Here is a 56,152-nt window from a genome sequence, read left to right on the forward strand (position 1 = left end):
TGGGCGTACAGCGTGTCGAGGGCGGCCTGCTGCTCGGCGACGCGTGCGGCGGCGGCCTCGTGCGCGATGCGTGCGGCCTCGGCCGTGGCGGAGGCCTCGCGTGCGAGGCGGGCTCGCTCTCGTTCGGCGACCTCGGCTTGCGCGCTGAGCGCCGCCGCGTCCGCTTCGGCGGCGCGCGCTCCATCGACGACCGAGCCGTAGACATTCGTCAGTTGCGCCGCTCGTGAGAGGCCGATGAGCAGATCGTGGTCGTCGTCGGGTCCGAACAGGAGCCGCAATGTGACATCGGCGCCGCCTGATCTCGCGAGCACGGCGCCGACCCTGGCGAGCTGCCGCGCGGCCGAGACGGCTTCGGCCTCGGCAGCATCGGCGCTCACGCGCATCGTCTCGGCGCGTGCCGAGGCGTCCGCGTGCGCGGACTCGGCCGCTGCGGATGCGGCCGCCGCGGCGACGGCAGCATCGCCGAGTCGGCCGGACTCGGCCTCGAGCTCGTCGACGAACGCCGTGATGCGGCTCGCCTCGGCTTCACGTGACGCGACGTCGCGCTTGGCGGACTCCACTTCCTCCCAGCTCGGATACTCCTCGGCGAAGGCGGCGATGGGCACGGTGAGGGTCGTCGCGAGCACCACCGCGAGTCCTGCCAGCACACGAATCCCGGTTCGCATCCCCACCCCCCTCGGGCCACGCGAGTCTACCCACCTGCGGCGGAGCGTTCGTTCGGACACGCAGCGTAAACTCGGGCCGGTGCGAGTGAAGCGAACGGCGGCGCTGCCGTTCCTGGTGACGGCGGTGCTCATCGGCGTGGCCGCGTGCGCGGGCGGTGCGCCGGCACCGTCACCCGAATCGAGGGCGCCCGCGCCCTCTGCGACGGCGACGCCGACGCCGACCCCAATCGATCCGATCGCCGCTTGGGTCGACGAGCGGATGTCGCAGCTCACGCTCGAGCAGAAGTCCGCCGCATTGCTCATGCTGCATGCACCGGGCACCGACCCTGCGCCCCTCCGCGCGCTCGTCGACGCCGGTGCATCCGGACTCATCCTGATGGGCGACAACATCCCCGCCACGCCGGCCGAACTCGCCGCGCTCACTGCGGCGCTCGAGGTCGACCCCGAAGCCCCGCCGCTCATCGGCATCGACGAGGAGGGCGGTGAGGTGCAGCGGCTCCATTGGGACGACGCGGCGAGCGCCGAAGGCCTGCGAGCAGCCCCTCCCGCAGCGTCGCGCGACGCGTTCTCCTTACGCGCCCGCTACCTCGCCGACGGCGGGATCTCGGCGAACTTCGGCATCGTCGCCGATGTCACGGCGGATCCCGGCTCGTTCATCTTCGGCCGCGTCCTCGGCACCGATCCGGCAGGCTCTGCCGACCGCGTCGCCGCGGCGGTCGAGGGGGAGCGCGGAGTCGTCGCGAGCACGCTCAAGCACTTCCCTGGCCATGGCGCTGCGCCCGGCGATTCGCACCTGAGCGTTCCGAGTGCGCCGCTCACGATCGACGAGTGGCGCGCGGGCCCTTCCCTGCCCTTCCAGTCGGGAATCGACGCCGGCGCCGAGATGGTCATGACGGGCCACCTGGCCTATCCCGCGATCGATGCCGCCCCGGCCTCGCTCTCCCTGGAGTGGCATCGGATCCTTCGAGACGATCTCGGCTTCGACGGCATCGTCGTCACCGACGACATGCTCATGCTGCAGCACAACGGCTTGCCCGAGTTCGCCGATCCGGGCGAGAACGCCGTGCGCGCCGTCGCGGCGGGTGCCGACCTGCTGCTGTACGTGCTGCCGGCGGATCCAGCTGAATTCGGCATCTCGGTGTCGTCCCTCGCCGGTGCGATCGCCGCGGCCGTGCAGAACGGCCGCATCAGCGAGGAGCGCCTCGATGACGCTGTCACGCGCGTGCTCACGATGCGGCGAGCGCTCTCAACCTGAGTCGTATCTGGGTATCGGGAATACCTCCCGGATTCATGTGTTTGCATGTGTGTGGCCGATCGGCCGCGCGACATCGACCTGGAGAGAGACCGCACTTATGACGAGCACCGCTCTGACGACCGAGATCCCCGGCTACAAGGCTGGCACCTGGAAGATCGACACCGCGCACAGCGAGGTCGCCTTCAGCATCCGCCACCTCATGATCAGCAAGGTGAAGGGCAAGTTCGAGCGCTTCGACGCGACCTTCGTGACCGGTGAGAACCCGCTCGACTCGACCGTGACCGCGTCGGCCGAAGTGGCCTCGATCAGCACGAACGATGCGGCCCGCGACGGGCACCTCCGCACGGGAGACTTCTTCGACGCCGAGACGTACCCGACGATCGACTTCGTGTCGACCGGCGTTCGCGTCGACGACGGCGACTTCAAGGTCGACGGCGATCTCACGATCCGTGGCGTCACGAAGCCCGTCACGTTCGACTTCGACTTCGGCGGCTTCGGCGGCGACCCCTGGGGCAACTACAAGGGCGGCGCGACGGCGAAGACCGTCATCAACCGCGAGGACTTCGGGCTCACCTACAACGCGGCCCTCGAAACCGGCGGCGTGCTCCTCGGCGAGACCGTGACGATCACCCTCGAGCTGCAGGCCGCGCTCGAGCAGTAAATCCACGCCATCGAACGGGCGGTCTCGCAGGTCGGGGCCGCCCGTTCGCATGCCCTCACGCTCGTGCGGTGATCTCGCCGAGTTCGAGTCCCCAGAAGCGGGTCCACTCACCGAACGCCCGGCGATAGGCCGATGCCTCGATGGCGGATGTCGCGTCGAAGCCGGAGAGCGTGACGGCCTGCGCGCCGCGACCAGGTGTTCGCTTCCACGTGCCGACGACGCGGCCGCTCGAGACGAGTATCGGCTGGAAGACGCCGTTTGCACCCGGAACGACGCTCGTGGCATGCGCCGGATCGCACACCGCGGTGCGATCGGCGTAGCCGAGGAAGTACTCGTCGAACGCGGCGAGGGCCAGCCTGCTCCGCACGCGCGGTGTGTCGGAGTGGGCGTCGGCCGGCCATCCGGCGTCGGCAGCGACGAAGCGTTCGTCGTCGAACGGGGTGACGGCGTCTCCGGCGGTGAGGAGGCCGACGCGAGCGTCGCCGAGCGTCAGGCCGCTCCACCACGCGAAGTCGCGAACGGTCGCCGGCCCGTGCCCGGTGACGTACGCGACGAACATGGCCGCGAGCGTCTGATCGCGGTCGGTATGCGGGGCCTTGTCGGGTGCCCACTCGTCGAGCAGCACGAGTCGCTGCCCACGAGCCTCGGTGGGGCCCCAGCAGACCACCGCGTCGTTGGCGAGCCACCAGATGAGGTGATAGCCGCGCTGGCCGGCCGTCTCGATGCCGGCGGCATTCCATGCCGCTTGCAATTCATCGCGTGAGCGCGAGGCACCGCCCGCGAGCTCCGTCTCGGCGACGGCGCGGGCGGACCGGTAGACGCCATCGTCGAGCTCGAGCTGCCGATGGCGCGTCGCCGCGCGCTGCAGCTCCCGTGGGCCGGTGATCGAGAGGATCGGGCGCAGCGACGTGGTCGGCAGCAGATGGAGCGTGCCTCGCATCGGCCAGGACCGCACGATCTCGCGGGAGGCGATCGCCGCATCGACATCGGCGGCGACCGAGCCGGGCACTCGCGCCCCGATCACCCATTTCGCGGCGGTGAAGTCCTGCGCCTGTATGGCGCCGAGCCTCGTGACCGCGGCGGTGACCGACGGCAGGCCGCTCCGCAGCCCGTGAGCGTCGAGGCGGGCGGCGCGAACACGGGCGTCGCTGGCGAGCTTCGGCATGCCCCGAGTCTGGCGGATGCCGGTGACATCCGTCGCCCGCCGTACAGCTGCCGTCGATGTTCGGCTGCCCCGGAACGATAGACTGGGAGGCTGTGCCGCTCGGCACGCCATCCCACACCCGTCGCTCCGGAGGATTCCCGTGCTCGCCGTCCATGATCTCGAGATCCGCATCGGCGCACGAGTGCTCATGGAGCACGTCGACTTCCGCATCTCCCCGGGCGACAAGGTCGGCCTCGTCGGCCGAAACGGCGCCGGCAAGACCACACTCACGAAGACCCTCGCCGGCGAAACCCTGCCGACCGGCGGCCGCATCGATCGCGGCGGCGAGATCGGCTACCTCCCGCAGGATCCGCGCTCGGGCGACCCCGAGATGCTCGCCCGCACGCGCATCCTCGACGCCCGTGGTCTCGGATCGCTCGTGCTCGGCATGCACGAGGCCTCGATGCAGATGGGCAGCGACGACGCGGCCGTCGCCGAGCGCGCGATGAAGAAGTACGGCAACCTCACCGACCGCTTCACGGCGCTCGGCGGGTATGCCGCCGAGGCCGAGGCCGCTTCGATCGCCTCGAACCTGAACCTGCCCGATCGCATTCTCGACCAGCCGCTGAAGACGCTCTCGGGCGGCCAGCGCCGGCGCATCGAGCTCGCCCGCATCCTCTTCTCCGACGCCGAGACGATGATCCTCGACGAGCCGACGAACCACCTCGACGCCGACTCGGTCGTGTGGCTCCGCGAGTTCCTCAAGGGCTATCGGGGCGGCGTCATCGTCATCAGCCACGATGTCGAGCTCGTCGGCGAGGTCGTGAACCGCGTGTTCTACCTCGATGCGAACCGCTCGATGATCGACGTCTACAACATGGGCTGGAAGCACTACCAGCGCCAGCGCGCGGCCGACGAGGAGCGACGAAAGAAGGAGCGCGCGAACGCCGAGAAGAAGGCCGGCGTCCTGCAGCTGCAGGCCGCGAAGTTCGGCGCGAAGGCCTCGAAGGCCGCCGCGGCGCACCAGATGGTCGCTCGAGCCGAGAAGCTCCTCGCGGGCCTCGACGAGGTGCGCGCCGTCGACCGCGTCGCGAAGCTGCGCTTCCCGACGCCTGCGCCGTGCGGCCGCACCCCGATCACTGCGAGCGACCTCTCGAAGAGCTACGGCTCGCTCGAGATCTTCACCGCTGTCGACCTCGCGATCGACCGCGGGTCGAAGGTCGTCATCATCGGACTGAACGGTGCCGGAAAGACGACCCTGCTCCGCATCCTCGCAGGGGTCGACCAGCCCGACACGGGCGTCGTCGAGCCCGGCCACGGACTCCGCGTCGGCTACTACGCCCAGGAGCACGAGACCCTCGACGTGCAGCGCAGCGTGCTGCAGAACATGGTGAGCGCGTCACCGAACCTCACCGAGACCGAGGCGCGTAAGGTGCTCGGATCCTTCCTGTTCACAGGTGACGACGTGCACAAGCCCGCCGGTGTGCTCTCGGGCGGCGAGAAGACGCGTCTCGCCCTCGCGATGATCGTCGTCTCAGGTGCGAACGTGCTGCTCCTCGATGAGCCGACGAACAACCTCGACCCCGCGAGCCGCGCCGAGATCCTCGACGCGCTCGCGCACTACGAAGGATCCGTGGTGCTCGTGAGCCACGACCCGGGCGCGGTCGAGGCACTGAACCCCGAGCGCGTGCTCATCATGCCCGACGGCACCGAAGACCACTGGAGCAGTGAGTACCAGGAGCTCATCGAGCTGGCTTGACGGCCAGCATCACCGCCGATCGAGGATCTCGTCCTCGATGTCGGCGTCGCCACGCTCGCGCTTCGGCTTGCGCGGCGGGGCGGGCGGGGCATCCGGTCCGGCTGCGAGCTCGGCGACCGCCCTCCGCTCCTGGTTCGCCGACCACCCGAGTCCGATGAACCCGAGCAGGGCGAAGACGAACCACTGCAGGGCATACGACAGGTGCGGGCCCTCGTCGCGCACCGGGCGCGCCGCGGCGAGCGGCGGTTCATCGCTCTCCGCACGCGACTCGACGAGCACGCCGTACGCGCCCGTGTAGGTCGGCTCGTCGATGCGAGCGGCGAGCTCGTCGAGATCGATCGTCGCGAGCTCGATGCCCGTCGACGTGCGCCCGGCGATGCGATCCTCGCCGGCCTTCAGCCGCGCAGTGATCTCGAGGTGACCATCGGGCGGGGACGGCACGTCGCTCGGGCGCCCGTCGGGTGCTTGCGCGATCCATCCGCGATTCACCCAGAAGACACGCCCGTCATCGAGTCGGAACGGCGTGATCACCTCGAAGCCCGAGTTGCCCTCGAACGGGCGGTTGCGCACGACGACCTCTTCGTCGACGAGGTAGCTTCCCGAGAGCTCGACGACCTGCCAGCGCTGGTCGACGTCGAATTCGGCCGGGTCGGGCAGTGCCTCGGCGAGCGGCACGGGCTCGGCGTCGTAGTTCGCGTCGATCCTCGCCACCTCGGCGAGCGCCTCGGCGCGGCGGTTCAACTGCCAGGTGCCGAGCGCCGAGCACGCGACGGCGAAGACCACGGTGAGGGCGAGGTACCCGGCCCAGCGCGGCGAGCGGAGGAACGACCACGAACTCACGAATCACTCCTCGTGGCGGCATCCGGAATCGAACCGGCCTCGACGACGGTGTCGGATGCCGCGAACGGCTGCACCTCGACCGGGAACGAGCGCGCCTCGAGGAACTCGCGCAAGTACCCGACGTGCTCCTCGCACGCGAGCCACGTCTTCGATCGGTCGCCCGTGTGGATGCGCGGGTTGCGCCATTCGATGCGCCACGCGGCCGCTTCGCGGCATCCCGCGCGGGAGCAGGTTGCCTGTGCGAGCTCGCCGCCCACACCGCCGAGACCGCCGATCACCGGCCGCCTCGCTCGGCGTCGGGTTCCTCGTTCGCGTCGGGTGCAGCGGGCGTGGGCGCTTCGGCCGTCTTCGGTGCATCCGCCGTCGACGGCGCTTCGCCCGTGCCCGGAACCGCGCTCGGGCCCGGGGGAGTCGTCGGCACCAGGTTGCCAGGGCGGAGCACTTCCGGCGCGCGCGTCGGGCCCCCCACGTTCGCGAGCACGACCGCGATGTACGGCAGGAAGATCGCCCCGGCTGCGAACACCACGAGCCACCAACCCTGTGCGAAGAGCATCGCGACGATGCAGAGCACGCGGATCGACATCGCGACGGAGTACTTGATCATGCGCGAGCGCCGCTCGGCCTCTGGCGAGGGCGGGAGCGTGGTGATCGACTGCTGCTTCATGATGCTCGCCGTGGGTCGCTCGGCGTTCCTCCGCCTCAAGCCTACGCCGCTCAGCACGGGCGGATACCCGGGAATGGACGGCCGTATGCTGGGACGGGCCGATCGGCCGCACGCACAGAAACGGAGTCCAGAATGACGACGAGCCGCACCGTCCTCGTGACCGGGGGCAATCGGGGCATCGGGTTCGCGATCGCCGGCGAGTTCCTCGCACAGGGCCATCGTGTCGCCGTCACGGCGCGCTCAGGAGAGGGCCCCGAAGGCTCGCTCACGGTGCGGGCGGATGTCACGGATGCGGCATCGCTCGACCGGGCGTTCTCCGAGGTCGAGGCGGCGCTCGGTCCCGTCGAGGTCGTCGTGGCGAACGCCGGCATCACCCGAGACACGCTCCTGCTGCGCATGAGCGAAGACGAGTTCACGAGCGTCATCGACACCAATCTCTCGGGCGCGTTCCGTGTCATCAAGCGCGCGTCCAAGGGCATGCTGAAGGCCCGCTTCGGCCGGATCGTGCTCATCTCGAGCGTCGTTGGCCTCTACGGATCGGCCGGCCAGGTCAACTACTCGGCGTCGAAGGCCGGTCTCGTCGGCATGGCCCGGTCGCTCACGCGTGAGCTCGGCGCCCGGAACATCACGACGAACGTCGTCGCGCCCGGCTTCATCGAGACCGACATGACCGACGAGCTGCCCGAGGCCCAGCAGGCCGAGTACAAGAAGAGCATCCCGCTCGGCCGATTCGCCTCGCCCGCCGAAGTCGCCAAGGTCGTCACCTGGCTGAGCGGCGACGACGCCGGGTATATCTCGGGCGCGGTGATTCCCGTCGACGGCGGACTCGGCATGGGCCACTAGCGCGCCACGGGTTGGAATCGGATGTCGCAGCCGACGGCCGATCGGCCGCCGGATGCCGCTATCCGCGAAGTCCGAGGAGTGCGAGAACGCCCGAGAGGTCGGGCCGGTCGATCGCGACGTGCGCGCGTTCGCGCACGATCGGCTTCGCACAGAACGCCACGCCGAGGGCGGCGCGTTCGAGCATGAGCAGGTCGTTGGCGCCGTCGCCCACCGCGACGGTGCGTCGCAGCGGGATGCCGCTGGCCGCCGCCCATTCATCGAGCGCGGCGGCCTTGCCGTGGGCGTCGACGATCGGGCCGTCGACTCGCCCGGTGAGGCGACCGCCGTCGACTTCGAGCCGATTGGCCCGGCAGAAGTCGAGCCCGAGGCGCTCGGCGAGCGGGTCGAGCAACTCATGGAAACCGCCCGACACCACGCCGATGCGCCCGCCCGCGGCGTGCACGCCGGCGATGAGCTCACCGAGGCCCGGCGTCGGCGTCATCCGCTCACGTGCCTCGGCGAGCACGGCGACATCGAGTCCCGCGAGCGTCGCAACGCGCTCCCGGAGGCTCGCGGCGAAGTCGAGTTCGCCCCGCATCGCGCGCTCGGTGACCAGCGCCACGTGCGCGAGGCTGCCGGCGGCTTCGGCGAGCAGCTCGATCGCCTCCTCACGGATGAGCGTGGAGTCGGCGTCGAGCACGACGAGCGGGCCGCTCGCGCGGCCCGGGGCGCCATCCGTCACGCGAGGGCCCGGACCCTGGAGCCCTTGCCGACCACCGTGATGCCCGTGTCGGTGACGATGAAGCCCCGCGCGATGTCGTCGGCGCGATCGACGCCGATGCGGGCACCCGCCTCGACCACGACCTCCTTGTCGAGGATCGCCCGCTGCACGGTGGCACCGGCCTCGATGCGCGCCCGGTCGAAGAGGATGGAGTCGGCGACATGCGCGCCGGAGCCGACGATCGCCCACGGGCCGAGCACGCTGCGCTCGACGTGCGCGCCCGAGATGACGGAGCCGAGCGAGACGATCGAATCGATGACCGTGCCGAGCGAGCCTCGCGCGTCGCGAGTGAACTTCGCGGGCGGGGAGTTCAACTGCTGGCTGAAGATGGGCCATTCCCGGTTGTAGAGGTTGAACACCGGCAGCACCGAGATGAGGTCTTGGTGCGCCTCGAAGAAGGAGTCGATCGTTCCGACGTCGCGCCAATAGTAGCGGTCGCGATCGGTCGAACCCGGCACGACGTTGTTCCGGAGGTCGTACACGCCCGCGTTGCCCTGCGCCACGAACGCCGGGATGATGTCGCCGCCCATGTCGTGACTCGAATCGGTGCGCTCCCCGTCGCGCAGCACGGCATCGATGAGCGCGTCGGCGTTGAACACGTAGTTGCCCATCGAGGCGAGCACTTCGTGCGGTGCGTCAGCGAGGCCCACGGGGTCGGTCGGCTTCTCGAGGAACCGGCTGATGTGGCCGGGGCGCGCGGGATCGACCTCGATGACGCCGAACTGGTCGGCGAGCGAGATCGGCTGCCGGATCGCCGCGACGGTCGCGTCGTGGCCGGACTCGATGTGTGCGTCGATCATCTGGCTGAAGTCCATGCGGTACACGTGATCGGCGCCGACGACGGCGATGATGTCGGGCTGCTCGTCGTAGATGAGGTTGAGGCTCTGCAGGATCGCGTCGGCCGAGCCCGAGAACCAGCGCTTGCCGAGACGCTGCTGCGCCGGCACCGACGCGACATACGAGTTCAGCAGCCCGTTCATTCGCCAGGTCTGCGAGACGTGCCGGTCGAGACTGTGGGACTTGTACTGGGTGAGCACGACGATCTGCCGAAGCCCGGAATTCAGCAGATTGGAGAGCGCGAAGTCGATGAGCCGATACTGCCCGCCGAACGGAACGGCTGGTTTCGCTCGGTCTTCGGTCAGGGGCATGAGTCGTTTGCCCTCGCCGCCGGCGAGGACGATGCCGAATACTTTGCGCGTCACCATGCCCCCCAGCGTAGCCAGAGCGAGGCCCCTGCGGGCACCGAAGTCGGAGCATGACGGATGCCGCTGCGCTAGCGTTGCACCATGCGCGTCGACCTGCTCACCCGCGAGTACCCACCCGAGGTCTATGGAGGAGCCGGCGTGCACGTCGCCGAGCTCGTGCGTGCCCTGCGTCGCGATCTCGAGGTCGTGGTGCGCTGCTTCGGTGCACCACGCGACGAGGCCGGCACATTCGGCTATCCCGCACCCGCGGAGTTCGCCGCGGCGAACCAGGCGCTCGGCACGATGGGGGTCGATCTCCTGATGGCGAGCGACGCCGCCGGAGCCGATCTCGTGCACTCGCACACCTGGTACGCGAACTTCGCCGGGTTCACGGCGAAGCGACTGCACGGCGTTCCGCACGTCGTGACCGCGCACAGCCTCGAACCGCTTCGCCCGTGGAAGGCCGAACAGCTCGGCGGTGGTTATCGGGTCTCCTCCTGGGTCGAGCGCACGGCGTTCGAAGACGCCGACGCGGTGATCGCCGTGAGCGAGGGGATGCGCCGCGACATCCTGCGTTCGTACCCGTCGATCGACCCCGCCCGCGTGGAGGTGGTCTACAACGGCATCGACCTCGAGGACTGGCGGCCGCTCGACGATCCCGACACGGTACGCGCGCTCGGTGTCGACCCCGACCGCCCGGCGGTCATCTTCGTGGGCCGGATCACGCGCCAGAAGGGGCTGCCGTACCTGCTTCGCGCCGCGCGCCTGCTGCCTGAAGATGTGCAGCTCGTGCTCTGCGCGGGCGCGCCGGACACCGAAGACATCATGGCCGAGGTCACCGCGCTCGTCGAAGCCCTGCGGGCCGAGCGAAGCGGCGTCGTCTGGATCGATCGGCACCTGCCGCGTGCCGAGCTCACCGCGTTGCTCACGGCCGCGACGGTGTTCGTCTGCCCCTCGGTCTACGAGCCGCTCGGCATCGTGAACCTCGAGGCGATGGCATGCGGCGCACCCGTCGTCGGCACGGCGACGGGCGGCATACCCGAGGTCGTCGATGACGGCGTCACCGGCGTGCTCGTTCCGATCGAGCAGGCCGACGACGGCACCGGAACGCCCCTCGATCCCGATCGCTTCGTGGAAGACCTCGCCGCCGCACTCACTCGCGTCGTCGCTGATCCGGCGCGAGCGCGGGCCATGGGCGAGGCGGGCAGACTGCGCGCCGAGGCGCGATTCGCCTGGGACGCGATCGCCGGCCGCACTCGCGAGGTGTACGCGGCCGTTCTGGCTCGATAGCCCGCCGGGCGAGCACGTGCGCGTCAGGAGCCCACTTCGTGCCCGATAGCATTGGGACCATGGCGAGTACGGTTCTGCAGTTCCGCGATGTGTCGGTGGTCCGCGACGGCAATTCGATTCTCGACGGGGTGACGTGGAGCGTCGACTCCGACGAGCGCTGGGTGATTCTCGGGCCGAACGGCGCAGGCAAGACGACCTTGCTGCAGATCGCCGCCGCCGGGATGCATCCCACCAAGGGCACTGCCGACGTGCTCCAGGAGTCGCTCGGCAAGACCGATGTGTTCGAGCTCCGGCCGATGATCGGCTTCGCGTCGACCGCGATGGCGCGGAAGATCCCGCGCAATGAGACCGTGCTCGACGTCGTGCTCACGGCCGCCTATTCGGTGATGGGCCGATGGAACGAGGAGTACGAGGCCGTCGACCTCCGTCGTGCGCAGCGGGTGCTGAAGGAGTGGGGCCTCGAGGGTTTCGCCGAGCGCCGTTTCGGCAGTCTCTCCGACGGCGAGCAGAAGCGAGTCCAGATCGCCCGCTCGGTCATGACCGACCCCGAGCTGCTGCTCCTCGATGAGCCGGCCGCAAGCCTCGACCTCGGTGCGCGCGAAGAACTCGTCGGTCTCCTCGGCGGTTACGCCTCGTCGCCCTCGTCTCCGGCGATCGTGATGGTGACCCACCACGTCGAGGAGATCCCGAACGGCTTCACGCACGCGATGCTCCTCGCCCACGGTGGGGTCGTCGCGGCCGGTCCGCTCGACGACGCGCTCACCTCCGACACCCTCACCGAGACGTTCGGGATCCCGATCGAGCTCAGCGAGGCCAGCGGGCGATTCGTCGCGCGCGCCGCTTGACGTGCGCTTGCGACGATTCTGCTAGAATCGGTAGCTGGCCCGAGGGTCATCACGCTTTCCTGTCTGCGCGCGCTGCGTCTCGGCAGGTCCGAAGTCACCATCCGATCAACAAGGAAGTCTCCATGAAGACCGACATCCACCCCGACTACGCCGCCGTCGTCTTCCGCGACCTCGCTTCGGGTGCCACGTTCCTCACCCGTTCGACGGTCTCGAGCGACAAGACGATCGAGCTCGATGGCGTCACCTACCCGGTGATCGACGTCGAGATCTCGTCGGAGTCGCACCCGTTCTACACGGGCAAGCAGCGCATCATGGACTCGGCCGGTCGCGTCGAGAAGTTCAACAAGCGCTTCAAGGGCTTCGGCCAGTAAGAGCCGACACGAAAGGCGGGCGACCGAGGTCGCCCGCCTTTCGTCGTGCCTGCGAGCGATTCCGCTGCTCAGCGCACCGGCCACTCGCCCGATGTGGTGAACTCGGGACTGCCGTTCGCCCGCCGCCACGCCTGGTAGTTCTCGGCTTGCTCGCGGCTCCAGTCGACCTGCTGCGCATGCAGCGCCGCCACGGCGGTCGTGGCCAGTTCGGGGAAGGCTCGGGCGATCGCCTGGGCGACCCGGCCGGCGGCCACGGCATCGGCGCCGGCGTCATGGGCGTCGATGAGCGAGACCCCGTAGTGCTCTGCTGTCGCGGAGAGGGTGCGCTTGCCGCGTCGGTATCGGTCGACGGCCTTGTCGATGACGAGCGGGTCGACGACGGCACCGGGCACCGGCAGCGCGGTGAGGCCGTACCGCAGCGCTTCGCGATCGAGCAGGGTCAGGTCGTAAGCGGCGTTGTACGCGACAATCGGCAGGCCGCGGCCCGCGACCTCGGTGAGGGCCGCGATGATCTCGGCGACGGCGACGGGCGGTGTCTGCCCCTCGAGGCGCGCGCGCTCGGTGGTGACGCCGTGGATGATCGATGCCGCCATGGGGATCTCGACGCCGGGGTCGATGATCCAGTCGCGCTGCTCGATCACCTCGCCGTCGCGCCCGAGCACACCGACGTACGCGGTGACGATGCGACTCGTCTCGACGTCGATGCCGGTGGTTTCGAGGTCGAAGACGGCCAGCGTGTCGGCCCAGGGAGCTGCGGTCGTGTCATCCATGTCGACAGGCTAGGGGTGGCCACCGTCAACAGCGGGGGAGCTGCTCGCGTGTCCGCGGCATCCGCTGTTGAGCGGGCTCTGACGCCCAGCTCGCGCCCGTAGAATGGCGAGGATGATCGCTTCCCCGTACGCAGAGCAGCTCGCTCGCATTCCCGTGCGGGAGCACCGCACCGACGTGGCCGGCACCGAGACCGCCTGGTGGGAGTACGGCGACGAGCGCGCTCCCGTGCTCGTGCTCGTGCACGGGTTCCGCGGCGACCACCACGGCCTCGAGCCGGTCGTCGCGCAACTGACCGGATTCCGCATCGTCTCACCCGACCTGCCGGGCTTCGGCGACTCAGCCAACTTCTCCGACCGGCCCCACGACATCGACGGTTATGCGGCCTGGCTGAGGGCGTTCCTCGCCGCGGTCGGCATCGAGGGCCGCTTCGCGCTGCTCGGCCACTCATTCGGCTCCATCGTCGCTGCCGCGGCGGTGGCCGGGGGTCTCGCGCCCGAGCGACTCGTGCTCGTGAACCCGATCGGCGCACCGGCGCTCGAGGGTTCCCGCGGCGTCATGACCCGACTCGCCGTGTTCTACTACCGCATGGCCGCCGCCCTGCCCGAGCGAGCGGGCTTCGCGCTGCTGCGCAATGGAGCGATCGTGCGGGTCATGAGCGTGACGATGGCGAAGACCCGGTCGAAGACCCTGCGGCGCTGGATCCACGACCAGCACGATCGCTACTTCTCGGCGTTCGGCGATCGCGACGCCGTGCTCGAGGCGTTCCAGGCCTCCGTGAGCCACGACGTGCGCGAATACGCGCCGCAGATCGAGGAGCCGACGCTCCTCGTCGCCGCCGAGCGCGACGACGTCACCCCGATCGCCGCCCAGCACCGGCTCGCCACGCTGTTCCCCGACGCCACGCTCGAGGTCATCCCCGAGGTCGGCCACCTGATCCACTACGAGACCCCCGGCGACGCCGCGGCGCGCATCCAGAAGTTCCTGCGCTCCGGAGCACGCGCGTGAGGCTCGTCGTCGACTGCCGGTACATCCGCATCGGGCAGCACGACGGCATCAGCCGGTTCACGGCCGGCATCGTGACCGAGCTCGGCAAGCGGCATCCGCTCACCATGCTGATCAGCGACCACCGGCAACTCGAGATGCTGCCGCCGTTGCCGTGGCAGCTCGTGAGTCCGGTCACGAGCATCCGTGAACCGTTCGTGGCGCTGCAGGTGAAGAAGCTCCGGCCCGATCTCGTCTTCACGCCGATGCAGACGATGGGCTCGTGGGGGCGCGACTACCGCCTGCTGCTCACGGTGCACGACCTCATCTACTACGAGAACCGCACCCCGCCGCGCGACCTGCCGCTCGCCGTGCGCCTGTTGTGGCGGCTCTACCACCTCGCGTGGTGGCCGCAGCGGATGCTGCTCAATCGCGCCGATGCCGTGGTGACCGTCTCGCAGACAACCGCCGATCTCATCCGTGAACGTCACCTCACCGATCGCCCGGTGACCGTCGTGCCGAACGCCGCCGACGGCCTCGGCCGCCCGGAGCTTCCCCGGCGCAGGCCGGCCGCGAATCGACTCCTCTACATGGGTTCGTTCATGCCCTACAAGAACGTCGACACGCTCGTGCGCGCCGTCGCCGCGCTGCCCGACCACGAGCTGCACCTCTTGAGCCGCATCACGCCAGTCGAGCGCGCCCGGCTCACGAGGCTCGCGCCGCAAGCGAGGCTCGTCTTCCATGACGGCGTGACGGATGCCGAGTACGCCGAGCTGCTCGCCGGCGCCACCGCCCTCGTCACGGCCTCGCGGGCAGAGGGCTTCGGCATCCCGCTCGTCGAGGCCATGCGACTCGGCACGCCCGTCGTCGCGAGCGACATCCCGATCTTCCGCGAGATCGGCGGCGCAGCGGCCCTCTTCTTCGATCCCGACAATCCCGAGGGGCTCGTGGCCGCATTGTGGGCGCTCGAGCGCGAGGGGGAATGGGAGCGTCGTTCGGCGGCAGCAGTCGAAGCCGCCGCGGGCTACACCTGGAGCGAGTCAGCCGAGCGGCTGCTCGAACTCATGCGGCGCACGGTAGCGCCCGAATCACGCCGGCGCCGACGCACCCCCGCCTGAACTCCCCGCGCACAGGTGGCGCGGCGCGGTGTCACTCCAGCAGCGCCTCGGCCATGGCGGTGAGCGTCTCGCTCGCGCCGGCATCGATCTTCACGACGGCGCGGCTGTCGCCCTTCGTGATGCCGCGGTTCACGACGATGATGGGGAGCCGTCGCCGGCGTGCCTGCTCGATGAGCCGCATGCCCGAGTTGACGACGAGCGATGAGCCCGCGACGAGCAGGACCTCGGCCGATTGCACGAGCGACGCCGCTGCCTTGAAGATGTCGGCCGGCACGAACTCGCCGAAGAAGACGACGTCGGGCTTCAGCACCCCGCCGCACACGGTGCACGCGGGGATGGCCATGGCCTCGACGTCGTCGACCTGCACGTCGCCATCGGGCGCGAGCCGGATGGTGGTGCCGAGGTCGATCTCGGGGTTCAGCTCGGTGAGCCGGTCGGCGATCGCCTGGCGCGCATAGTGCTGGCCGCAGCTCAGGCACAGCACGCGATCCATGCTGCCGTGCAGTTCGACGACGTGGCGACTGCCGGCGCGGCGGTGCAGTCCGTCGACGTTCTGCGTGACGACGCCTGAGACGACCCCGCCCGCTTCGAGCTTCGCGAGTGCCAGGTGTCCGATGTTCGGCCGGGCGCTGCCGAAGCTGCGCCATCCGAGGTGACTGCCCGCCCAGTACCGCTTGCGCGAGTTCTCAGACGCCAGGAAGGCCTGCACCGTCATCGGCGTGCGCACGGGCGCACCCTCGCCGCGATAGTCGGGAATCCCCGAGTCGGTGCTCACGCCGGCGCCCGTGAGAACGGCCACGCGCGCGCCCCGCATGAGGCCGATCGCCTCGTCGAGCAGGGCGTCGGTCGATACGGGTACTCCGGTGCCGATTGACACACGTCTCCCTTCGACGGTGGTCTGATTCTAGACGTGTCGGTTTACCGGAATGTTTCGTGCACTGGCAGGCTGGAGGCGAGGAGACCCATGCACATCGAACGAGTCCGCGACGCGGCATCCGACGCTGTCGCCGACTTCGCGCGGCTGACCGACGTGACGCTGCGGAGCGCCACCGAGCCCGAGCGAGGGCTCTACATCGCCGAGTCGGCGAAGGTCATCCGCCGGGCGGTCGCCGCGGGGCACCGGCCGCGCTCGGTGCTGATGGAGGAGAAGTGGCTGCCCGGATTGCAGGAGGCCCTCGCTCCGTTCGACATCCCGGTGCACCTCGCCGACCCCGACCAGCTCGAGGCGATCACCGGGTACCGCGTGCACCGCGGGGCCCTCGCCGCGTTCGAGCGGCCCGAACTGCCCGATCCCGCTGAGCTGCTCACCGGCGCCCGCCGGGTCGTGGTGCTCGAGGACATCGTCGATCACACGAACGTCGGCGCGATCTTCCGCTCGGTCGCGGCGCTCGGCGCCGATGCGGTGTTCGTCAGCCCGCGGTGCGCCGATCCGCTGTATCGCCGGAGCGTTCGCGTGAGCATGGGCACGGTCTTCCAGGTGCCGTGGACCCGGCTTCCCGAGTGGCCTGAAGCGGAGCGGATGCTGCGCGCCCACGACTTCGCCATCGCCGCGCTCGCCCTCGCCGACGGTGCCGTCTCGCTCAGGTCACTCGCGGCCGATCCGCCCACCCGGCTCGCCGTCGTGTTCGGCGCCGAGGGCGACGGGCTCAGCCGGAACGCACTCGCCGCGGCCGACACGGTCGTCACGATCCCGATGGCGCACGGTGTCGACTCCCTCAACGTCGCAGCGGCGGCCGCCGTCGTGCTCTACGCGCTCAGCGCCGACGATTAGGCTCGAACGGATGTCACCGCAACTGCCGACCCTCGAACGCGAGCGCCGACCCGATCGCACCACGACGTACCGGCGGCGGCGCATCGTCGTCTTCGGCTCGCTCGCGGTGGTGCTCGCCCTGCTGCTCACCGGCGGCCTGTACGCGGGCAACGCGCTCGGCGCTCCGATCCCCGCTGCGCAACCGGCGGTGTCGGCTCCCGAACCCATCGTGGCAGCAGCGCAGCCCCTCGCACTGCCGGGCTTCGGCGGCTACGCGGTCGGAGCCGTCGGCTTCGAGGGCCTCCTCGCCGCGAGCCCCGACCAGTCGCTCATGCCCATCGCGAGCATCACGAAGATCGTCACGGCACTGCTCATCCTCGAGGCCAAGCCGCTCGCGCCGGGTGAAGAGGGCCCCGGCATCGAGTACACCGAGGCCGACGTCGATCTCTACTGGCAGGTCGTCGCCGAGAACGGCTCGGTCGCACCGGTGAGCGCCGGCACCACGCTGAGCGAGCGGCAGAGCCTCGCGGCGATGCTCCTCGCATCGGGGAACAACTACGCCATCTCGCTCGCGACCTGGGCCTACGGGTCGATGGAGGCGTTCCTCGATGCCGCGCGAGGCTGGCTCGACGAACACGGGCTCGAGAACACCCGGCTCGTCGATTCGAGCGGCATCTCCCTCGACAACGTCAGCACGCCGGCCGAGCTCGTCGAACTCGGCGAGATCGCGCTCGCCGACCCGACGGTCTCCGAGCTCGTCGCGACGCAGAGCATGGACCTGCCCGTGATCGGCACCGTCAAGAACTCGAACAAGATGCTCGGCTCCCACGGCGTCGACGGCATCAAGACCGGCACGACCGACGACGCGGCGAACCTCCTGTTCTCCGCGGACTACCCGGTCGGCTCGCAGGTCGTCACGGTCGTCGGCGTGGTGCTCGGAGGAGAGAACCACACCGTGCTCGACGAGGCCATCGCCGCGCTCCTCGACAGCATCGCACCCGGATTCCACGAGGTCACGGCACTCGAGGCCGGCCAGGAGTTGGCGTCGTACTCCACGGCGTGGGGCGACACCGCCCGCGCACGTGCGGTGGAAGGGGCATCCGTCGTCATCTGGAGCGACACCCCGGTCGACGTCGAGGTCGTGGCCGCTCCCGTCACCCTCGCGGCGAGCGGCGCCGAGGTCGGCACCGCGACGGTCAGAGCCGGCACGCAGGAGATCGTCGTCGCGCTCGAGCTCGATGCGGCGATCGAGGATCCGGGCGCCTGGTGGCGCCTGTCGAATCCCGGCGCCCTCGAGGCCGGGGCTCAGTCGCCGCGCGAGTAGGGCCCAGCGTCTGGCCGCTTCGCCGTGACGAAGTCGCCTGACGACTGATGGCGCACCCGGCGGAGCACCCACGGCACGAGGTACTCCCGGGCCCATGCGAGATCTTCGGAGCGAGCCTGGCGCCACGTGCTGAGAGGCAGGGGCTCGGGCTTCAGCGGCTCGAGCGAGTTCTCGACGTTGAGCGCGGCGAGCACCATGCGCGCGACCGTGTGGTGACCCAGCGAGTTGAGGTGCAGGCGGTCGGGCGCCCACATGCGCTGGTCTTGAATGGTGGTGAGCGCCCACAGGTCGGCGACGATGCAGTCGTACTTCGCGGCGATCGTGCGGAGGTTCTCGTTGTAGATCGCGACCTTGCCGCGGATGCCGCGGAACACGGGGGAGAAGCCGACATCGACGCCCGTGAAGATCACGATCGTCGCACGATCGCGTGAGAGCCGCTCGATCGCGTACTGGAACCTGCCGGCGATCTCGTCGGGATCGGTGCCAGGGCGGATGACGTCGTTGCCGCCGGCCGAGATCGTGATGAGGTCGGGGTGCAATGCGAGTGCAGGTTCGAGCTGTTCGTCGATGATCTCCTGGATGAGCCTGCCTCGCACCGCGAGATTCGCGTAGGCGAAGTCCTCGACGCCCTGGCCGAGCACCTCGGCAACCCGGTCGGCCCAGCCCCGGTGGCCGCCCGGCACGTTGGGATCGGGGTCGCCGATGCCCTCGGTGAACGAATCGCCGATGGCGACATAGCGAGACCAGGGGTGCTGCTGCGTGACCATGGTTCCATTCTGCACTCGTCGTGGTTCGAGGATGTCGGCCGCCTCGGGTAGCCTCGAATCCAGTGAGCACCGCGACCCCCTCCGGCCCCCTGCCGGGCACCTCGGCCGCCGAGCACCTGTCCCCGTCCTTCCCCGAGCGCGCCGCCTGGGGAACGGCGAGCAAGCTGCGCGCGTGGCAGGCCGAAGCCCTCGAGCTCTACCTGGCCGAACAGCCCCGAGACTTCCTCGCTGCCGCCACGCCGGGGGCCGGCAAGACCACGTTCGCCCTGCGCCTCGCGGCCGAGTTGCGTGCCCGCCGGGTGATCGACCGAATCACGGTGGTCGCGCCCACCGACCACTTGAAGCGACAGTGGGCGGATGCCGCGGCGCGCGCCGGCATCCGTCTCGATCCGGGGTTCCGGAACGCGCACGGCCGCAGCGCCCGGCACTTCCACGGGGTCGTCGTGACCTACGCCCAGGTCGCCATGCGGCCGGCCCTGCATCGGGAGCTCACGCTCTCGGGCCGCACCCTCGTGATCCTCGACGAGGTGCATCACGGCGGCGACGCACTGTCGTGGGGCGACGCGATCCGTGAGGCCTTCGAGCCGGCGACGAAGCGGCTGTCGCTCACGGGCACGCCGTTCCGCTCCGACACTGCGCCGATCCCGTTCGTGCAGTACGAGCCCGACGCCGCCGGCGTGCGGGTCTCGAAGAGCGACTACAACTACGGCTACGCGCGGGCGCTGCACGACGGTGTTGTGCGCCCGGTGCTGTTCATGGTCTATGCCGGCCACATGCGCTGGCGCACGAGGGCCGGCGACGAGATGGAGGCGAAGCTCGGCGAAGACAACACGAAAGACATCACCTCGTCGGCGTGGCGCACGGCCCTCGAGCCCACTGGGGAGTGGATTCCGGCCGTGCTCCGCGCAGCCGACCGGCGGCTCACCGAGGTGCGGCACGGTATCCCCGACGCCGGCGGGCTCGTGATCGCGACCGACCAGTCGACGGCGCGCGCCTACGCCAAGATCCTCGAGGAGATCTGCGGCGAGCCGGTCACGGTCGTGCTCTCCGACGAGAAGGAGGCGAGCTCGCGCATCGAGGAGTTCTCGGGCAACACGAGACGGTGGATGGTCGCGGTGCGCATGGTGTCCGAGGGCGTCGACGTGCCACGACTCGCCGTGGGCGTCTACGCGACGAGCGCCTCCACGGCCCTGTTCTTCGCGCAGGCGATCGGCCGCTTCGTGCGAGCGAGGCGGCGCGGGGAGACCGCGTCGGTGTTCCTGCCGAACGTGCCCGGGCTCATGGCGCTCGCGGCGCAGCTCGAGCTCGAGCGCGATCACGCGCTCGACCGTCGAGGCGGCGATGATGACGACGACGGGCTCCTCGACGACGAGCTGCTGAACGCGGCGAACCGCGAGGAACGCGCGTCAGAGGAGGCCGGACTCGGCACGTGGGAGGCGATCGGATCCGACGCCTCCTTCGACCGGGTGCTCTACGACGGAACCGAGTTCGGCACCCTCGCCGAACCCGGCAGCGACGAGGAGTTCGACTTCATCGGCATCCCCGGGCTCCTCGAGCCCGAGCAGGTCGCCGAGCTGCTGCGGCACCGCCAGTCACGGCAGTCGCGGCGCGCGGGCGAGCGACGACGACAGGTCGCCGAAGAGGAGAAGCCCGAACCCGTCGCCCTGTATCGCACGCTCAAGGAGCAGCGTTCGCTCCTCAACAGCCTCGTCGGACTCTGGGCGAGGCACACGGGCGAGGCGCACTCGCAAGTGCACGCCGAGCTGCGGCGCGTCTGCGGGGGGCCGGCCGTCGCGCAAGCGAGCGTCACGCAATTGCAGGCTCGCATCGAGCTCTTGCGACGGCGTCTCGGCAGTCGCTGAGCGTCGCCTTCACCTCAACGTCGCCGTGCGGTCGCCGTTTCGCGCCCGGGTGTCGAGCGACGACGTATCAGGCATCGCGGATGCCGCGGCTCGGCCTGAGCCGAGGGCTCCCAGTTCGGCGGCTGCATCGAGCGCCGTCATGAGATCGGCCGTGAGGTCGTCGACGTGTTCGAGACCGATCGAGAGACGCACGACGCCCGCGCCGGGCTTGGCTTCACCCGCTACGGGTCGGTGCGTGAGGGAGGCGGGGTGCTGCACGAGCGAGTCGACCCCACCGAGCGAGACTGCGTGCGTCACGAGGTCGCACGACTCGGTGAACCGTGCGGCCGCCGCGTATCCGCCCACGAGCTCGAGCGCGATGATCGATCCCGGTCCGTCGAGCTGCGTGCCCACGAGGCCCGAGGGGTCTTGGCCGGGCAGCCCCGGGTAGTGCACGTGCGCGACCGCCGGGTGTTCGAGGAGTCGCCTCGCGAGCACCTCGGCGGTGGCCTGCTGGGCGCGTACGCGGAGCGGCAGTGTGCGCAGCCCCCGGTGCAGGAGATAGGCGCCCATCGGATGCAGCAGTCCGCCGGTGAGGGCTCGCACCTGTCGCAGTCGCTCCATCCACGCCTGGTCGCCCGCGACGATCCCGCCCATGACGTCGCCGTGGCCGCCGAGATACTTCGTCGCGCTGTGCAGCACGAGCGTCGCGCCATGCTCGACCGGCCGCTGCAGCACCGGGGTGGCGAAGGTGTTGTCGACGAGCACGGGCACCGGGCCGGCGGCATCCGCGATCGCACACAGGTCGAGCAGTTCGAGTGTGGGGTTCGCGGGCGTCTCGACGATGACGAGACCCGTGTCGGGCTCGATCGCATCGGCGATGCCCGCGGCATCCGCCCACGTCACGCGAGTGCCGAGCAGACCGCTCGCGAGCACGTGGTCGGTGCCGCCATACAGCGGGCGCACGGCGACGACGTGCGGACGGCCCGCCGACGCCGTAGCGATGAGGGTCGCCGCGAGTGCGGCCATACCGCTCGCGAAGGCCACCGCACCCTGGGTGCCCTCGAGGCCCGCGAGTGCGTCTTCGAAACGTGCCACGCCGGGCTGCCAGAGGCGCTGGTAGACCGCCGAACGACCTTCGCCGAGCTCATGACCGGTGGCGAGTTCCTCGTAGGAGAGGCCTCCGGCCTCGACCGAGCCGAGCGGATTGGTGGTCGAGAAGTCGATGACGGGCACGTGGGATCCGCTCTCTCGAACGCCCGCCATGCCGCCGTGCACGGCGCGGGTCTCGAGGTGCGACGACGATGTCTGCATGGGTCGAATCAAACAGATCCTGCACGATTCAGCAAACTGGCTTGCAGAATCCATACGATATGCTTCGAACCTCGAATGTTCTGCATTCATTTTGTCAGGAGGCCCGCCATGGCGCAGAAACCCGAACTCGATCGCGTCGACCGGGCGCTCCTGCAGGCGCTCTCCGCGAATGCACGCGCCTCGGGTGCTGCTCTCGCCGCCGAGGTGGGCGTCGCCGAGTCGACCGTATCGCTTCGTCTGCGGCGGCTGCAGGCGCTCGGCACCGTGCGCGGGTACCGCGTCGAGGTCGATCTCGCCTCGCTGGGCGTGTCGCTGCAGGCGCTCATTGCGATCCGGCTCGTGAAGCACGATCGCAGCGAGATCGACGCGTTCCGCGCGCAGGTGCCGCACCTGCCCGGCGTGATCGGGGTCTTCCACATGGCGGGCGCCGAGGACTACCTCCTCCACGTTGCCGCTCGCGATGCCGAGGAGCTCCGCCAGTTCGTGCTCGATCACCTCACGGGACATCCGGCGGTCGCTCACACGGAGACGAATCTCATCTTCGAGCACGTCGACGGCGACGGCTGGAATCGCCTGGTCGGCTGACGTGCCGCTCGTTCGGCATTCCGAAAACCCGCCAGTTCCGCCCAGCGGGCGTGCCCCAGCCTGATCGCGCCGATATTGTGGCTGACGGCCGCGAATGCGGCGTGAACGCGACGGGGCGGGTGGGCGCCGAGCGGACCGCCCGAGCCTCCGGTGAACGGATGGAGCACGAGTGACCGAGCAGCCGAACGGATCGGCGAGCGACCGTGCCAGGTGGCGCCGCTACCTCGCCGACGAGCGTGCCGAGGCTGCGGTCTACCGCGAGCTCGCAGCGCGCCGCGATGGCGAGGAACGCGAGATCCTCCTCGCCCTCGCCGCCGCGGAGGGACGCCACGAGGCGCACTGGCTCGCGCTGCTCGACGGCGACGACGCAGGCACGCCCCGCGCCGACATCCGCACGCGCATGCTCACGGCCCTCGCCCGTCGCTTCGGCTCGATCTTCGTGCTCGCGCTCGCGCAACGCGCCGAAGCTCGGTCTCCCTATGCGACCGACCCCGATGCGACGGCGGCGATGGCCGCAGATGAACGGATCCATGGCGAAGTCGTGCGCGGGCTCGCGTCGCGCGGCCGACGCCGCCTGGCCGGATCGTTCCGCGCGGCCGTCTTCGGCGCGAACGACGGGCTGGTCTCGAACCTGGCCCTCGTGCTCGGCATCGGGGCGACGGGCGTTCCCGCCGCCGTCGTGCTGTTCACGGGGATCGCGGGCCTCCTGGCCGGGGCGCTCTCGATGGGCGCCGGCGAATACGTCTCGGTGCGGTCGCAGCGCGAACTGCTCGAGGCATCCGCCCCCGACCCCACCGCTCGCGAGGCACTGCCCGACCTCGACATCGACGCCAACGAACTCGCCCTCGTCTATCGCGCGCGCGGCATGGAGGAGCAGGCGGCGATCGAGCACGCCGCACTCGTCGTCGCTCGCGTGCACGCGGCCGAGCAGTCCGCGGCTCCCACTGATTCGCTCACCGTCGTCCACCACGACGACGAGGCCATCGGCACGGGCCTGTCGGCCGCAGTCTCGAGCTTCCTCTTCTTCGCGTCGGGTGCGCTCATCCCGGTGCTGCCCTATCTCTTCGGCCTGACCGGTGTCGCCGCCATCGTCACCGCGACCGTGCTCGTCGGCATCGCCCTGCTCGCCACGGGTGCGACGGTGGGCCTGCTCTCGGGTGCATCGCCGCTGAAGCGGGCGCTGCGGCAATTGGCCATCGGGCTCGGTGCCGCCGCGGTCACCTACCTGCTCGGGCTCGCCTTCGGCACGACGATCGCCTGAGTCAGCGCGCCGTGGTCACGAAGTCGATGAGCTCCTCGACCCGGCCGAGCAGCGCAGGTTCGAGGTCGCCGTAGCCGCGCACCCTGCCGAGGATGCGCTGCCAGGCGCGGGCGATGTCGGCCTGCTCCGCGTGGGGCCAGCCGAATGCCTCGCAGATGCCGTGCTTCCACTCGATGCCTCGGGGAATCTCGGGCCACGCATCGCGGCCGAGGCGTGCCGGTTTCACGGACTGCCAGATGTCGATGTACGGATGCCCCACCACGAGCACGTGCGCTCCGTGCGGCCCGCGGCGTGCGGCGTCGGCGATGCGCTGTTCCTTCGATCCCGGTACGAGGTGGTCGACGAGGACGCCGACGCGGCGGCCGGGACCCGGCCGGAACTCGTCGAGCACGTCGCCGAGCACGTCGACGCCCTCGAGGTACTCGACGACGACACCCTCGATGCGGAGGTCGGCGCCCCAGACCTTCTCGACGAGTTCGGCGTCATGGCGGCCCTCGACGAAGATGCGGCTCGGCAGCGCGACCTTCGCCGGAGCCGATGCGACCGCGAACGAGCCCGAGGCGGTGCGAAGCCGGCCCGCCGGCGCCTTTGGCTTCGGCATGACGAGCTCGACCAGAGTCCCCTCGACGAGGAATCCGTGCCCGAGCGGGAACATGCGCCGTGCGCCGAACCGGTCTTCAAGCGTCACGGTCTGCTTCTCGACGGCGACGACCGCACCGCAGAAGCCGTTGCTCGCGAGCTCGACGACGAGGTCGCGCTCGGCTTCGACGACGGGGATCGTGCGGCGACCGCGCGTCTTCCAGTCGCCGGCGAGCACATCGCCGCCGTACCGGTCGTGGCCGATGGGGTCATGGGATGTAGCAGACACCGGTCGAGGCTAACGGACGTCGTCGGCCGCTGCGGTGACGACGCGCTCAGGCGACGTCGACCGGTTGGCGCTGACGTGTGCGGCGCTGCAGGAGCAGCGTCCAGATGCCACCCGCGACGGCGATGGCCGCCCCGACGCCGAACGCCCACGGGATCCCGAACGGGCCAGCGATCAGGCCCAGTGCGATCGGTCCGAGCCCGAGTCCCAAGTCGATGGCGGCGCTCGCGGTGCCGGAAGCGGCACCTCGCTGCGATCGAGTCGCCGTCGAGAAGATCGCCGAGAAGAACGCCGGAGTGCTGAATGAGACGCCGACGGCCATGATGACGACGCCGACCAGGAGCCCGACCGGAGTCTGCCAGATGGCGACGAGTCCGAGCCCCGCGCCGATCACGCCGAGTGCTGCGGCACCGAGCGGGAGTGACGGCAGTCGGTCGGGCACGCGCGCGAACACGATCCGGCACACCACGACGACCCCGCCGTAGACGAACAGCGCGAGGCTCGCCTGGCTCAGCCCGATGCGCACGGCGTAGAGGGAGGCGAACGTCAGGAAGCCGCCGATCGCGATGAGCGACGTGATGAATCCGATCGAGATCGGGATGGAAGGCCGATGGATGAACCGGCGAGGCGAGAGATCGGGCGACGGGTCGGCCGAGGTGTCTTCCCGGGTCTCTCCGATCAGCAGCGTCAGTGCGGCGGCGAGCAGCGCGAGCGCTGCCGCGCCCAGCCAGGCGATGCAGAATCCCCACGTCTGCACGAGGACCTCGCCGACCGGCGGGCCGAACGCGATGCCGAGATAGAGGCCGAGGGAGTTGTAGGACAGCGCCTCGCCCAGCCGATTGGCCGGCGCGAGGTCGGCGAGCGCCGCGAAGCCGGCGACGAAGAAGGCGGCCTCGGCGACTCCGGCGAGCAGGCGCAGCGCGATGATCACGAACAGGTCCTCGGTCAGTGCGGTGAGTGCGAGGCTGACGGCGGCGAGCAGAGTGCCGCCGAGGAGGAGGGGCAGACGGCCGTAGACGTCGGTGATGCGGCCCGCGAAGGGACGCAGCACGAGCGCAGACACCGCGAACACTCCGAAGGCGAACCCCGCACCGATCTCGTCTCCGCCGACGGGACCGGTCACGTAGAGCGGCAAAGCGAAGATTGCCACGCCCACCGCCGTGAAGTAGGCGAGATCGGAGACCCCGAGCGCGATGAACTGCCGCGTGAAGAGCGGCTCAGTCGGCGGCGGCCGCTTCATGGTTCATCGCCCCGGACGGTGTTCGCGGCGGATTGTGTCTCAGCCACACGCCCACTGTATTCCTGTGTGCCCGGTGGGGCGATCGGTCAGCGGAAGTCGCGTGAGCGGCTCGGCGCCGACACGACGAGTCGCTCGAATCGATCGGCGACGAGGTTCGTGACGCCCTCGGGCGATCGCTCGAGCATGCCGCGCACGATCATCGCGGGCGCTTCGCGTGCCACTCGCCGGTACCGGTTCCACACGCCCACCCCCGCGATGACGTTGAGGGTGCCCGACTCGTCTTCGATGTTGAGGAAGGTGATGCCGCTCGCCGTCGCCGGCCGCTGCCGGTGGGTCACGACCCCGCCCACCTCGATGCGCCGGCCGGACTCCGCGTGCTGCAAGCGGTCGATGCGGATCGCGCCGCGTTCGTCGAGTCGCTCGCGCACGTGCCGGATGGGATGGTCGTCGGGGGAGATGCCCGTGGCCCAGAGGTCGTAGACGACCTGCTCGGCGGGGGTGAGCATCGGCAGCAACGGAGGCTGCACCACGACGACGGAGCCCTGCAGGTATTCGGCGCGGTCTTCTGCAGCCTCGCCGGCGAGCCAGAGGGCTTCGCGGCGCTCGAGGCCGAAGCCGGAGAATGCTCCGGCCGCGGCGAGCGCCTCGAGCTGTTCGGCGCTGAGCGCCGCGCGGCGCGAGACATCGGCCATGTCGCGGTACGGCCCGCGGGCGTCACGCTCGGCGACGATGCGCTCTGCGACGGCGGTGCCGATCGACGAGACGTCGGCGAGGCCGAGCCGCACCGCGAAGGCCGCATCGCGGCGATGCTCGGCGGAGCGATCGGGTGCGTGCCTATCGAACTTCCCGACGGGCGGTTGTGCGGGGTCGATGCACGAGTCGAGGCCGCTCGGCGCGCGCGATCCGCGCTGCCGGTCGTCGGCACCGGATGCCGCGGACGCCCCCACTGCTTCGAGTCCCGCGTGCACGCCGGAGTGCAGGATGTCGGGCCGGAGCATCTCGACGCCGTGCCGCCTCGCGTCGGCGGTGAGCGTCTGCGGCGAGTAGAACCCCATCGGCTGGGCGCGCAGCAGCGCGGCGAGGAATGCAGCTGGATAGTGCAGCTTCAGCCACGAGCTCGCGTAGACGAGCAGGCCGAAGCTGATCGCGTGGCTCTCGGCGAAGCCGAAGTTCGCGAAGGCCTCGATCTTCGCGTAGATCGAGTCGGCGACGTCTGGTTCGATGCCGTTGCGCTCCATGCCCGCGTAGAGCTTCGACTTCAGGCGTTCGATCTTCTCGACGCCGCGCTTCGAGCCCATCGCCCGCCGCAAGAGGTCGGCGTCGGCAGCGCTGCAGTCGCCGACGGCGACCGCCATCTGCATGAGCTGCTCCTGGAAGAGCGGCACCCCGAGGGTGCGTTCGAGCACCGGCTCGAGCTTCGGGTGCAGGTAGCTCACTTCTTCCTCACCGGTGCGGCGGCGGATGTAGGGGTGCACCGCACCGCCCTGCACGGGCCCAGGACGGATGAGCGCGATCTCGACGACGAGATCGTAGAAGCAACGTGGCTTCAGGCGGGGGAGCGTGCCGATCTGCGCGCGGCTCTCGACTTGGAAGACGCCGATCGAGTCGGCTCGGCACAGCATGTCGTAGACCGCCGACTCCTCTTTGGGGATGGTGGCGAGCTCCCACGTCTCGCCGGTGGTCTGCTGCACGAGGTCGAAGGTGTACTGCAGCGCCGCGAGCATGCCGAGGCCGAGCAGGTCGAACTTCACGAGGCCCATCCACGCGCAGTCGTCTTTGTCCCACTGGAGCACCGTGCGGCGCTCCTTTCGGGCGTGCTCGATGGGGCACACCTCGCCGACGGGGCGGTCGGTGAGCACCATGCCGCCGGAGTGGATTCCGAGGTGGCGTGGGAAGGTGAGCACCTGCTCGGCGAGCTCGACGACGGAAGCGGGGATGTCGTGGTCGTCGGTCGAGACCATCGCACCCCAGCGCTCGACCTGACGCGACCACGCGTCCTGCTGGCCGGCCGAGTAGCCGAGCGCCTTCGCCATGTCGCGCACGGCGGCCTTCGGCCGGTAGCTGATGACGTTCGCGACCTGCGCGGCGTTCTGCCTGCCGTACTTGTCGTAGACGTACTGGATGACCTCTTCACGCCGGTCGGAGTCGAAGTCGACGTCGATGTCGGGCTCCTCGTCGCGGAGCGCGGAGAGGAACCGCTCGAAGGGCAGCCCGTAGCCGATCGAGTCGACCGCGGTGATGTCGAGCACGTAGCAGACGGCGGAGTTCGCCGCCGAGCCGCGGCCCTGGCAGAGGATGCCGCGGCTGCGGGCCTCGCGCACGATGTCGTACACGATGAGGAAGTAGCCGGGGAAGTCCTTCTGCTCGATGACGTCGAGCTCGCGGCCGATGCGCTCCCGCACGTGCTCGGGCATGCCGGGGTAGCGTCGTTCGGCACCCGCCCAGGCGAGCTCGCGCAACCAGCTCATCGGCGTGTGGCCGGCCGGCACCTTCTGCTGCGGCAGCCGCGGCTTCGCGCTTCGCAGCCGGAAGCCGAGCTCTTCGGCGAGTCGCACCGAGTGCTCGACCGCGCCGGGATACCTCTCGAAGCGCTGCGCCATCTCGGCCCCGCTCCGCAGATGCAGCCCATCGGATGCCGGGAGCCAGCCGTCGAGCTCGTCGAGGCTGCGCCGCGCCCGCACGGCGGCCAGCGCGCTCGCGAGCCGGTGCTCGGACGGGCTCGCGTAGTGCACGGCGTTCGTCGCGAGGAGCGGCAGCCCCGCGCGTTCGGCGAGCCCTGCAAGGGCGTCGTTCGCCTCCTGGTCGAGCGGATGCCCGTGGTCGAAGAGCTCGACGACGACGTTCTCGCGACCGAAGAGGGCGACGAGACGGTCGAGCTCGCGCCACGCGGCATCCGGCCCCTCGGCAGCGAGTGCACGCCTGACGGCTCCCTTGCGACAGCCCGTCAGCACCGCCCACTCGCCGCCCGCGCGCTCACCGAGCTCGTCGAGCGAATAGACGGGACGGCCTTTCTCGCCGCCCGCGAGCTGGCCGGCGGTGATCGCGGACGCGAGGCGGTGGTAGCCCTCTTCACGGCGGGCGAGCACGAGCAGGTGCTCGCCCTCTGGGTCGGCCGAACCGTTCTGCGGCGCGCTCAGGCCGAGCGAGAGTTCGGCGCCGAACACGGTCGCCAGTTCGGGGAAGCTCTCGGCGGCCTCGGCGAAGTGCACGATGCCGTAGAAGCCGTCGTGGTCGGTCATGGCGAGCCCCGTGAGACCGAGTCGCTGCGCCTCTTCGACGAGTTGCTCGGGCGTCGAGGCGCCGTCGAGGAAGCTGAACGTCGAGTGCACGTGCAGCTCGGCGTAGGGCACGACCGGGCCGGTCGGCGTCTCGAGCCCTTCAGAGGGGCGGTACGGATGCCGCTTCCGGCTCCACGCCGGACTGTCGCCGCCGTCGGCGATGAGCGGGGGCCCGCCCGGCCGTCGCGCGTCGGAGAGCTTTCGCTCGAGCTCCGACCACGGGATGGCGGGATTGTTCCAGCCCATGGCTAGTCGTACCTCGCTTCGGCCCACCAGCCCTCGTCGTCGCGCACGAGGAGCCAGGCGCAGCCGTCGTCGTCGACGATCTGAAAGCGGTGCATGCGCTTCGCACGCTCGGGGTCCCACCAGCGCTCCACGACCGGCCATGGACCTGCCCAGGCCCGCACGGGGGCCGGCTTGCCGCCGTGGACGGCGAAGACCTCAGGGGTCGTGGTGATCGCGCCTCGCCCGTCGATCGTGACGGTGACGCCGCCGGCACCCTGGAGCGCGATCGGCAGTCGTTCGCGGAAGACGCTCGCGGGGGCGAGTGCGGGCAGACTCCCCGGCCAGGGCGCGTCGTTCGGGCGCTCGGGGGCACGATCTCCCCACGGCACGAGCACCTGCCGGTCGGTGAGCATGCGCCCGCCGCCGATCGTCGCGGTCACGACGCCCTCGTGCCCGAGCATGCTCTGCACGCGCGTGAGTCCGTGATGCACGCGTTCGTCGGGCCCGCCGCCCCAGAGCCCCTCTTCGTGGTTGCCGGTGGAGTCGATGCGCTCGGGCACGACCCGCAACCGCACGATGGGGGAGGCGAGCCCGCTGGCGGTGCCGGCGCCCTGCAACTGCCAGCGCACCCGGTCGACGACGTCGGCGGGTGTGAACCACTGCGGGTGCAGCCAGCTGCGGCTGGAATGCCCACCGCCCTCGTCGTCGAGCTCGACGCGGATGCCGGTGCACACGAGCCGCACCGCCCGCATGCGCTCGATGAACTCCTCGGCGAGCACGCGGAAGGCGAAGGCGAGCTGGTCGACGCGGTCGAGCGGCGGCTCGAACTCCTGCTGTACGGAGAACTCGGGCGGCGGCGTGCGGGCGATCACCCTGGCCTGCTCGCGACCGGCGGCGCGGTCGTGGGCGAAGGCCCCCGCCGCGCCGAAGCGCCGCCGCACGTCTTCTCGCGGCAGCTCGGCGAACTCGCCGAGCGTGCGCACCCCGAGCCGGTTGAGCAGGGTCGTCGTGCGGGTGTCGGTGACGAGGCCGACGGGCAGCGGGGCGATGAATGCAGCGGATGCCCCGGGCGCGACGATGCCGACGGGAGACGCCGTGGCGGCCCGTGCCGCCTGCTCGGCCGCGAACGGCCCGTCGGCGATGCCGACCCGTGCTCCGGGCACCCCGAGCTCGGCGACGGTGGCGAGGAGGGCCGCCGCCGCGGCATCCTCGCCGCCGTAGTAGCGGGTGGGACCCCTCGCCCGCATCGCGAGCGAGCCGGGGCGGATGAGCTGCACGCCGGGCACGGTCTCTTCGACCCGCCGCACGACGGGCTCGAAGATGCGCGCGTCGAGCGCGGCGTCGTAATCGAGCACCACGACCGTGGGGGAGCGGTACTGCGCCTCGCGGAGCTTCAGCCCGCGAGTGACCCCGTCGCGGCGGGCGGCTGCCGAGCAGGCGAAGACGAGCTGCGACTCGATGAGGGCGATCGGCTGCCCGGGATCGAGCTCACGCTCATGGCACGCCGCGAGGATCGGCCAATCGGGGCACCAGAGCACGATCGTGCGGGAGAGCTCGGAGGTCATCCGGTGGCCCGCCGTTCGATGTCGCCGAGGGGAACCGGCTCGGCCCACTCGGGTTCGACCCGGGTCGGCCGGGTGCGCGCCCGCTCGGGGAGCGGCAGCGCCTCGCCGGCAATCGCGAACCCGAGGGAGCGATCGGGCAGGCGGAGCCGCGATCGGGCACGCCGGCCGAATCCGCCTCGACCTGCGGCGCTCACGACGACCTCGCGTTCACGCAAATGGCCGTGCCCGCGCTCGAGCCCCTGCCACTGGCTCTCTTCGAGGCCGAGTCTCGCGTCGCTACCCGGCCACTCGCCCGCGACGAGCAGGGTCGAGCCGCGCTGGCGGAGCCTCGCCGAGAGCCGGGACGCCTCGGCGGGCGACACCCGGCCGACGGGCCGCACGGCGACCATGGGGATGACGTCGGCGAGGGCGGCGACGACGGTGAGCCATTGCCCGCCCGGGTCGGGCACGAGCACCAGGCGATCGAGCGCGATGCCGAAGCGGGCAGCGGCCTCGACGCCGAAGTCGGGCAGCCCCACGACCGCGACCCAGCGCCCGCTCGCCGAGGGGGTCGCGAGCAGCGCCATGAGCAGCGTCGTGGACCCCTCGACCTGCACGACCGTGCCTTCGCGAAGGGTGCCGCCCGGCAATACCGATTCGAATGCCGGATGCGTCGGCACGGCCTTCGAATCGAGCCGCGTCGCCTGCATGCCGCTGATTCGGGCTTGCAGCTCTTCAACACGCTCGAGCCGCGCAGGTGCGGGCGAGTCCGTGGTGAGGGGAGCGGTCATGGTCATACCCCAGTTTCGAACATATGTTCGAAGAGGGCAAGTCGGGAATGCCGACTGTCCACGTCGTGCGCATTAACGCGAGAAGGGCCGGATCTCGATGATCCGGCCCTTCTCGACACATCGTGCGCGAGGGGGGACTTGAACCCCCACGCCCGTTAGGGCACTAGCACCTCAAGCTAGCGCGTCTGCCATTTCCGCCACCCGCGCATGTGTCTGACCACCCGATCGCTCGGAGGCCCGAGAGAAGACATTAGCACGGATTACTGGGTGCCTCGAACGCCGGCAGGGCCCCGGTGGTCACCGCCAGCGGTGGCCGATACCGTGAAGTCCATGGCCGAGTCATCCGCAGTCCAGCTCCCGACCTCCGCGCTCGATGAGACGGCCGAGATCGCGCGCGACCTGATCCGCATCGACACGAGCAACTACGGCGAAGGACGGTCGAACGGCGAGCGGGAGGCCGCCGAATACGTCGAGGCGAGGCTCACCGAGCTCGGCCTCGCCCCGAAGCTCTACGAGCCCGAATCCCGCCGCACGAGCGTCGTGGCCAGGGTGCCGGGGCGCAACCCCGCCAAGCCCGCGCTCGTGCTGCACGGGCACCTCGACGTCGTGCCCGCCGACCCCCGCAACTGGAGCGTCGACCCGTTCGGCGGGGAGATCCGCGACGGCATGCTCTGGGGACGCGGCGCCGTCGACATGAAGGACATGGACGCCATGATGCTCACGGCGCTCGGCGACATCATCGGCTCCGGGTCGCAACCCGAGCGCGAGCTCATCGTCGCCTTCTTCGCCGACGAAGAGGCCGGCGGCGGCCTCGGTGCGAGCTGGCTCGTCGACGAGCATCCCGAGCTCTTCGCGGGCGCCACCGAGGCGATCAGCGAGGTCGGCGGCTACTCGATCGCCGTCGGCGGACAGCGCGCCTACCTCCTGCAGACGGGGGAGAAGTCGCTCATCTGGGTTCGCCTCGTCGCGCGCGGGGTCGCGGCGCACGGCTCGCGCCTCGTTCGCGACAATGCGATCACGAAGCTCGCCGAGGGCGTGGCCCGGCTCGGCCGCACCGAGTGGCCGATCCGCCTCACCGACACGACGCGGGAGCTCCTCGGCGAGATCGCCGGTGTCCTCGGCGTCGACCCGGAGCAGGTCTCGCCCGATGAGCTCGCCCTCGCGACCGGCTCCGCCTCGGGATTCATCACCGCGACGCTCCGCACGACGTCGAACCCCACCCTGCTCGGGGGCGGCTACAAGCACAACGTCATCCCCGACCGGGCCGAGGCGCTCGTCGACATCCGCACGCTTCCGGGCGAGGAGGACGCCGTGCTCGCTGAGATCCGAGAGCTCCTCGGTCCCGAGATCGACCTCGAGATCGTGCACCGCGACGTGGGACTCGAGAGCCCGACATCCGGTCCGCTCGTCGATGCCGTGAGGCGCTCGATCGCCGTGCACGACCCGGGCACGCCGGTCTTCCCCTACCTGCTCTCGGGCGGCACCGACAACAAGTCGCTCAGCCGGCTCGGCATCGCCGGCTACGGCTTCGCGCCGCTCAGGCTGCCAGAAGGCTTGGACTTCCCCGCGATGTTCCACGGGGTGGACGAACGCGTGCCGCTCGACGCATTAGTCTTCGGTAGGCATGTTCTGCGGGACCTGCTCCTCGACTACTGACGGTCTCGATCCTCCGGCGTTCCGCGGAGGCGGAAGGCGGAAGCCCACGTGTTCGAAGCGCTCATCCTCGGCCTGGTGCAAGGGCTGACCGAGTTCCTGCCGATCTCCTCGAGCGCCCACCTGCGGATCCTCGGCGAGTTCCTACCCGGAGCGCAAGACCCGGGGGCGGCGTTCACCGCGATCACCCAGCTCGGCACCGAGACCGCCGTCGTGGTGTTCTTCTGGCGCGACATCGTGCGCATCGTCTCGCACTGGTGGGGCTCGCTCTTCGGCAGGGTGCCGCGCAGCGACCCCGACGCGCGCATGGGCTGGCTCATCATCATCGGGTCGCTCCCGATCGTCGTGCTCGGCATCCTCTTCCAAGACGAGATCGAGACGAGCCTGCGCTCGCTCTGGATCGTCGCGACGATGCTCATCGTGTTCGGCATCGTGCTCGGCCTCGCCGACTGGGCCGGGGCCAAACGGCGCACGCTCGACCAGCTCACCGTTCCGCACGGCGTGGTCTTCGGGTTCGCACAGGCGCTCGCGCTCGTGCCGGGCGTGTCCCGCTCCGGCGGCACGATCACCGCCGGCCTGCTGCTCGGCTACGAGCGGCCGGCTGCCGCGCGCTACGCCTTCCTCCTCGCGATTCCGGCGGTCTTCGGCAGCGGCCTGTTCCAGCTCTTCAAGAGCTGGGGGCAGCCGACCGTGTACGGCCCGATCGAGACGGCCGCGGCGACGATCCTCGCGTTCTTCGTCGCCATCGTCGTGATCGCGTTCTTCATGAACTACATCTCGAAGCGCAGCTTCCTGCCGTTCGTGATCTACCGCATCGTGCTCGGCGGGCTCATCTTCGTGCTGCTCGGCACGGGAGCGATCCAAGCCTGACGGACGACGGATGTCGCATCGCCGCGGCATCCGCTCGCGTCGGACTTCAGCGGCAGCGCCGCATCACTCGCGCGGCCGCCACGGCTCGTCGCGCGGTCCCTCGCCCCGACCGTCGGCGCGCCCCTCGGGGCCCTCGCCGCGTCGCCGCAGGTACCGCTCGAACTCCTGGGCGATCGCCTCGCCGCTCGCCTCGGGGGCGTCGACGGCGTCGCGCGCCTGCTCGAGTTGCGTGATGTAGCCGGCCATCTCCTCATCGTCGGCGGCAAGGGCGTCGACGCCCGCCTCCCACGCCTTCGCGTCGGTTTCGAGGCTGCCGCGGGGGATGCTGAGCCCCGTGAGCTCCTCGAGCTTGCCGAGGAGGGCGAGCACGGCCTTCGGCGACGGCGCGTTGTGCACGTAGTGCGGAACCGAGGCCCACAGCGAGACGGTGGGGATGCCCACTCGCTCGGCCTGGTCGGCGAGCACGCTGAGGATGCCGACGGGCCCTTCGTAGTTCGAGCGCTCCACGCCGAGGGCGGCCCGCACGTCGGGGTTCTCGCTCGAGGCGAACACCGAGAGCGGCCTCGTGTGCGGCGCATCGGCGAGCATCGCGCCCAGCAGCACGATGCCCTCGACGTCGGCGGTGAGCGCCGCGTCGATGAGCTCGGCCGCGAAGCCCTTCCAGCTGCGCGCCGGCTCCGCGCCGATGAGCACGTGCAGCGTCCCGGCGCCGGGTCCGGTGACGCGGTCGTCGTCGAGCGCGTCACCGCTCGGGCCGAGGATCGCGGCACCAGGCCACTCGATGCGCCGGACGCCGTCGTCTCCGACGACGACGGTGGGTCGCGTGAACTGGTAGTCGAAGTACAGTTCGGGGTCGACGGCGGCGATCTCGACCAGGCCGAGTCGCTCGACGAGCAGCCTCGCAGCTCCGGTCGCCGCCTCGCCGGCGTCGTTCCATCCCTCGAATGCCACGACGAGCAGCCTTCCGCCCTCGAATCCGGCCGGCTGAATCACTCCTGGTGCCCCGCTTCCCGCCCCGGATCTCCGGGTTCCTCTCCACAATAGGCCGTGCCCGTAGACTTGCGGGTTGTGACTACACGCCTGCCCGCCGCCGTCCTCTGGGACATGGACGGAACCCTCGTCGACACCGAGCCGTACTGGATGGCCGCCGAAGAGGAGCTCGTGAGCTCCTTCGGCGGAACCTGGACGCACGAAGACGCGCTCGCGCTCGTCGGCAGCGGCCTGTGGGAGGCGGCGACGGTGTTCCAGTCCTTCGGCGTCGACCTCGATGCCGACACGATCGTCGCGCGTCTCACCGCGCGCGTGAGCGAGCAGCTCGTCACGCACGGCGTGCCGTGGCGCCCGGGCGCGCGCGAACTGCTCGAGGCGCTGCGCGAGGCATCCGTGCCCACCGCGCTCGTGACGATGTCGATCCGGTCGATGGCCGACGAGGTCGTGGCCGCGATCCCGTTCGAGGCGTTCGACGTGATCGTCACAGGCGATTCGGTGACCGAGGCGAAGCCCCACCCCGAGCCCTACCTCACCGCCGCCGCCGAGCTCGGCGTCGACATCCGCGATTGCGTGGCCATCGAGGACTCGCCCGCCGGCGTCATGTCGGCGTTCAGTGCCGGCGCCGTGGCGGTCGGAGTGCCGAACATCCTCTCGCTCGACGAGTCGCCCGCGAGCGTGCTCTGGACGACCCTCGCCGGCAAGTCGGTGGCGGATGTCGCTGCACTCGTCGGTGCGCGCGAGGAGAGCCGATGAGCGAGCCGACGCACGAGCCGACGCGCGAGCCCGTGAACGAACCGACCGACGAACCCCGGCGCGAGAGCCGCGGCCAGCAGAGCGGCCCGTTCCGCGTCGGCGACCGCGTGCAGCTGACCGGCCCGAAGGGCCGCATGCACACGATCACCCTCCAACCGGGGGCCCTCTTCCATTCGCACAAGGGCCCGATCGCGCACGACGACCTCATCGGCCTGCCCGACGGCTCGGTCGTCGCGAACAAGGTCGGCATCGAATACCTCGCCCTCCGGCCCCTGCTCAGCGACTTCGTCATGTCGATGCCCCGCGGTGCGGCGATCGTCTATCCGAAGGACGCCGCGCAGATCCTCGCGCAGGCCGACATCTTCCCCGGCGCGACCGTGGTCGAGGCCGGAGTGGGGTCCGGTGCGCTGTCGCTGTGGCTGCTTCGCGGCATCGGCCCGGCGGGCCGCCTGCTCTCGTTCGAGCGCCGCGAGGAGTTCGCCGACGTGGCGCGCGGCAACGTCGCGACCTTCCACGGTGCCGACCCCGAGAACTGGTCGATCACGCTGGGCGACCTCGCCGAGGTGCTGCCCGACGTCGCGCCCGAGGCATCCGTCGACCGTGTCGTGCTCGACATGCTCGCGCCCTGGGAGTGCCTCGACGTCGTCTCGACGGCCCTGAAGCCCGGCGGCGTGCTGCTCTGCTACATCGCGACCGCCACCCAGCTCTCCCGCGTCGCCGAGGCGATCCGGGCGACGGGGGAGTACACCGAGCCGAGCTCGAGCGAGACGATGGTGCGCGGCTGGCATGTGCAGGGGCTCGCGGTGCGGCCCGACCACCGTATGATCGCGCACACCGGATTCCTCATCACCGCCCGTCGGCTCGCTCCGGGCACGGTGCTGCCCGAGCTCAAGCGCCGTCCGTCGAAGACCGAGTTCAGCGACGACGATTTCGAGGCGTGGACCCCGGGCGCGCTCGGCGAGCGAACGGTCAGCGACAAGGCGTTGCGCAAGCGCGTCAGGGCTGCGGATGCCGCGGCCGAGCGCTCCCGTGCGGTCGACGACCCCGGCACCGAATCCCAGGACACCGAGCCCCCGGCCGGAGCCGGGTAGGCTTTCAACGACTTTTCACTGCCCCCGCGACCCATCGAAGAATCGAGGATCAGTGCGCTCGTCTCTCGCGCTCATCGCCACCGCCGGCCTCGTCGCCGTCCTCTCTGGTTGCGCCGCGGCGGCTCCCCAGGTGTCGCCGGGCCAGTCGTCCGACGTCGTCACGGTCTCCGGCAAGTTCGGCGAGGAGCCCCGGGTCGAGTTCCCGACTCCGCTCGCACCGAGCACGACCCAGTGCACCGAGGTGATCGAAGGCGAGGGGGAGCTGCTCGAAGACGACCAGTTCGTCCTCCTCGGCGCGTCGATCTTCAATGGCACCACCGGTGAGGAGGCGCAGGTCATCGGCTACGACGACCAGGCAGCGCCGCTCGCGATGGGTGCCGCTGAGACGCCGATCGCCTTCACGAAAGGCTTGACCTGCGCCCGAGAAGGCTCCCGCGTCGTGATCGTCGCGCCCTCCGAAGAACTCGTCAATCCGTCTCAAGACCCGGAGGGCGCGGAGGGCGGCGACAGCCTCGTCGCCGTGTTCGACGTCATGCGTGCGTTCCCCGCTCGTGCAGTTGGAACACCCCAGCTCGCGCGCGACGGCTTCCCGGCGGTCGTGCTCGCGCCCGACGGCCGCCCGGGCATCACCGTGCCGAAGGGCGATCCGCCGACCAAGGAGGAGTCCGAGGTCGAGGTGCTGAAGCGGGGTGCCGGTGAGGTCGTCGAAGCGGGTGACACGATCGTCGTGCAGTACACGGGAGTCACCTGGGCCGGCGGAGCGGTCTTCGAATCGACGTGGCAGAACGGTGCCCCGACCACCCTCACCGTCGGCGAGGGGTCGGAAATGGTCGAGGGCGTCTCGAAGGCCGTGATCGGCCAGGCCGTCGGTTCGCAGGTCGGCGTCATCGTGCCGCCGGCGGAAGGGTTCGCCGACCAGGCCACCGCAGATATCCCGGCCGGATCGACGCTCTTCTACGTCATCGACATCCTGGGCGTGATCTGATCCGGCGCTCGCGGCCGAGGGCCCCCGCGGGCCAGTATGATCGCACGTGTGGCTAGTGGAGGGGGCAAGCGCGAGTCGAGGATCCCGGTCGAGGATCGTCTCTTCAGTCTTGTGCTCGCACTGCTCGCAACCGAGACCGGCCTGCTGAAGGCCGAGATCCTCTCCACGGTGCGCGGCTACGCCGAGCGTTTCGACACCTCGGGGCAGAACGCCAACCTCGAGCGCCAGTTCGAGCGCGACAAAGACGACATCCGCGAGCTCGGCATCCCGCTCGAGACCGTGGAGTCGCCCGACCGTCCCGGCGACAATCAGGCCCTTCGATACCGCATCCCCAAGGGGCAGTACGACCTGCCCGACGAGGTGCGCTTCACGCCCGACGAGCTCGCGCTGCTCGGCCTCGCCGCCGAGGTCTGGCGCGAGGCATCCCTGTCAGCCGACTCCCAGCGCGCGCTCACCAAGCTGCGGTCGCTCGGAATCGAGCCTCGCGACCCGGTCATCGGCTACGCGCCCAGGCTCCGGGTGCGGGAGGCCGCGTTCGAACCGCTCCGTCAGGCGCTCGACCGCCGCCAGACGGTGCGATTCCGGTACTTCAAGCCGGGGGAGCCCGAGGCGAGGCTCCGCACGGTCAACCCGCTGGCCGTCGTCCTGCACGAGAACCGCTGGCATCTGCACGCGTTCGACCTCGACGCCGACGGCCCGCGCACCTTCCTGCTCTCGCGCATCATCGGAGCGGTGACGCCCGTCGCGGGCTCAACGTTCGAGGCGCCGCCGGCCGGCATCCAAGACCGGGTGATCGCCGAGCTCAACGAGCTGCGGCTGCGGAACTCCGCCGATCTCGCGGTCACCGCGGGCAGTGACGCCGAGGTGCGCCTCGGCAAGCGAGCCGTCGAGGGCGACGAAGACGCAGGCGTCATCCGGCTCCATTACACGGATGCCGCGGTGCTCGCCGATGAGCTCGCCGCCTACGGCCCCGAGGTGCGCGTGCTCTCACCCGAGTCATTGCGCGAGGCGGTGCGCGAGCGCTTGCGCGCCGTTGCCGCGGCCCACCGCGACGGCGTGGAGGAGGCATCCTGATGGCCAAGCGCACCAAGCCCCTGAAGGCGCCCGACAAGCTCGTCTTCCTGCTCTCGTTCGTGCCCTACCTGCTCGAGCAACGGGTCGTCGACGTGGCAGAGGCCGCCCAGCACTTCGGGATGACCGAAGAGGAGATCCGCGACGCGGTGCGGCTCATCGCGACCTCCGGGCTGCCGGGCGCCACGGGCACCTACCAGCCGAACGATCTCTTCGACATCGACTGGGACTCCTTCGAAGACGACGACGTGATCGTGATCGTGCACCATGTCGCGATCGACGATGCCCCGAGGCTCTCGGCGCGTGAAGCGTCGGCGCTCATCGCGGGCCTGCAGTACCTCTCGGCCTCGCCCGAGAACGCGAGCAGCGCATCCCTCGCCTCGCTCATGGCGAAGCTCACGGCCGGGGCTTCCGCAGCGCCCAGTCGCCTCGCCGTCGCCGAGACCGAGGCCGACTCGTCGCTCGCGGTGATCCGCAGCGCGGTCACCGGCGGCCGGCAACTCGAGTTCGACTACCGCAACGCACTCGGCCAAGCGGGTCGTCGTCGCGTCGATCCGCTGCGTATCCTCTCCCAAGACGCCGACTGGTACCTGCAGGCCTACTGCCACACGCGCGAAGACGTGCGCAACTTCCGCGTCGACCGCATGAGCGGGCTCGCGGTGACCGACGCGCCGATCGACGATCATTCCGATCGCGAGGTGCCCGACACGCTCTTCCAGGTCTCGGACTCCGATCTCGACGTCGTCGTCGACGTCGCGCCCGAGACGATTCCGTTGCTCGCCGACTACCTCGCCGACTCCACCACCGTCGAGGTCGACGGGCGGATGCGGGTGACGCTCCGGCTCGCCCACGTGCACGGGCTGAAGCGGCTGGTGGCGGGCCTGCCCGGCCTCGTCACGGTCGTGGCACCGGCCGAGGCACGCGCCGTCGTGGCCGAGTGGGCGACCGCCGCACTCGCGGGATATGGCGACGAGGCGCCCTTGATCGGCGCCGAGAACGGCGCGGAGACCCCCGACAGGTAGACTGTCGTCACCCATCCACCGAGAACGGACGAACACCTATGTGGCAAGGCTTCACTGGTTGGCACGCGCTGATCATCCTCGCGGTCATCCTGCTGCTCTTCGGCGCTCCCAAGCTCCCCGCGCTCGCGCGCAGCCTCGGCCAGTCGATGAAGATCCTGAAGAGCGAGGTGCGCTCCGACAAGGCCGACGACGCGCCCGCCGCGGGCGACGCGCCCGCCAGTTCCGACGAGCCGGGTTCCGGCAAGAACTCCTGACTCCGGTGACCGCGGTGAAGGATCGCGGCGAGAAGAACCGCGAGAAGCGGATGTCGCTCGGTCAGCACCTGATCGAGCTCCGCAAGCGCCTCTTCATCTCCGCGATCGCAATCGTCGTCGGCGCAGGTCTCGGGTGGTGGCTCACCGACCTGTTCGTCTGGGACGCGATCCAGGAACCCGTGCAGCGCGTGGCCGAGGCACAGGGCTCCGACACGGCGATCATCTTCCCGACGATCTCGAGCGGGTTCGACCTGCTCCTGCAGATCGCGTTCACGCTCGGTGTCGTGATCTCGAGTCCGGTGTGGCTGTACCAGATCTTCGCATTCCTCGTGCCGGGGCTGAACCAGCGTGAGCGCCGCTTCACGTTCGCCTTCTTCGCAACGGCGATCCCGCTGTTCTTCGCGGGTTGCGCCGCCGGATGGTTCGTGCTGCCGAACATCGTCAAGCTCATGACGAGTTTCGTGCCCGAAGGCGCATTGTCGCTCCTGACCGCGAAGGAGTACATCGACTTCGTGCTGAAGCTCGTGGTCGCGATCGGCGTCGCCTTCGTCGTCCCGGTCTTCATCGTGCTGCTGAACGCCGCGGGCATCCTGAGCGCCGCGGCGATCATCAAGTCCTGGCGGGTCGCGATCCTCGTGATCGTGCTCTTCACGGCCATTGCGACGCCGTCGGCCGACGTCGTGTCGATGTTCATGCTGGCGATCCCCATGATCGCGCTGTATTTCGCGGCCTGGTTCATCGCACACCTGCACGATCGCCGTGTCGAACGGCGCAACGCACGCGAATTCGGGGCGGCTGTCTAGGCTGGAGGGGTGATGAGCCTCTCGCCGTCCGAGCGCTACGCGCTTTCGCGTCAGGAACGCCGCCAGCCTCGGCTCGCCGAGTTCGCCGCCGGGCTCCGGTTCGAGCTCGACCCGTTCCAGCGCGCGTCGTGCGCATCGCTCGACGAGGGGCGCAGCGTCCTCGTCGCGGCGCCCACCGGTGCCGGCAAGACGATCGTGGCCGAGTTCGCCCTCTACCTGGCGATGCAGGCCCGCGATGAGAAGGTCTTCTACACCACGCCGATCAAGGCGCTCAGCAACCAGAAGTACCAGGAGTTCGTCGACACGTGGGGTGCCGACAAGGTCGGTCTGCTCACGGGTGACACGAACATCAACTCGAGTGCACGCATCGTGGTGATGACCACCGAGGTGCTCCGCAACATGCTCTACGCCGACTCGCCGCTCCTCGATCGGCTCGCGTACGTGGTCATGGACGAGGTGCACTACCTCGCCGACCGGTTCCGAGGCGCCGTCTGGGAAGAGGTGATCATCCACCTCCCCGAAGCCGTGCGGCTCGTCTCGCTCAGCGCGACCGTGTCGAACGCCGAAGAGTTCGGCGACTGGCTGCAGGCGGTGCGCGGCGACACCGACGTGATCGTCTCCGAGGAGCGACCGGTGCCACTCGAGCAGCATGTACTCGTGAAGGCGAAGCTGCTCGACCTCTTCGATTCTTCAGGCCCGGTGGCGACGCATCGGGTGAACCCCGAACTCCAGCGCCTCGCGCGTGCCGGCGGCCGCTCCATCACGGCCCGATCCGAGCGCGGCCGCCGTGGCGGCGATCGTGGCCGGTATCACCAGCCGGGCCAGGGCAGCGGCCGTGCCGACCGGCCAGAGGTGGTCGCGCTCCTGCAGGGCAAGAACCTGCTCCCGGCGATCGTGTTCATCTTCTCGCGGGCGGGGTGCGACCAAGCCGTTCGCCAAGTGCTGCAATCCGGCATCCGGCTCACCGAATCGCACGAACGCGCCGAGATCAAGGCGATCGTCGAGGAACGGGCACGGATGCTGCGCGACGAGGATCTCGCCGTGCTCGGCTACTGGGAGTGGCTCGAGGGTCTCGAACGGGGCGTCGCCGCGCACCACGCGGGCATGCTGCCGGCCTTCAAGGAGATCGTCGAAGACCTCTTCCAGCGGAAGCTCCTGAAGGTCGTGTTCGCGACCGAGACACTCGCGCTCGGCGTCAACATGCCGGCGCGCTCCGTCGTGCTCGAGAAGCTCGAGAAGTTCAACGGCGAAGCGCGAGTGCCGATCACACCGGGGGAGTACACCCAGCTGACCGGCCGCGCAGGCCGGCGCGGCATCGACGTCGAGGGGCACTCGGTGATCCAGTGGGTCGACGGGCTCGACCCCGAGTCGGTCGCCTCGCTCGCCTCCCGGCGAAGCTACCCGATGAACTCGAGCTTCAAGCCGACGTACAACATGGCCGTCAACCTCATCGACCAGTTCGGGCGCGAGCGCACCCGCCAGATCCTCGAGCTCTCGTTCGCGCAGTTCCAGGCCGACCGTGCCGTCGTCGACCTCGCCCGCACCCTGCGCAAGCAAGAGGAATCGATGGTCGGATTCGAGGAGGCGATGCGGTGTCACCTCGGCGACTTCGGCGAGTACGCGGCCTTGCGGCGGCGCATCGGCGAGCTCGAGCGGCAGGCGTCGAAAGGCAACCCCTCGCACGGCCAGCGCGAACGGATGCAGCGCGAGCTCACCGCGGCACGCAAGGCGATGCGCGCGCACCCGTGCCATGGGTGCGCTGAGCGCGAGCAGCACGCACGGTGGGCCGAGCGATGGTGGCGACTGAAGCAGGAGCACGAGCAGTTGTCGCGGCAGATCCGCACCCGCACCGGGCAGGTCGCCAAGCGATTCGACCGGGTCGCCGAGGTGCTCGAGGCCCTCCGGTACCTCGAGTACGACAAACACGGCGCCCTCGTGTCGACCTCGGCGGGCCGCATCCTGAAGCGCATCTATGGCGAGCGCGACCTGCTGGTGGCCGAGTCGCTGCGCCGCGGGCTGTGGGACGGCCTCGACACCGCTGGCCTCGCCGCAATGGCTGCGGCGCTCGTCTACGAGCCTCGCCGCGACGACCGCGGCGAGCAGTTCCGATTGCCGCGCGCCGGATTCCGTGAGGCGTTCGAGCGAACGCTCGACGTCTGGAGCGAGCTCGACCACCTCGAGCGCGAGCATCGACTCGCGGGCAGCGAGCAACCGTCGCCGGCCCTCTCGTCGGCGATGTACGCGTGGGCGCGCGGCGCCGCACTCGGCAACGTGCTTGACGACACCGAGCTCGCCGCGGGCGATTTCGTGCGACTCACGAAGCAAGTGGTCGACTTGCTCGACCAGGTTTCGATCGTCGCCGACGCCGAGCTCGGGGCGACCGCTCGCGCCGCGATCGACACGGTGCGGCGCGGCGTCGTGGCGTACGGCTCGCTGGGCTGATCACCCGCGCTCGTCGCTTAGGCTGAACGGGTGCCCGAGAACCTCCAGCGTCCCGTGCTGCCGACTTGGGCCGCCGTTCTCGTGGCAATCGCCGGCGGCGCCGTCTACGACCTGGGCTTTCCCGGCGCGAGCGCCTGGCCGCTCGCATTCCTCGGCATCGCCCTCGCCCTCGTCAGCCTGATCGGCCGCTCTTCGTGGTCGGCCCTGCTCGTGGGTTTCGCCTTCGGCTTGACGTTCTACCTGCTGCAGGTGTCGTGGACATCGCTGTACCTCGGGCCCGTGCCGTGGCTCGCGCTCTCGTTCCTCGAGTCGACCTTCGTCGCGGCGGGGGCGGTGCTCATCACGCTCGCCTACCGATGGCTGCCGCAGGCGAGTCCGTCGCGATGGGTGCGACTGGTGTGGCTGCCGCTCCTCGTCGCGGGCCTGTGGTGCGTGCGCGAGGCCGCGACGGGATCAGTGCCCTATGGCGGCTTCCCGTGGGGCCGTGCCGCCCTCAGCCAGTCCGAGAGCCCGTTCGCCGACGTGGTCTCCTGGATCGGATCGACCGGACTCAGTTTCGTGATGGTCGCGATCGTGGCTGCGCTCATCGAGTGGGTGCGGTTGCGAGGATGGCGCGACCTGCGCACCGCCGTGCCGGTTGCGGCGGTCATCCTCGTCGCGATGGTGATCCCCGCGTGGCCGACGACGCCCAACGGAGAACTCACCGTGGCGAGCGTGCAGGGCGACGGCCCTTCCGGATACTTCGACGAACGGTCACCGGGCGACGTCCTCGCCGAGCAGCTCGAGGCGACCGAACCGATCCTCGATGAGTCGGGAGTCGACGTGCTCCTGTGGCCCGAGGGCGGCTCAGACGTCGATCCGATGCGAAGCACCGAGGCCGCGCGCATCTTCGATTCGCTGAGCGAGCGGCTCGATGCCCCCGTCATCCTCAATACGGTGACGAGCCTTGACGAGAAGTTCTTCAACACCTCGCTGCTCTGGCGCGCAGGGGAGGGGGCGGTCGCGAGCTACGACAAGCGGAACCCTGTGCCCTTCGGGGAGTACATCCCAGATCGGTGGTTCTACGAATCGCTCGCCCCCGACCTCGTCGGGCTGATCCAGCGCGGCTACACGCCAGGCACCAACCCGCCCGTCTTCGATCTCGGCGATGCCGTGACCGGGCTCGCCATCTGCTTCGACGTGATCTACGACGAGCTCATCTGGCAAGGGGCGCGCGAGGGTGCCGAGCTCTACATGTTCCAGACCAACAACGCCGACTTCCGGGGCACCGACGAGAACCAACAGCAGTTGGCGATCGCGCGGCTCCGTGCGGTCGAGACCGGGCGCTCCGTCGTGAACATCTCAACCGTCGGCACGAGCCAGGTGATCGACCCGACGGGGCGCACCATCGATTCGCTGCCCGCCTACAAGCCGGGGGCGATGGTGACCGAGGTCGAGCTTCGTGAAGGCCTGACGCCCGCGGTCGCGATCGGCGGCGGCATCCCGTTCCTCGTCATCATCAGCGCGGTGGGCGGGCTGATCGCCGCGGCAGTGCTCGCGAAACGGCGAGCTGCCGCGGCGTGGTTCGCCTCTACGCGCCGATCTTCTGCTGACCCCGACGGGCGCGCAGGTAGTTGAGCCGCTCCTCGAGCAACTCTTCGAGCTCGGCGCGCGTGCGGCGCTCGAGCAGCATGTCCCAGTGGGTTCGGGCGACCTTCTCACCCGAACGGTCGATCTCGACCGGCTTCGAGTCGACGAGCAGCGTCGCGGCTGCACCGCAGAAGCGGCACTCCCAGGTCTCGGGGAGCTCAGCCTCGGTCGAGAACGTCATCACCGTCTCGCGGCCGCACACCTCGCAACGGTAGGTGTAGTCTGCACGGTCGGCGAAGACGACGCCGTCCTCGCTCTGCAGGCTCTGGGCGCCGATTCGCATGCCCCGAAGGCTCCTGTCCGCCATGGCGTACTCCTCTCGATCCTCTCTAGGTATAGACGATCAAGCTGGGCATTCCCTTCCCGCGGGCTGATGGATTGCCGGGGAATTCTCAGCTTCGAGCCGAGATGACCTCGAACGCGAGGTCCGCGCGATCAGTGACGAGCCCGTCGATGCCGAGATCGAGCAATCGGGTCATGTCGGCGCGGTCGTTGACCGTCCACACGTGCACCTCGCTGCCGGCGCGTTGCACCGCCGCCACGAAGCGTGCGGTGACGAGCCGCACCCCGCCCGAGCGCTCGGGAATCTGTAGGGCGCCGGCGCCGCGCAGCGCGCGAACGAGTCGCGCCTGGGGCCCGGCGAATGCGGCGACGCGGGCACGGATGACCCCGGCGCTGCCGGCCGACGTGGCGACGCCGGGCACGAGCGACGCGAGCCGGAGCCGTCGCCGCTCGGAGAAGCTCGTCAGCAGCACGCGCGACTCGGCTCCGGTGCGCTTGACCGCCGAGACGACGGGCTCCACCGCCCGTTCGACTTTCACATCGATGTTGAAACGCGTCTCGGGGAAGGCGTCGAGTGCCTCTTCGAGCGAGCAGAAGCCCTGACCTCGACCGAGGTCGACCCGGCCGAGCTCGGCCATCGCGAGTTGCGCCACCGTGATGTCTCGACCGGCCACGCGCTGGAGTGATGGGTCATGCGCGACGACCGCCGTTTCGTCGCGACTGACGTGCACATCGGTCTCGATGTACTGCACACCGATGGCGACGGCCTTCTCGAATGCGAGGAGCGTGTTCTCAGGCGCGTCGACCGCGAAGCCGCGATGAGCGAGCACCCGCGGCCCCGGTGGTTCGAAGTAGGTGGAGGCCACGCGCGACGTCAGCTCCGCGGCGGCGCTGCGTCGTTCGGGCCGGCCTGTGGCGGCACGAACGCCCGCCCGATGCCCTTCAGCGCCTCGGTGAGCTCGCTCGGCACGATCCAGAGCTTGTTCGACTCGCCCTGCGCGATCTGGGGGAGCGTCTGCAGGTACTGGTAGGCGAGGAGCTTGGGATCGGCGTCGCCCTTGTGAATGGCCTCGAAGACCTTGAGGATCGCCTCCGCCTCACCCTGCGCCCGAAGCACTGCCGCTTGCGCATACCCCTCGGCCTCGAGGATCGCGGCTTGTCGGGCCCCCTCTGCCGTGAGGATCGCAGACTGCTTGGTTCCCTCGGCGGTGAGGATCAGTGCGCGGCGGTCGCGCTCGGCGCGCATCTGCTTCTCCATCGAGTCCTGAATCGAGTGGGGCGGGTCGATCGCCTTGAGCTCGACACGAGAGACGCGGATGCCCCACTTGCCAGTGGCTTCATCGAGCACGACGCGAAGCTGCCCGTTGATGTTGTCGCGTGACGTGAGCGCCTCTTCGAGGTTCAATCCGCCGACGACGTTTCGGAGCGTCGTGGTGGTCAGCTGTTCGACCGCACCGAGATAATTCGCGATCTCATACGTCGCAGCCCTGGCATCCGTGACCTGGAAGTAGACGACGGTGTCGATCGACACGACCAGGTTGTCTTCGGTGATGACCGGCTGTGGCGGGAACGAGACGACGGTCTCGCGCATGTCGACGAGCGGACGCACTCGATCGATGAACGGCACCAGGATGTTCAAGCCCGGCATGAGGGTCTTGTGATAGCGACCGAGCCGCTCGACGACGCCCGCGTATGCCTGCGGGATGATGCGGATCGCGCGAACCAGCACGACCAAGACGAAGATCCCGACGACGATCAGCAGCGCGATGACGAAGATCTGGCCAACGAATCCCTCGATGCCGATCATGGTGAACTCCTCTGCGGTTGAACGAACGAGGCTTCAGGCGCTGTCGCGCTCGAGCGGAACGATGACGACGGTCGCGCCGTCGACGAGGACGACCCGAACGGATGCCCCGGTGTCGATGAGGCGCTGGGTGGATTCGGGTGCGAGGCGCGCCGTCCACGTCTCGCCGTTGGCAAGCTTGACGAGCCCGGTCGTGTCTGCCACGGGGGAGACGACTCGCCCTGACATCCCATGCAGTGCAGCGATGTTGCTCAGTGCCGGGTCCGCCCCTCGGCGCAGGTAGCGGAGCATGACGGGGCGGATGGTGAGGAGGAGCAACACCGAGACGGCGGCGGCGACGAGGAACTGCACCCACCATTCCCAGCCGAGGAGATTGGCGCCGAGGCCGGCGACGCTGCCGAAGGCGATCATGAGGAACGTGAACTCGAGTGTGAGAAGTTCGATGATCACGGCGATGAGGATCAGGATGAGCCACGCGATCCAGACGTACTGGGTGAGGTCCACCATCGATCGCCCCTTCGACATCCTGTGTGCTGAACCTATCACCGGAGCTCCGGCGGGACGCCTATGCGTTCGGCGTGCTGCGCTCGATGGGGACGACCACTGCGGTCGCGCCGTCGACGCCGGTGACGAGCACGCGGTCGCCCACGGAGACATCCGGCTGTTCGGTGATGGGGGACAGGCGAGCCGTCCAGACCTCTCCATTCTGGAGACGAACCTGGCCGCCCGACGGGGTGACGGTACGCACAACCGATCCGTCGGCACCGATGAGCGCGTCGACGTTGCTGCGCGCCGGATCGCCGCCGCGGCGGAGGAGCCTGAGCAGCGGTGGCCGGAGGGTCAGGATGAGTGCCACGGAGACGACGGCCGCGATGAGGAACTGGGCCCACCAGGGAACCCCGAAGAGGCCTGAGAGGAGGCCGGCGACGCTGCCGACGGCCATCATCAGGAACGTCATCTCGAGCGTGAACACCTCGATCGTGGCGAACGCGAGGATCAAGACCAGCCAGACGATCCAGGCGTACTGGGTCAGCACATCCAATTGCCCTCCTTCGCACCCGCCACCATTCCGAAACTAGCAGGGCGGAGAGGCGACCGGGGGAGTTGATAGTCTCGGTTCGGCGTCCTGCCCGCGGACCGACGGTCCCAATTCCGAAGCTTCGAGGAGTCGACTCGTGACCAACCCACTCGCCCCCGATTCGCTCACCGGGCGCGTCGCCCTCGTGACGGGTTCGTCGCGCGGCATCGGCGCCGACACGGTGCGCTACCTCGCCGGCGCAGGTGCCGCCGTCGTCGTCAACTTCCGCAACAAGGAGGCCAGGGCAGCGAAGCTCGTCGACGAGATCGTCGCTGCCGGTGGCCGGGCGATCGCGGTGGGTGCCGACCTGACGGATCCCGCATCCGTCGCCGCGATGTTCGAGCGCACGGTAGCCGAGCTCGGCCCCATCGACATCCTCGTCTTGAATGCCTCCGGCGGCATGGAGTCCGGCATGGGGGAGGACTACGCGATGCGCCTCAACCGCGACGCGCAGGTGAACGTCGTCGACGGAGCACTCCCGCACCTCGCCGACGGTGCACGCATCGTGTTCGTGACGAGCCACCAGGCGCACTTCATCCGCACGACGCCGACGATGCCCGAGTACGAGCCGGTCGCGTTGTCGAAGCGTGCCGGTGAAGACGCGCTGCGGGAGAAGATCCCCGCCCTCGAGGCGGCCGGCTTCGATTTCGTGGTCGTCTCAGGCGACATGATCGAGGGCACGATCACCGCGACCCTGCTCGAGCGAGCCAATCCCGGTGCGATCGAGGCTCGCAAGCAAGACGCGGGTCGTCTCTTCAACGTGTCGGAGTTCGCCGCCGAAGTGGCGTCCGCCGCAGTGGAGCCGGTACCGGCCGAGCACACGCGCTACGTGGGGGACACCTCGGGGTTCAACCGCGAAGTGTGACCCGCTGACGCGATGAGGCGGGCCCGGAGCATCCGGCCGGCCTCATCGTCGTTCGCTGAGCGTCACACCGTCGCCGGGGCCCCGCGACCGAATGTGAACGCACGCACGAGCTGCATGATGCCGAGCACGATGAGGCTGATGCCGGCGATGATGAACAGCACGATCGCAGCCCAGAGCGGCGAGAAGAGCAACACGATTCCGGCGAGGATGCTGAGGATGCCGAAGAAGATCGCCCAGCCCCTCGACGGGGCATCACCGAGCTGCGCGAGGGCGACGACGCCTTCGACGATCCACAGGACGCCGATGAGCACGCCGATGAAGACCGCGAGGAAGACGGCGGTCGCCGCGAGGTTGGCGAAGGCGAGGATGCCGCCGACGATGAACAGGATGCCGAGGATGACATCCAAGGCCCTCGCGCCGCCGGACATGCCTCTCGAGAAGATGCCGAGACCCGCGTAGGCGATGCCGGCGATCACGAGGTAGATCGCGAGCATCACCGTGAGCACCACCGCGGAGTCCTTCGGCCAGAACGTGATCAGGATGCCGATGATGAGCGCCGTGGCGCCGGTGATGCCGAGCGTCATGCGCACGGTGTTGATGGCGGGCTTCGACAAGCCCGAGGCGTCGAGGGAGAACGAGGCGAACATCGCGTTGGGCTGCGGAGCAGACATGGAGTGTCCTTTCTGGCAACGACATGGACGTGCGGGATCAGGGTATTCCTCACCATCGGCCGAGTGTCGGATATATGTGCCCGAATCCCGCCGCGTGTCGACCGGGGGAGCGGACTCGGACCGCTCGGCATCAGGGCGAACGCTGGATCATCGCACCACGGCGGCGACCGCGCTGATCTCGACGAGCGCGCCGGGCACGCCGAGCCCGGCGACACGCGCCGCGGTCACCAGGGCCGGTTCATCGGACGCGAGCTCGGAAGCGATCGCCCCGTAGCCCGCCGCGAGGTCGACGCCGTCGACGAAGAGCACCGTCCACTGCACGACGTCTCCGAGGGTGGCACCGGCCGCAGCCAGCGCCGTCTTCGCATTCCCCAGGGCGCGGGCAGACTGCACGGCCACGTCGCCCTCGCCGACGATCGAGCCGTCGGCGTCGACGGCGTTCTGGCCGCCGACATAGATGGTGGTCGCGCCTGGCGGCACGATGGCCACGTGGCTGAAGGCAGGACTCGAGACGAGCCCTTCAGGACGGATGCGCTGGATGGCTGCCATGCCGGTACGATCGCACAGACCACCGACACCGGGGCGGCCCCACCCCGCGTACACTGACTCGCATGTCGAGACGGCCGACCAGCATGAGGGCCGTCGTCTATGAGCGGTACGGCTTACCCGACCAGCTGAGGGTCGAGGAGGTTCCCGTGCCGTCGCCGGGCGCGAAGCAGGTGCTCATCGAGGTCGTCGCGACATCCGTCAATCTCTCGGACTGGGAAAGTCTGACCGGAAGCCCGGCATACGCGCGCATCGGCGGTCTGCGAACCCCCTCGCATCGAGTGCTCGGTTCGGACATCGCCGGGCGCGTCGCAGCCGTCGGCTCGGACGTCACCGGTTTCGTGGTCGGTGACGAGGTGTACGGCGACAACCTGGGCCTCATGGGCGGTTTCGCCGAGTACGCGGTGGCACCTGCGGCGGCGCTCGCTCGCAAGCCCCCTGAGTTGACGTTCGCCGAGGCCTCGGCGCTGCCCCAAGCCGCTGCGATCGCACTGCAGGGCACCGCCCGCTCACGCCCTGGGCTCCGCGTGCTGATCAACGGGGCCGGAGGCGGTGCCGGCTCATTCGCGATCCAGCTCGCCTCGCGCTCCGGGGCGCACGTGACCGGCGTCGACAACGCGGGCAAGCTGGATTTCATGCGAGAGCTCGGCGCCGACGAGGTGGTCGACTATCGAAATCAGGACTTCACCAGGCTCGAGCCGTACGACCTCGTGCTCGATCTGGTCGCCCACCGATCCGTGTTCGCCTACCGGCGGGCGTTGGCTCGCGGCGGCCGCTATCTCTGCGTCGGCGGGCCTGTTCGAGCACTGCTGCGGGTCGTGACGGTCGGGGCGGCGATCGGCGTGCTCACCGGACGCCGGTTGGGGGTCCTCGTTGCGAGGCAGGGGCCGAAGCACTTCGAACCCGTCGCTGAGCGGTGCGTCGCCGGCGATCTTCGCGTCCACATCGATCGCGTCTTCCCGCTCGAAGAGGTGCCGCAAGCGCTCACACATGTCGGTGAGGGGCGCGCACTCGGCAAGGTGGTCGTCACGCCATAGGGCCCCCTCGAGTTCGTCGGCTCAACACAGGTTCAATTGCTGATGGCGGGTGCGCGATTGAGGTAGGTGTCGTCGCTGACCTGTGATGCGGTGAACGCGGCGATGTCCGCGCGGCTGACGGCGGCTCCGATCTTGTCGGTCCCGAAGAACCCGGCGCGCACCCGCCCGGTCTTGGGGGTGTTCTTCGGCGCGGTGAAGCGGATGATGGTCCAATCGATGCCGGAGGCCATGATCTGGTCGATCATGCCGACCAGTTCCCGGGAGGCGCGAGGCAGGAACATGCTGCCCAGGAACTTCGTCATCCTGGTCTGGGCGGTCGGTTTCTCCTGTGGGTCGAGGATGCTCGGGGTGGCGTGGCCGATGTACCTCTTCACGCCATGCCGTGTCATCGAGTCGAGGATGTGCCGAGTTCCTTCGACCAGCGGCAGGCCCTGTGCCTTCCTGCTGAGGTCGGGGCCGAGCGCGCTGACGACGACATCGGCACCGTCGATCGCGGAGTGGATGGCCGCCCGGTCGGAGATCTCGCCGACGACAACGCGGACGTCGTCTCCCCAACCGGAGGGGACCTTCTTCCGGTTGCGTGCGTCCGCGGTGACGGTGTGGCCTTGGGTGAGCAGCTCGTTCACGGTGAGCGCGCCGATCGCGCCGGTGGCGCCGAAGACAGTGATGTTCATGGAATTGTTCGTTCCTCTGAGATGAAGGTCGGTGTCAGTCGATGGTGACGACGAGCTTGCCGAGCGTGCCGGCGGTGAAGTGCCGGAAAGCTTCGCTGGTCTTGTCGAGGTCGTAGACGCGCTGCACCGTCACCGTGGTGTGGCCCTTCACCTGGTTCGCTGCCAGGCGGTCGAGTGTCTCCTGTGACGGATTGGCGTAGATGGGCACCACGCGCACACCGTCGGCCGGGATCTGGTCGGGGCTCTGCACCAGCGTCGAGACCAGCACGCCCGCTTGCCTGACCGCGCCGGCCAGCGCCGACCCGTCACCCGCGAAGTGGAGCACGACGTCCACGCCGCCCGGGTACGCCTCGCGGATCTGTGCCGCGACGTCATCGGTGTAGTCGACGATGCGGGTTGCGCCCAGCTTCCCGACGAGCTCGATCTCCTCCGCGGTGTGCGCTGTGGCGATCACCTCGGCGCCGGCACGGACGGCGAGCTGGAGAGCCTGCTGTCCCACGCCACCCGTCGCGCCCGCGACCAGCACGGTGCTGTCCGCGCCGATCCCAGCAGCGTTGAACGAGTCGAACGCGGCAGTGCCGGCAAGCCCCAAGCCCGCAGCATCCGTGAAGTCGATCTCCTCAGGCAGCTTCGCGATTCCGACGGCTACCGGCACGGTCACGTACTCGGCGAACGAGCCGTCGCCGAGGAACTGCTTGGTCACGACGCCGAAGACGCGGTCACCGACCTGGAAGCCCACGACCTCGGGCCCGACGGCATCGACGGTGCCTGCGAAGTCCTTTCCGAGCACGACAGGGAAGCGGTGCTCCATGGCGCCGTTGAGATAGCCGTTGGCGACGGCCAGGTCGAAGCCGTTCACAGACGCGGCGCGAACGCGGACTCGGACCTCGCCTGAAGCCGGTTCCGGCATATCCAGTTCGGTCACCGCAGGTGCCTGGTCGAACGCACCGAATGCGACTGCCTTCATCATTGATTCCTTCTTTCGATTGGGCTGACCCCGCCGCCTTAGTGGAGCGGGTGTTCCATTTAGGTGAACCACAATATGGAGCAGATATTCCAATTCGGTAGAATCTGTTCATGACGAGCTCCGAGCGGCCACTGCGCGCTGATGCCGAGCGCAATCGGCAGGCGATCCTCGGCGCAGCCGGGTCCGTGTTCGCTGAGAAGGGCACCCAGGTCACGTTGGAACACATCGCCGAGGTCGCCGGCGTGGGCGTGGGCACGATCTACCGGCGGTTTCCTTCGATCGATGACCTGGTCAGCGTCGTGCTCGAGGAGAAGATGAGGCGCTACGCCGATCGCACCGAGCAGGAGGCGGAACGAGCGCTCACCCAGCCGTGGCCGGCGTTTCATGACTATGTGCTGTTCATCCTCGAGCAGCAGGCCACCGATCTGGCCTTCAGCGACGTGATCCTGTCGCCGCGCACCGGTACCGAGCTGTTTCGGCAGGAGATCAAGCGGGCCTTGCAGGCCTCGATAGTGTTGATCGACCGGGTGAAAGCTGCCGGCGAGCTCCGAACGGACTTCGATCACAGCGACCTCTACCTACTGCTGCACGCCAATGCCGGCCTGGTACGTGGCACTCACCGCTCGGCGCCAGAGGCGTGGAAGCGGTTCGGGCAGTACATGCTGAAGTCGTTCCGACATCCTGGCGACGAGCCGTTGACTGCACCCTCGGTGGTCTGGATGCGAGCCAAGAACTCGGGCGTTTAGCCGCCGTCACGAGGTGTTCGCCGAGCTCGAATGCGACGTCTTCTGTGGACATTCGTGGTGAGGGGACCTGATAGGGCCTCTCAGTCGCCGACCGTTCTGGCGTTGGATGGTTCGGGGTCGACGCGATCTTGCGTCGCCCAGCATCTACGCGGCAATCGGCCGCGGATGCCGGAACGACATCGAGGAGTCACACGCATGCGTGGAGTAGTGATGTACAGCGCGGGCGACGTCCGGGTCGAGGAACGCGAGGATCCGCGGATCGTCGAGCCCACTGACGCGATCGTTCGCCTGACGGCGACGTGCGTCTGCGGTTCGGACCTCTGGCCGTACCGCGGCATCGAGCCGGCTGACCATCAGGTGATGGGTCACGAGTACGTCGGTGTGGTCGAGGAGATCGGCGCGGACGTGAAGAACGTGAAGGTCGGCGACTTCGTCGTCGGGTCCTTCGTGATCTCGGACAACACGTGCGAGATCTGCCGGTCGGGTTTCCAGTCCAAGTGCGTGCACGCGTCATTCGTCTCGCAGATCGGAACGCAAGCCGAGAAGGCTCGCATTCCATTGGCGGATGGCACGCTGGTTGCCACGCCCGGGCAGCCCGAGCCCGAGCTGATCCCGTCGCTGCTGGCGGCATCCGATGTGCTCGGCACCGGATGGTTCGCCGCGGTCGCCGCCCAGGCTGGCCCAGGAAAGTCGGTCGCGGTCGTCGGTGACGGCGCGGTCGGTCTGATGGCGATCCTCGCCGCCAAGCAGCTTGGCGCCGAGAGGATCATCGCGATGTCCCGTCATCCGGAGCGGCAGGCCCTCGCCCGGTTCTATGGAGCGACCGACATCGTCGAAGAGCGCGGCGACGCCGGCGTGGCGAAGATCAAGGAGCTCACCGACGGGATGGGCGCGCACTCCGTCGTCGAGGCGGTCGGCACCCAGGAGTCGTTCATGCAGGCGGTCGGCTCCACCCGCGGCGGCGGGCACCTGGGATACGTCGGCGTGAACTATGACGTGAAGGTTCCCGGCATCGAGCTGTTCTTCGCGGGAATCCACACCCTCGGCGGTCCCGCGCCGGTCCGGCGCTTCCTGCCCGACCTGATCCAGCTGATCTGGGACCGGAAGATCGACCCGGGCAAGGTGTTCGACCTCACCCTCCCGCTCGAGGAGGCAGCCGAGGGCTACAAGGCCATGGACGAGCGACGCGCCACCAAGGTCCTCCTCACCCTCTGATCCCAGCAGCTGGTCGAGAGGGTGGGGGAGACGTCCCCACAGCCTCCCACCCTCTCGACCGCCCGACGTACGGTGGAAGCTATGAACACGAACGACGATGTGCGGGAGTTCCTGATGTCCCGCCGGGCGAACGTGACACCGGAACAAGCGGGCCTTCCCGACTTCGGCGGAGAACGCCGCGTTGCCGGACTGCGTCGTGAAGAGGTCGCGATGCTCGCCGGCGTCAGCCTCGACTACTACACCCGTCTCGAGCGCGGCAAGATTCACGGAGCATCCGAGAGCGTCCTCAACGCCATCGCGACCGCGCTGCACCTCGACGACGTCGAGCGCGCCCACCTGTTCGATCTTGCCCGCGCGGTCCCACCGACGCCCGCGACGCGCCGCCCACCGACATCCCCGCGAACCATTCGTCCGTCGGTGCAACGAGTTCTCGACCACATGGCCGTCCCAGCCGTGGTCTACAACGCCCGCCAGGATCTCGTCGCGTCCAACCTGCTCGGGCGCGCGCTCTTCGCGCCCCACTTCGAGGCCGATCCGCCCAACAACGCGCGCTTCATCTTCCTCGACTCGCGGGCACGCGATTACTACGATGATTGGCCCCTCGCGTGCAGCCTCACCGCGGCGATGCTCCGCTACGAGGCCGGCCGCGACCCGCTCAACAGCGACCTGACGGCACTGATCGGCGAACTCTCCACCCGCAGCCCGCAGTTCCGGAAGAACTGGGCGGAGCAGGATGTCCACGAACACCGCACCGGGACGAAGATCTAC

The 56,152-nt window shown here is 69.5% G+C and carries 55 protein-coding genes, 1 tRNA gene and 1 pseudogene (1 of these 57 cut by a window edge); 30 read left to right on the forward strand and 27 right to left on the reverse strand.

Annotated features, from left to right (window positions below; genetic code table 11):
* A pseudogene (locus ESP51_RS09215) lies at window positions 1-665 on the reverse strand (hypothetical protein); the annotation flags it as partial.
* A 79-nt stretch (window positions 666-744) separates the two neighbouring features.
* On the opposite strand from ESP51_RS09215, the gene ESP51_RS09220 reads away from it, so the two are divergent.
* On the forward strand, window positions 745-1,920 hold the full coding sequence (locus ESP51_RS09220; RefSeq protein ID WP_241843082.1) for a glycoside hydrolase family 3 N-terminal domain-containing protein: 1,176 nt from the start codon (window positions 745-747) through the stop codon (window positions 1,918-1,920).
* Between the two features lie 97 nt (window positions 1,921-2,017).
* Complete coding sequence (locus ESP51_RS09225) at window positions 2,018-2,581, forward strand: YceI family protein (protein ID WP_164990471.1); 564 nt, start codon at window positions 2,018-2,020, stop codon at window positions 2,579-2,581.
* 55 nt (window positions 2,582-2,636) lie between these two features.
* Here ESP51_RS09225 and ESP51_RS09230 read toward each other — a convergent pair whose 3' ends face one another.
* The gene (locus tag ESP51_RS09230) at window positions 2,637-3,746 is read right to left on the reverse strand and encodes a winged helix DNA-binding domain-containing protein (RefSeq protein WP_164990472.1); all 1,110 of its coding nucleotides are present in this window, start codon (window positions 3,744-3,746) and stop codon (window positions 2,637-2,639) included.
* A 139-nt stretch (window positions 3,747-3,885) separates the two neighbouring features.
* Here ESP51_RS09230 and ESP51_RS09235 point away from each other — a divergent pair, with 139 nt between their 5' ends.
* Window positions 3,886-5,484 carry an ABC-F family ATP-binding cassette domain-containing protein gene (locus ESP51_RS09235; protein WP_129520618.1) on the forward strand — a complete coding sequence of 533 codons (1,599 nt, stop codon included), beginning with the start codon at window positions 3,886-3,888 and terminating at the stop codon, window positions 5,482-5,484.
* A 9-nt stretch (window positions 5,485-5,493) separates the two neighbouring features.
* Here ESP51_RS09235 and ESP51_RS09240 read toward each other — a convergent pair whose 3' ends face one another.
* The 3 genes from ESP51_RS09240 to ESP51_RS09250 are packed head-to-tail and all read right to left on the reverse strand — an operon-like array spanning window position 5,494 to window position 6,988.
* Window positions 5,494-6,324 carry an SURF1 family cytochrome oxidase biogenesis protein gene (locus ESP51_RS09240; RefSeq protein ID WP_129520619.1) on the reverse strand — a complete coding sequence of 277 codons (831 nt, stop codon included), beginning with the start codon at window positions 6,322-6,324 and terminating at the stop codon, window positions 5,494-5,496.
* On the reverse strand, window positions 6,321-6,602 hold the full coding sequence (locus ESP51_RS09245) for a hypothetical protein (protein ID WP_422386838.1): 282 nt from the start codon (window positions 6,600-6,602) through the stop codon (window positions 6,321-6,323). The genes ESP51_RS09240 and ESP51_RS09245 overlap by 4 nt, the downstream gene beginning before the upstream one ends.
* Entirely contained in the window at window positions 6,599-6,988 is a 390-nt protein-coding gene (locus tag ESP51_RS09250; protein ID WP_129520620.1) for a DUF3099 domain-containing protein, read from the reverse strand. The genes ESP51_RS09245 and ESP51_RS09250 overlap by 4 nt, the downstream gene beginning before the upstream one ends.
* Window positions 6,989-7,120: 132 nt before the next feature.
* Between ESP51_RS09250 and ESP51_RS09255 the strand changes: the two genes are divergently transcribed.
* Complete coding sequence (locus ESP51_RS09255) at window positions 7,121-7,831, forward strand: beta-ketoacyl-ACP reductase (protein ID WP_129520621.1); 711 nt, start codon at window positions 7,121-7,123, stop codon at window positions 7,829-7,831.
* 58 nt (window positions 7,832-7,889) lie between these two features.
* Here ESP51_RS09255 and serB read toward each other — a convergent pair whose 3' ends face one another.
* Both serB and ESP51_RS09265 read right to left on the reverse strand, forming a co-directional pair.
* A complete protein-coding gene (gene serB / locus ESP51_RS20850) occupies window positions 7,890-8,552 on the reverse strand; it encodes a phosphoserine phosphatase SerB (protein WP_241843083.1) in 663 nt (220 codons plus the stop codon).
* The gene (locus ESP51_RS09265; RefSeq protein WP_129520623.1) at window positions 8,549-9,796 is read right to left on the reverse strand and encodes a glucose-1-phosphate adenylyltransferase; all 1,248 of its coding nucleotides are present in this window, start codon (window positions 9,794-9,796) and stop codon (window positions 8,549-8,551) included. The genes serB and ESP51_RS09265 overlap by 4 nt, the downstream gene beginning before the upstream one ends.
* Window positions 9,797-9,877: 81 nt before the next feature.
* On the opposite strand from ESP51_RS09265, the gene glgA reads away from it, so the two are divergent.
* From glgA to ESP51_RS09280, 3 genes are all read left to right on the forward strand, one after another.
* Entirely contained in the window at window positions 9,878-11,065 is a 1,188-nt protein-coding gene (glgA, locus tag ESP51_RS09270; protein ID WP_129520624.1) for a glycogen synthase, read from the forward strand.
* 59 nt (window positions 11,066-11,124) lie between these two features.
* Window positions 11,125-11,910, forward strand: coding sequence for an ABC transporter ATP-binding protein (locus tag ESP51_RS09275; RefSeq protein WP_129520625.1), 786 nt, complete (start codon window positions 11,125-11,127; stop codon window positions 11,908-11,910).
* Window positions 11,911-12,032: 122 nt separating this feature from the next.
* Window positions 12,033-12,281, forward strand: a complete 249-nt coding sequence (locus ESP51_RS09280; RefSeq protein WP_129520626.1) for a type B 50S ribosomal protein L31 — start codon at window positions 12,033-12,035, stop codon at window positions 12,279-12,281.
* A 68-nt stretch (window positions 12,282-12,349) separates the two neighbouring features.
* Here ESP51_RS09280 and ESP51_RS09285 read toward each other — a convergent pair whose 3' ends face one another.
* Window positions 12,350-13,051 carry an exonuclease domain-containing protein gene (locus tag ESP51_RS09285; RefSeq protein WP_129520627.1) on the reverse strand — a complete coding sequence of 234 codons (702 nt, stop codon included), beginning with the start codon at window positions 13,049-13,051 and terminating at the stop codon, window positions 12,350-12,352.
* Window positions 13,052-13,163: 112 nt separating this feature from the next.
* On the opposite strand from ESP51_RS09285, the gene ESP51_RS09290 reads away from it, so the two are divergent.
* On the forward strand, window positions 13,164-14,057 hold the full coding sequence (locus ESP51_RS09290; RefSeq protein ID WP_129520628.1) for an alpha/beta fold hydrolase: 894 nt from the start codon (window positions 13,164-13,166) through the stop codon (window positions 14,055-14,057).
* Window positions 14,054-15,151 (forward strand): glycosyltransferase family 4 protein, encoded by a 1,098-nt coding sequence (locus ESP51_RS09295; RefSeq protein ID WP_129520629.1) that lies wholly within the window; start codon window positions 14,054-14,056, stop codon window positions 15,149-15,151. Before ESP51_RS09290 ends, ESP51_RS09295 begins: the two co-directional genes overlap by 4 nt.
* A 31-nt stretch (window positions 15,152-15,182) precedes the next feature.
* On the opposite strand, the gene ESP51_RS09300 is transcribed toward ESP51_RS09295, so the two are convergent.
* Window positions 15,183-15,965 (reverse strand): Sir2 family NAD-dependent protein deacetylase, encoded by a 783-nt coding sequence (locus ESP51_RS09300; protein WP_129520698.1) that lies wholly within the window; start codon window positions 15,963-15,965, stop codon window positions 15,183-15,185.
* A gap of 150 nt (window positions 15,966-16,115) precedes the next feature.
* Between ESP51_RS09300 and ESP51_RS09305 the strand changes: the two genes are divergently transcribed.
* Together ESP51_RS09305 and ESP51_RS09310 are read left to right on the forward strand one after the other, a co-directional pair.
* Window positions 16,116-16,922 (forward strand): TrmH family RNA methyltransferase, encoded by an 807-nt coding sequence (locus ESP51_RS09305; protein ID WP_129520630.1) that lies wholly within the window; start codon window positions 16,116-16,118, stop codon window positions 16,920-16,922.
* A 10-nt stretch (window positions 16,923-16,932) separates the two neighbouring features.
* A complete protein-coding gene (locus tag ESP51_RS09310; RefSeq protein ID WP_129520631.1) occupies window positions 16,933-18,225 on the forward strand; it encodes a D-alanyl-D-alanine carboxypeptidase family protein in 1,293 nt (430 codons plus the stop codon).
* On the opposite strand, the gene ESP51_RS09315 is transcribed toward ESP51_RS09310, so the two are convergent.
* Entirely contained in the window at window positions 18,207-18,992 is a 786-nt protein-coding gene (locus ESP51_RS09315; RefSeq protein ID WP_129520632.1) for an SGNH/GDSL hydrolase family protein, read from the reverse strand. The genes ESP51_RS09310 and ESP51_RS09315 overlap by 19 nt on opposite strands.
* 62 nt (window positions 18,993-19,054) lie before the next feature.
* On the opposite strand from ESP51_RS09315, the gene ESP51_RS09320 reads away from it, so the two are divergent.
* Window positions 19,055-20,854: a DEAD/DEAH box helicase gene (locus tag ESP51_RS09320; RefSeq protein WP_129520633.1), complete on the forward strand. Its 1,800-nt coding sequence runs from the start codon at window positions 19,055-19,057 to the stop codon at window positions 20,852-20,854.
* 9 nt (window positions 20,855-20,863) lie between these two features.
* Here ESP51_RS09320 and ESP51_RS09325 read toward each other — a convergent pair whose 3' ends face one another.
* A complete protein-coding gene (locus ESP51_RS09325; protein WP_129520634.1) occupies window positions 20,864-22,147 on the reverse strand; it encodes a trans-sulfuration enzyme family protein in 1,284 nt (427 codons plus the stop codon).
* A 108-nt stretch (window positions 22,148-22,255) separates the two neighbouring features.
* Between ESP51_RS09325 and ESP51_RS09330 the strand changes: the two genes are divergently transcribed.
* Together ESP51_RS09330 and ESP51_RS09335 are read left to right on the forward strand one after the other, a co-directional pair.
* Window positions 22,256-22,732 (forward strand): Lrp/AsnC family transcriptional regulator, encoded by a 477-nt coding sequence (locus ESP51_RS09330; RefSeq protein WP_129520635.1) that lies wholly within the window; start codon window positions 22,256-22,258, stop codon window positions 22,730-22,732.
* A 169-nt stretch (window positions 22,733-22,901) separates the two neighbouring features.
* Entirely contained in the window at window positions 22,902-23,993 is a 1,092-nt protein-coding gene (locus ESP51_RS09335) for a VIT1/CCC1 transporter family protein (protein WP_129520636.1), read from the forward strand.
* 1 nt (window position 23,994) lies between these two features.
* On the opposite strand, the gene ESP51_RS09340 is transcribed toward ESP51_RS09335, so the two are convergent.
* The 6 genes from ESP51_RS09340 to ESP51_RS09365 form a co-directional block, all read right to left on the reverse strand.
* Window positions 23,995-24,861, reverse strand: a complete 867-nt coding sequence (locus ESP51_RS09340) for a DUF3097 domain-containing protein (RefSeq protein ID WP_129520637.1) — start codon at window positions 24,859-24,861, stop codon at window positions 23,995-23,997.
* Window positions 24,862-24,907: 46 nt separating this feature from the next.
* Window positions 24,908-26,098, reverse strand: a complete 1,191-nt coding sequence (locus ESP51_RS09345; protein WP_129520638.1) for an MFS transporter — start codon at window positions 26,096-26,098, stop codon at window positions 24,908-24,910.
* Window positions 26,099-26,184: 86 nt separating this feature from the next.
* Window positions 26,185-29,622: an error-prone DNA polymerase gene (locus tag ESP51_RS09350; protein WP_129520639.1), complete on the reverse strand. Its 3,438-nt coding sequence runs from the start codon at window positions 29,620-29,622 to the stop codon at window positions 26,185-26,187.
* A gap of 2 nt (window positions 29,623-29,624) precedes the next feature.
* Complete coding sequence (locus ESP51_RS09355) at window positions 29,625-31,166, reverse strand: DNA polymerase Y family protein (RefSeq protein WP_129520640.1); 1,542 nt, start codon at window positions 31,164-31,166, stop codon at window positions 29,625-29,627.
* Entirely contained in the window at window positions 31,163-31,936 is a 774-nt protein-coding gene (locus tag ESP51_RS09360) for a hypothetical protein (RefSeq protein WP_206737259.1), read from the reverse strand. The genes ESP51_RS09355 and ESP51_RS09360 overlap by 4 nt, the downstream gene beginning before the upstream one ends.
* A gap of 123 nt (window positions 31,937-32,059) precedes the next feature.
* A tRNA-Leu gene (locus ESP51_RS09365) sits at window positions 32,060-32,143 on the reverse strand.
* 123 nt (window positions 32,144-32,266) lie between these two features.
* On the opposite strand from ESP51_RS09365, the gene ESP51_RS09370 reads away from it, so the two are divergent.
* Together ESP51_RS09370 and ESP51_RS09375 are read left to right on the forward strand one after the other, a co-directional pair.
* Window positions 32,267-33,592: a M20/M25/M40 family metallo-hydrolase gene (locus tag ESP51_RS09370; RefSeq protein WP_129520641.1), complete on the forward strand. Its 1,326-nt coding sequence runs from the start codon at window positions 32,267-32,269 to the stop codon at window positions 33,590-33,592.
* A gap of 48 nt (window positions 33,593-33,640) precedes the next feature.
* Complete coding sequence (locus ESP51_RS09375; RefSeq protein WP_129520642.1) at window positions 33,641-34,459, forward strand: undecaprenyl-diphosphate phosphatase; 819 nt, start codon at window positions 33,641-33,643, stop codon at window positions 34,457-34,459.
* A 63-nt stretch (window positions 34,460-34,522) separates the two neighbouring features.
* Here ESP51_RS09375 and ESP51_RS09380 read toward each other — a convergent pair whose 3' ends face one another.
* Complete coding sequence (locus tag ESP51_RS09380) at window positions 34,523-35,419, reverse strand: PAC2 family protein (protein ID WP_129520699.1); 897 nt, start codon at window positions 35,417-35,419, stop codon at window positions 34,523-34,525.
* 108 nt (window positions 35,420-35,527) lie between these two features.
* On the opposite strand from ESP51_RS09380, the gene ESP51_RS09385 reads away from it, so the two are divergent.
* From ESP51_RS09385 to lnt, 9 genes are read left to right on the forward strand one after another with little or no spacing between them, the layout of a single operon-like run.
* Window positions 35,528-36,202 (forward strand): HAD family hydrolase, encoded by a 675-nt coding sequence (locus ESP51_RS09385; RefSeq protein ID WP_241843084.1) that lies wholly within the window; start codon window positions 35,528-35,530, stop codon window positions 36,200-36,202.
* Window positions 36,199-37,293 (forward strand): tRNA (adenine-N1)-methyltransferase, encoded by a 1,095-nt coding sequence (locus tag ESP51_RS09390; RefSeq protein WP_129520643.1) that lies wholly within the window; start codon window positions 36,199-36,201, stop codon window positions 37,291-37,293. The genes ESP51_RS09385 and ESP51_RS09390 overlap by 4 nt, the downstream gene beginning before the upstream one ends.
* Before the next feature lie 52 nt (window positions 37,294-37,345).
* On the forward strand, window positions 37,346-38,278 hold the full coding sequence (locus ESP51_RS09395; RefSeq protein ID WP_164990473.1) for an FKBP-type peptidyl-prolyl cis-trans isomerase: 933 nt from the start codon (window positions 37,346-37,348) through the stop codon (window positions 38,276-38,278).
* Between the two features lie 48 nt (window positions 38,279-38,326).
* The gene (locus ESP51_RS09400) at window positions 38,327-39,352 is read left to right on the forward strand and encodes a helix-turn-helix transcriptional regulator (protein WP_241843085.1); all 1,026 of its coding nucleotides are present in this window, start codon (window positions 38,327-38,329) and stop codon (window positions 39,350-39,352) included.
* Entirely contained in the window at window positions 39,352-40,371 is a 1,020-nt protein-coding gene (locus ESP51_RS09405) for a helix-turn-helix transcriptional regulator (protein WP_129520646.1), read from the forward strand. Before ESP51_RS09400 ends, ESP51_RS09405 begins: the two co-directional genes overlap by 1 nt.
* Before the next feature lie 38 nt (window positions 40,372-40,409).
* The gene (tatA, locus tag ESP51_RS09410) at window positions 40,410-40,625 is read left to right on the forward strand and encodes a twin-arginine translocase TatA/TatE family subunit (protein WP_129520647.1); all 216 of its coding nucleotides are present in this window, start codon (window positions 40,410-40,412) and stop codon (window positions 40,623-40,625) included.
* Window positions 40,626-40,675: 50 nt separating this feature from the next.
* On the forward strand, window positions 40,676-41,428 hold the full coding sequence (tatC, locus tag ESP51_RS09415; protein ID WP_129520701.1) for a twin-arginine translocase subunit TatC: 753 nt from the start codon (window positions 40,676-40,678) through the stop codon (window positions 41,426-41,428).
* 12 nt (window positions 41,429-41,440) lie between these two features.
* Window positions 41,441-43,870, forward strand: a complete 2,430-nt coding sequence (locus ESP51_RS09420) for a DEAD/DEAH box helicase (protein ID WP_129520648.1) — start codon at window positions 41,441-41,443, stop codon at window positions 43,868-43,870.
* Between the two features lie 30 nt (window positions 43,871-43,900).
* Window positions 43,901-45,487 carry an apolipoprotein N-acyltransferase gene (gene lnt / locus ESP51_RS09425; RefSeq protein ID WP_129520649.1) on the forward strand — a complete coding sequence of 529 codons (1,587 nt, stop codon included), beginning with the start codon at window positions 43,901-43,903 and terminating at the stop codon, window positions 45,485-45,487.
* On the opposite strand, the gene ESP51_RS09430 is transcribed toward lnt, so the two are convergent.
* The 5 genes from ESP51_RS09430 to ESP51_RS09450 form a co-directional block, all read right to left on the reverse strand.
* Window positions 45,441-45,806 carry an RNA polymerase-binding protein RbpA gene (locus tag ESP51_RS09430; RefSeq protein WP_129520650.1) on the reverse strand — a complete coding sequence of 122 codons (366 nt, stop codon included), beginning with the start codon at window positions 45,804-45,806 and terminating at the stop codon, window positions 45,441-45,443. The genes lnt and ESP51_RS09430 overlap by 47 nt on opposite strands.
* An 85-nt stretch (window positions 45,807-45,891) precedes the next feature.
* Window positions 45,892-46,647: a glycerophosphodiester phosphodiesterase family protein gene (locus tag ESP51_RS09435; protein WP_129520651.1), complete on the reverse strand. Its 756-nt coding sequence runs from the start codon at window positions 46,645-46,647 to the stop codon at window positions 45,892-45,894.
* An 8-nt stretch (window positions 46,648-46,655) separates the two neighbouring features.
* Window positions 46,656-47,588, reverse strand: coding sequence for an SPFH domain-containing protein (locus ESP51_RS09440; protein ID WP_129520652.1), 933 nt, complete (start codon window positions 47,586-47,588; stop codon window positions 46,656-46,658).
* Between the two features lie 33 nt (window positions 47,589-47,621).
* Window positions 47,622-48,092, reverse strand: coding sequence for an NfeD family protein (locus ESP51_RS09445; RefSeq protein ID WP_129520653.1), 471 nt, complete (start codon window positions 48,090-48,092; stop codon window positions 47,622-47,624).
* 58 nt (window positions 48,093-48,150) lie between these two features.
* On the reverse strand, window positions 48,151-48,621 hold the full coding sequence (locus ESP51_RS09450) for an NfeD family protein (RefSeq protein ID WP_241843089.1): 471 nt from the start codon (window positions 48,619-48,621) through the stop codon (window positions 48,151-48,153).
* 139 nt (window positions 48,622-48,760) lie between these two features.
* On the opposite strand from ESP51_RS09450, the gene ESP51_RS09455 reads away from it, so the two are divergent.
* Entirely contained in the window at window positions 48,761-49,528 is a 768-nt protein-coding gene (locus ESP51_RS09455; RefSeq protein WP_129520655.1) for an SDR family oxidoreductase, read from the forward strand.
* A gap of 62 nt (window positions 49,529-49,590) precedes the next feature.
* Here ESP51_RS09455 and ESP51_RS09460 read toward each other — a convergent pair whose 3' ends face one another.
* Both ESP51_RS09460 and ESP51_RS09465 read right to left on the reverse strand, forming a co-directional pair.
* A complete protein-coding gene (locus ESP51_RS09460; RefSeq protein ID WP_129520656.1) occupies window positions 49,591-50,199 on the reverse strand; it encodes an HdeD family acid-resistance protein in 609 nt (202 codons plus the stop codon).
* Window positions 50,200-50,346: 147 nt separating this feature from the next.
* A complete protein-coding gene (locus ESP51_RS09465; protein ID WP_129520657.1) occupies window positions 50,347-50,748 on the reverse strand; it encodes a RidA family protein in 402 nt (133 codons plus the stop codon).
* A gap of 62 nt (window positions 50,749-50,810) precedes the next feature.
* On the opposite strand from ESP51_RS09465, the gene ESP51_RS09470 reads away from it, so the two are divergent.
* Window positions 50,811-51,782 (forward strand): NAD(P)-dependent alcohol dehydrogenase, encoded by a 972-nt coding sequence (locus tag ESP51_RS09470; protein ID WP_241843086.1) that lies wholly within the window; start codon window positions 50,811-50,813, stop codon window positions 51,780-51,782.
* Between the two features lie 32 nt (window positions 51,783-51,814).
* On the opposite strand, the gene ESP51_RS09475 is transcribed toward ESP51_RS09470, so the two are convergent.
* Together ESP51_RS09475 and ESP51_RS09480 are read right to left on the reverse strand one after the other, a co-directional pair.
* Window positions 51,815-52,456, reverse strand: coding sequence for an NAD(P)-dependent oxidoreductase (locus tag ESP51_RS09475; RefSeq protein WP_129520658.1), 642 nt, complete (start codon window positions 52,454-52,456; stop codon window positions 51,815-51,817).
* Window positions 52,457-52,490: 34 nt separating this feature from the next.
* Window positions 52,491-53,423, reverse strand: coding sequence for an NADP-dependent oxidoreductase (locus ESP51_RS09480; RefSeq protein ID WP_129520659.1), 933 nt, complete (start codon window positions 53,421-53,423; stop codon window positions 52,491-52,493).
* 110 nt (window positions 53,424-53,533) lie between these two features.
* Here ESP51_RS09480 and ESP51_RS09485 point away from each other — a divergent pair, with 110 nt between their 5' ends.
* The 3 genes from ESP51_RS09485 to ESP51_RS09495 all read left to right on the forward strand — a co-directional run.
* Complete coding sequence (locus ESP51_RS09485; RefSeq protein ID WP_129520660.1) at window positions 53,534-54,169, forward strand: TetR/AcrR family transcriptional regulator; 636 nt, start codon at window positions 53,534-53,536, stop codon at window positions 54,167-54,169.
* A gap of 195 nt (window positions 54,170-54,364) precedes the next feature.
* On the forward strand, window positions 54,365-55,384 hold the full coding sequence (locus tag ESP51_RS09490) for a zinc-dependent alcohol dehydrogenase family protein (protein ID WP_206737260.1): 1,020 nt from the start codon (window positions 54,365-54,367) through the stop codon (window positions 55,382-55,384).
* 81 nt (window positions 55,385-55,465) lie between these two features.
* Window positions 55,466-56,152: the 5' portion of a helix-turn-helix transcriptional regulator gene (locus ESP51_RS09495; protein ID WP_129520661.1), read on the forward strand. The gene runs 243 nt beyond the window's last position; only the first 687 of its 930 coding nucleotides appear in the window; it begins with the start codon at window positions 55,466-55,468; its stop codon lies beyond the right edge, outside the window.

The organism is Agromyces albus (assembly GCF_004134825.1).
Classification (GTDB): domain Bacteria; phylum Actinomycetota; class Actinomycetes; order Actinomycetales; family Microbacteriaceae; genus Agromyces; species Agromyces albus.

Coding starts and splice junctions, on each gene's coding strand:
- ESP51_RS09275 (WP_129520625.1), top strand. CDS start 11,125: ATGGCGAGTACGGTTCTGCAGTTCCGCGATGTGTCGGTGGTCCGCGAC.
- ESP51_RS09420 (WP_129520648.1), top strand. CDS start 41,441: ATGAGCCTCTCGCCGTCCGAGCGCTACGCGCTTTCGCGTCAGGAACGC.
- ESP51_RS09305 (WP_129520630.1), top strand. CDS start 16,116: ATGCACATCGAACGAGTCCGCGACGCGGCATCCGACGCTGTCGCCGAC.
- tatC (WP_129520701.1), top strand. CDS start 40,676: ATGTCGCTCGGTCAGCACCTGATCGAGCTCCGCAAGCGCCTCTTCATC.
- ESP51_RS09480 (WP_129520659.1), bottom strand. CDS start 53,423: ATGAAGGCAGTCGCATTCGGTGCGTTCGACCAGGCACCTGCGGTGACC.
- ESP51_RS09315 (WP_129520632.1), bottom strand. CDS start 18,992: ATGGTCACGCAGCAGCACCCCTGGTCTCGCTATGTCGCCATCGGCGAT.
- ESP51_RS09370 (WP_129520641.1), top strand. CDS start 32,267: ATGGCCGAGTCATCCGCAGTCCAGCTCCCGACCTCCGCGCTCGATGAG.
- ESP51_RS09345 (WP_129520638.1), bottom strand. CDS start 26,098: ATGAAGCGGCCGCCGCCGACTGAGCCGCTCTTCACGCGGCAGTTCATC.
- ESP51_RS09405 (WP_129520646.1), top strand. CDS start 39,352: ATGGCCAAGCGCACCAAGCCCCTGAAGGCGCCCGACAAGCTCGTCTTC.
- ESP51_RS09445 (WP_129520653.1), bottom strand. CDS start 48,092: ATGGTGGACCTCACCCAGTACGTCTGGATCGCGTGGCTCATCCTGATC.
- ESP51_RS09285 (WP_129520627.1), bottom strand. CDS start 13,051: ATGGATGACACGACCGCAGCTCCCTGGGCCGACACGCTGGCCGTCTTC.
- ESP51_RS09230 (WP_164990472.1), bottom strand. CDS start 3,746: ATGCCGAAGCTCGCCAGCGACGCCCGTGTTCGCGCCGCCCGCCTCGAC.
- ESP51_RS09300 (WP_129520698.1), bottom strand. CDS start 15,965: ATGCGGGGCGCGCGCGTGGCCGTTCTCACGGGCGCCGGCGTGAGCACC.
- ESP51_RS09310 (WP_129520631.1), top strand. CDS start 16,933: ATGTCACCGCAACTGCCGACCCTCGAACGCGAGCGCCGACCCGATCGC.
- ESP51_RS09255 (WP_129520621.1), top strand. CDS start 7,121: ATGACGACGAGCCGCACCGTCCTCGTGACCGGGGGCAATCGGGGCATC.
- ESP51_RS09360 (WP_206737259.1), bottom strand. CDS start 31,936: ATGACCGCTCCCCTCACCACGGACTCGCCCGCACCTGCGCGGCTCGAG.
- ESP51_RS09430 (WP_129520650.1), bottom strand. CDS start 45,806: ATGGCGGACAGGAGCCTTCGGGGCATGCGAATCGGCGCCCAGAGCCTG.
- tatA (WP_129520647.1), top strand. CDS start 40,410: ATGTGGCAAGGCTTCACTGGTTGGCACGCGCTGATCATCCTCGCGGTC.
- ESP51_RS09290 (WP_129520628.1), top strand. CDS start 13,164: ATGATCGCTTCCCCGTACGCAGAGCAGCTCGCTCGCATTCCCGTGCGG.
- ESP51_RS09280 (WP_129520626.1), top strand. CDS start 12,033: ATGAAGACCGACATCCACCCCGACTACGCCGCCGTCGTCTTCCGCGAC.
- ESP51_RS09485 (WP_129520660.1), top strand. CDS start 53,534: ATGACGAGCTCCGAGCGGCCACTGCGCGCTGATGCCGAGCGCAATCGG.
- ESP51_RS09225 (WP_164990471.1), top strand. CDS start 2,018: ATGACGAGCACCGCTCTGACGACCGAGATCCCCGGCTACAAGGCTGGC.
- glgA (WP_129520624.1), top strand. CDS start 9,878: ATGCGCGTCGACCTGCTCACCCGCGAGTACCCACCCGAGGTCTATGGA.
- ESP51_RS09325 (WP_129520634.1), bottom strand. CDS start 22,147: ATGCAGACATCGTCGTCGCACCTCGAGACCCGCGCCGTGCACGGCGGC.
- ESP51_RS09470 (WP_241843086.1), top strand. CDS start 50,811: ATGTCGAGACGGCCGACCAGCATGAGGGCCGTCGTCTATGAGCGGTAC.
- ESP51_RS09265 (WP_129520623.1), bottom strand. CDS start 9,796: ATGGTGACGCGCAAAGTATTCGGCATCGTCCTCGCCGGCGGCGAGGGC.
- ESP51_RS09330 (WP_129520635.1), top strand. CDS start 22,256: ATGGCGCAGAAACCCGAACTCGATCGCGTCGACCGGGCGCTCCTGCAG.
- ESP51_RS09490 (WP_206737260.1), top strand. CDS start 54,365: ATGCGTGGAGTAGTGATGTACAGCGCGGGCGACGTCCGGGTCGAGGAA.
- ESP51_RS09250 (WP_129520620.1), bottom strand. CDS start 6,988: ATGAAGCAGCAGTCGATCACCACGCTCCCGCCCTCGCCAGAGGCCGAG.
- ESP51_RS09355 (WP_129520640.1), bottom strand. CDS start 31,166: ATGACCTCCGAGCTCTCCCGCACGATCGTGCTCTGGTGCCCCGATTGG.
- ESP51_RS09390 (WP_129520643.1), top strand. CDS start 36,199: ATGAGCGAGCCGACGCACGAGCCGACGCGCGAGCCCGTGAACGAACCG.
- ESP51_RS09465 (WP_129520657.1), bottom strand. CDS start 50,748: ATGGCAGCCATCCAGCGCATCCGTCCTGAAGGGCTCGTCTCGAGTCCT.
- ESP51_RS09475 (WP_129520658.1), bottom strand. CDS start 52,456: ATGAACATCACTGTCTTCGGCGCCACCGGCGCGATCGGCGCGCTCACC.
- ESP51_RS09440 (WP_129520652.1), bottom strand. CDS start 47,588: ATGATCGGCATCGAGGGATTCGTTGGCCAGATCTTCGTCATCGCGCTG.
- ESP51_RS09350 (WP_129520639.1), bottom strand. CDS start 29,622: ATGGGCTGGAACAATCCCGCCATCCCGTGGTCGGAGCTCGAGCGAAAG.
- ESP51_RS09460 (WP_129520656.1), bottom strand. CDS start 50,199: ATGTCTGCTCCGCAGCCCAACGCGATGTTCGCCTCGTTCTCCCTCGAC.